This window comes from Xenorhabdus sp. IM139775 (assembly GCF_028598745.1).
Lineage (GTDB): Bacteria > Pseudomonadota > Gammaproteobacteria > Enterobacterales > Enterobacteriaceae > Xenorhabdus.
In genome coordinates this window covers 1-57,671 of the sequence record NZ_JAQRFK010000002.1, presented here as the reverse complement: position 1 = coordinate 57,671, position 57,671 = coordinate 1, and the positions used below count along the sequence as shown (strand labels likewise).

At 47.0% G+C, this 57,671-nt stretch carries 50 protein-coding genes, 1 pseudogene and 2 riboswitches (1 of these 53 running past the window's edge); of the genes and pseudogenes, 31 read left to right on the top strand and 20 right to left on the bottom strand.

All coding sequences use genetic code 11. From position 1 onward, the window contains the following. The 4 genes in view from PSI17_RS00805 to PSI17_RS00790 are tightly spaced (each overlapping or abutting the next) and all read left to right on the top strand, a layout consistent with a single transcriptional unit that may run on beyond the window. Positions 1-262 carry the final stretch of a 3-oxoacyl-[acyl-carrier-protein] synthase III C-terminal domain-containing protein gene (locus tag PSI17_RS00805; protein ID WP_273550121.1) on the top strand. 737 nt of this gene lie to the left of the window's left edge, so the window shows 262 of its 999 coding nt (coding positions 738-999); the start codon falls outside the window, past its left edge; it ends in the stop codon at positions 260-262. Continuing rightward, entirely contained in the window at positions 259-1,278 is a 1,020-nt protein-coding gene (locus PSI17_RS00800; RefSeq protein ID WP_273550120.1) for an NAD-dependent epimerase/dehydratase family protein, read from the top strand. The genes PSI17_RS00805 and PSI17_RS00800 overlap by 4 nt, the downstream gene beginning before the upstream one ends. Then, positions 1,271-2,077 carry an MBL fold metallo-hydrolase gene (locus PSI17_RS00795; RefSeq protein WP_273550119.1) on the top strand — a complete coding sequence of 269 codons (807 nt, stop codon included), beginning with the start codon at positions 1,271-1,273 and terminating at the stop codon, positions 2,075-2,077. Before PSI17_RS00800 ends, PSI17_RS00795 begins: the two co-directional genes overlap by 8 nt. Beyond that, positions 2,074-3,357, top strand: a complete 1,284-nt coding sequence (locus PSI17_RS00790; RefSeq protein WP_273550118.1) for a F390 synthetase-related protein — start codon at positions 2,074-2,076, stop codon at positions 3,355-3,357. Before PSI17_RS00795 ends, PSI17_RS00790 begins: the two co-directional genes overlap by 4 nt. A gap of 108 nt (positions 3,358-3,465) precedes the next feature. On the opposite strand, the gene plsY is transcribed toward PSI17_RS00790, so the two are convergent. Then, positions 3,466-4,125, bottom strand: a complete 660-nt coding sequence (gene plsY, locus PSI17_RS00785; RefSeq protein WP_273550117.1) for a glycerol-3-phosphate 1-O-acyltransferase PlsY — start codon at positions 4,123-4,125, stop codon at positions 3,466-3,468. Positions 4,126-4,234: 109 nt separating this feature from the next. On the opposite strand from plsY, the gene folB reads away from it, so the two are divergent. Further along, a complete protein-coding gene (folB, locus tag PSI17_RS00780) occupies positions 4,235-4,588 on the top strand; it encodes a bifunctional dihydroneopterin aldolase/7,8-dihydroneopterin epimerase (RefSeq protein ID WP_273550155.1) in 354 nt (117 codons plus the stop codon). 81 nt (positions 4,589-4,669) lie between these two features. Here folB and PSI17_RS00775 read toward each other — a convergent pair whose 3' ends face one another. Next, positions 4,670-5,812 (bottom strand): multifunctional CCA addition/repair protein, encoded by a 1,143-nt coding sequence (locus tag PSI17_RS00775; protein WP_273550116.1) that lies wholly within the window; start codon positions 5,810-5,812, stop codon positions 4,670-4,672. A 27-nt stretch (positions 5,813-5,839) separates the two neighbouring features. Further along, positions 5,840-6,460, bottom strand: coding sequence for a TIGR04211 family SH3 domain-containing protein (locus tag PSI17_RS00770; protein WP_273550115.1), 621 nt, complete (start codon positions 6,458-6,460; stop codon positions 5,840-5,842). A 249-nt stretch (positions 6,461-6,709) separates the two neighbouring features. Between PSI17_RS00770 and PSI17_RS00765 the strand changes: the two genes are divergently transcribed. From PSI17_RS00765 to hldE, 3 genes are all read left to right on the top strand, one after another. After that, positions 6,710-7,732 (top strand): CYTH domain-containing protein, encoded by a 1,023-nt coding sequence (locus PSI17_RS00765; protein ID WP_273550114.1) that lies wholly within the window; start codon positions 6,710-6,712, stop codon positions 7,730-7,732. 62 nt (positions 7,733-7,794) lie between these two features. Continuing rightward, positions 7,795-10,647, top strand: a complete 2,853-nt coding sequence (gene glnE, locus PSI17_RS00760; protein ID WP_273550113.1) for a bifunctional [glutamate--ammonia ligase]-adenylyl-L-tyrosine phosphorylase/[glutamate--ammonia-ligase] adenylyltransferase — start codon at positions 7,795-7,797, stop codon at positions 10,645-10,647. Positions 10,648-10,731: 84 nt separating this feature from the next. After that, positions 10,732-12,156: a bifunctional D-glycero-beta-D-manno-heptose-7-phosphate kinase/D-glycero-beta-D-manno-heptose 1-phosphate adenylyltransferase HldE gene (gene hldE, locus PSI17_RS00755; RefSeq protein WP_273550112.1), complete on the top strand. Its 1,425-nt coding sequence runs from the start codon at positions 10,732-10,734 to the stop codon at positions 12,154-12,156. Positions 12,157-12,221: 65 nt separating this feature from the next. Here hldE and ubiK read toward each other — a convergent pair whose 3' ends face one another. Further along, positions 12,222-12,497, bottom strand: a complete 276-nt coding sequence (gene ubiK, locus PSI17_RS00750) for a ubiquinone biosynthesis accessory factor UbiK (protein WP_273550111.1) — start codon at positions 12,495-12,497, stop codon at positions 12,222-12,224. 167 nt (positions 12,498-12,664) lie between these two features. After that, positions 12,665-12,855: riboswitch (FMN riboswitch) on the top strand. 118 nt (positions 12,856-12,973) lie between these two features. On the opposite strand from ubiK, the gene ribB reads away from it, so the two are divergent. Together ribB and ygiD are read left to right on the top strand one after the other, a co-directional pair. Continuing rightward, positions 12,974-13,627, top strand: coding sequence for a 3,4-dihydroxy-2-butanone-4-phosphate synthase (ribB, locus tag PSI17_RS00745; protein WP_273550110.1), 654 nt, complete (start codon positions 12,974-12,976; stop codon positions 13,625-13,627). A 238-nt stretch (positions 13,628-13,865) separates the two neighbouring features. Continuing rightward, positions 13,866-14,642, top strand: a complete 777-nt coding sequence (ygiD, locus tag PSI17_RS00740; protein ID WP_273550109.1) for a 4,5-DOPA dioxygenase extradiol — start codon at positions 13,866-13,868, stop codon at positions 14,640-14,642. Between the two features lie 5 nt (positions 14,643-14,647). On the opposite strand, the gene PSI17_RS00735 is transcribed toward ygiD, so the two are convergent. From PSI17_RS00735 to tolC, 3 genes are all read right to left on the bottom strand, one after another. Next, the gene (locus PSI17_RS00735) at positions 14,648-15,808 is read right to left on the bottom strand and encodes a glutathionylspermidine synthase family protein (protein ID WP_273550108.1); all 1,161 of its coding nucleotides are present in this window, start codon (positions 15,806-15,808) and stop codon (positions 14,648-14,650) included. Between the two features lie 6 nt (positions 15,809-15,814). After that, a complete protein-coding gene (locus PSI17_RS00730) occupies positions 15,815-16,486 on the bottom strand; it encodes a DUF1190 family protein (protein WP_273550154.1) in 672 nt (223 codons plus the stop codon). A gap of 188 nt (positions 16,487-16,674) precedes the next feature. Further along, the gene (tolC, locus tag PSI17_RS00725; RefSeq protein WP_273550153.1) at positions 16,675-18,039 is read right to left on the bottom strand and encodes an outer membrane channel protein TolC; all 1,365 of its coding nucleotides are present in this window, start codon (positions 18,037-18,039) and stop codon (positions 16,675-16,677) included. A gap of 219 nt (positions 18,040-18,258) precedes the next feature. Between tolC and nudF the strand changes: the two genes are divergently transcribed. The 8 genes from nudF to folA all read left to right on the top strand — a co-directional run bounded on the left by nudF (position 18,259) and on the right by folA (position 27,954). Then, positions 18,259-18,900 (top strand): ADP-ribose diphosphatase, encoded by a 642-nt coding sequence (nudF, locus tag PSI17_RS00720; protein WP_273550107.1) that lies wholly within the window; start codon positions 18,259-18,261, stop codon positions 18,898-18,900. A gap of 97 nt (positions 18,901-18,997) precedes the next feature. After that, positions 18,998-19,840 carry a 3',5'-cyclic-AMP phosphodiesterase gene (gene cpdA / locus PSI17_RS00715; RefSeq protein ID WP_273550106.1) on the top strand — a complete coding sequence of 281 codons (843 nt, stop codon included), beginning with the start codon at positions 18,998-19,000 and terminating at the stop codon, positions 19,838-19,840. Then, complete coding sequence (gene yqiA / locus PSI17_RS00710; protein WP_273550105.1) at positions 19,840-20,448, top strand: esterase YqiA; 609 nt, start codon at positions 19,840-19,842, stop codon at positions 20,446-20,448. The genes cpdA and yqiA overlap by 1 nt, the downstream gene beginning before the upstream one ends. 73 nt (positions 20,449-20,521) lie before the next feature. After that, entirely contained in the window at positions 20,522-22,417 is a 1,896-nt protein-coding gene (parE, locus tag PSI17_RS00705; RefSeq protein WP_273550104.1) for a DNA topoisomerase IV subunit B, read from the top strand. An 86-nt stretch (positions 22,418-22,503) separates the two neighbouring features. Continuing rightward, positions 22,504-24,771, top strand: coding sequence for a DNA topoisomerase IV subunit A (gene parC, locus PSI17_RS00700; RefSeq protein ID WP_273550103.1), 2,268 nt, complete (start codon positions 22,504-22,506; stop codon positions 24,769-24,771). A gap of 65 nt (positions 24,772-24,836) precedes the next feature. Next, positions 24,837-25,571 (top strand): 1-acylglycerol-3-phosphate O-acyltransferase, encoded by a 735-nt coding sequence (locus PSI17_RS00695; RefSeq protein ID WP_273550102.1) that lies wholly within the window; start codon positions 24,837-24,839, stop codon positions 25,569-25,571. Positions 25,572-25,767: 196 nt separating this feature from the next. Next, on the top strand, positions 25,768-27,201 hold the full coding sequence (gene ftsP / locus PSI17_RS00690) for a cell division protein FtsP (RefSeq protein ID WP_273550101.1): 1,434 nt from the start codon (positions 25,768-25,770) through the stop codon (positions 27,199-27,201). 267 nt (positions 27,202-27,468) lie between these two features. Then, positions 27,469-27,954 carry a type 3 dihydrofolate reductase gene (gene folA, locus PSI17_RS00685; protein WP_273550100.1) on the top strand — a complete coding sequence of 162 codons (486 nt, stop codon included), beginning with the start codon at positions 27,469-27,471 and terminating at the stop codon, positions 27,952-27,954. A gap of 87 nt (positions 27,955-28,041) precedes the next feature. Here folA and apaH read toward each other — a convergent pair whose 3' ends face one another. The 6 genes from apaH to lptD form a co-directional block, all read right to left on the bottom strand. Next, positions 28,042-28,860 carry a bis(5'-nucleosyl)-tetraphosphatase (symmetrical) ApaH gene (gene apaH, locus PSI17_RS00680; RefSeq protein ID WP_273550152.1) on the bottom strand — a complete coding sequence of 273 codons (819 nt, stop codon included), beginning with the start codon at positions 28,858-28,860 and terminating at the stop codon, positions 28,042-28,044. A gap of 5 nt (positions 28,861-28,865) precedes the next feature. Continuing rightward, positions 28,866-29,243: a Co2+/Mg2+ efflux protein ApaG gene (gene apaG, locus PSI17_RS00675; protein WP_045972618.1), complete on the bottom strand. Its 378-nt coding sequence runs from the start codon at positions 29,241-29,243 to the stop codon at positions 28,866-28,868. A 36-nt stretch (positions 29,244-29,279) separates the two neighbouring features. After that, positions 29,280-30,095 carry a 16S rRNA (adenine(1518)-N(6)/adenine(1519)-N(6))-dimethyltransferase RsmA gene (gene rsmA / locus PSI17_RS00670; protein WP_273550099.1) on the bottom strand — a complete coding sequence of 272 codons (816 nt, stop codon included), beginning with the start codon at positions 30,093-30,095 and terminating at the stop codon, positions 29,280-29,282. Next, positions 30,088-31,080, bottom strand: a complete 993-nt coding sequence (gene pdxA / locus PSI17_RS00665; protein ID WP_273550098.1) for a 4-hydroxythreonine-4-phosphate dehydrogenase PdxA — start codon at positions 31,078-31,080, stop codon at positions 30,088-30,090. The genes rsmA and pdxA overlap by 8 nt, the downstream gene beginning before the upstream one ends. Positions 31,081-31,093: 13 nt before the next feature. After that, a complete protein-coding gene (gene surA, locus PSI17_RS00660; protein ID WP_273550097.1) occupies positions 31,094-32,395 on the bottom strand; it encodes a peptidylprolyl isomerase SurA in 1,302 nt (433 codons plus the stop codon). A 64-nt stretch (positions 32,396-32,459) separates the two neighbouring features. Next, on the bottom strand, positions 32,460-34,817 hold the full coding sequence (lptD, locus tag PSI17_RS00655; protein WP_273550096.1) for an LPS assembly protein LptD: 2,358 nt from the start codon (positions 34,815-34,817) through the stop codon (positions 32,460-32,462). A gap of 182 nt (positions 34,818-34,999) precedes the next feature. Here lptD and djlA point away from each other — a divergent pair, with 182 nt between their 5' ends. Further along, positions 35,000-35,824, top strand: coding sequence for a co-chaperone DjlA (djlA, locus tag PSI17_RS00650; RefSeq protein ID WP_273550095.1), 825 nt, complete (start codon positions 35,000-35,002; stop codon positions 35,822-35,824). Between the two features lie 57 nt (positions 35,825-35,881). Here the strand turns inward: djlA and rluA are convergent, their stop codons facing one another. The 7 genes and pseudogenes from rluA to thiB form a co-directional block, all read right to left on the bottom strand. Next, on the bottom strand, positions 35,882-36,535 hold the full coding sequence (gene rluA / locus PSI17_RS00645; protein WP_273550094.1) for a bifunctional tRNA pseudouridine(32) synthase/23S rRNA pseudouridine(746) synthase RluA: 654 nt from the start codon (positions 36,533-36,535) through the stop codon (positions 35,882-35,884). 193 nt (positions 36,536-36,728) lie between these two features. Then, entirely contained in the window at positions 36,729-39,638 is a 2,910-nt protein-coding gene (rapA, locus tag PSI17_RS00640) for an RNA polymerase-associated protein RapA (RefSeq protein ID WP_273550093.1), read from the bottom strand. A gap of 188 nt (positions 39,639-39,826) precedes the next feature. Next, a complete protein-coding gene (locus PSI17_RS00635; protein WP_443255984.1) occupies positions 39,827-42,169 on the bottom strand; it encodes a DNA polymerase II in 2,343 nt (780 codons plus the stop codon). A gap of 202 nt (positions 42,170-42,371) precedes the next feature. After that, on the bottom strand, positions 42,372-42,629 hold the full coding sequence (locus PSI17_RS00630; RefSeq protein ID WP_273550091.1) for a Txe/YoeB family addiction module toxin: 258 nt from the start codon (positions 42,627-42,629) through the stop codon (positions 42,372-42,374). 110 nt (positions 42,630-42,739) lie between these two features. Beyond that, positions 42,740-43,444: pseudogene (thiQ, locus tag PSI17_RS00625) on the bottom strand (thiamine ABC transporter ATP-binding protein ThiQ); the annotation flags it as partial. Next, positions 43,437-45,041 carry a thiamine/thiamine pyrophosphate ABC transporter permease ThiP gene (thiP, locus tag PSI17_RS00620; protein ID WP_273550090.1) on the bottom strand — a complete coding sequence of 535 codons (1,605 nt, stop codon included), beginning with the start codon at positions 45,039-45,041 and terminating at the stop codon, positions 43,437-43,439. The gene thiP and the pseudogene thiQ, both read right to left, overlap by 8 nt. Then, positions 45,017-45,991 carry a thiamine ABC transporter substrate binding subunit gene (gene thiB, locus PSI17_RS00615; protein WP_273550151.1) on the bottom strand — a complete coding sequence of 325 codons (975 nt, stop codon included), beginning with the start codon at positions 45,989-45,991 and terminating at the stop codon, positions 45,017-45,019. The genes thiP and thiB overlap by 25 nt, the downstream gene beginning before the upstream one ends. Positions 45,992-46,218: 227 nt before the next feature. Continuing rightward, positions 46,219-46,323: riboswitch (TPP riboswitch) on the bottom strand. A 116-nt stretch (positions 46,324-46,439) separates the two neighbouring features. On the opposite strand from thiB, the gene rppH reads away from it, so the two are divergent. The 12 genes from rppH to PSI17_RS00555 all read left to right on the top strand — a co-directional run. Then, a complete protein-coding gene (gene rppH, locus PSI17_RS00610; protein ID WP_273550089.1) occupies positions 46,440-46,970 on the top strand; it encodes an RNA pyrophosphohydrolase in 531 nt (176 codons plus the stop codon). Between the two features lie 9 nt (positions 46,971-46,979). Continuing rightward, on the top strand, positions 46,980-49,226 hold the full coding sequence (gene ptsP / locus PSI17_RS00605; protein ID WP_273550088.1) for a phosphoenolpyruvate--protein phosphotransferase: 2,247 nt from the start codon (positions 46,980-46,982) through the stop codon (positions 49,224-49,226). 187 nt (positions 49,227-49,413) lie between these two features. Further along, the gene (lgt, locus tag PSI17_RS00600) at positions 49,414-50,304 is read left to right on the top strand and encodes a prolipoprotein diacylglyceryl transferase (protein ID WP_273550087.1); all 891 of its coding nucleotides are present in this window, start codon (positions 49,414-49,416) and stop codon (positions 50,302-50,304) included. Then, entirely contained in the window at positions 50,301-51,095 is a 795-nt protein-coding gene (thyA, locus tag PSI17_RS00595; protein WP_273550086.1) for a thymidylate synthase, read from the top strand. The genes lgt and thyA overlap by 4 nt, the downstream gene beginning before the upstream one ends. 168 nt (positions 51,096-51,263) lie before the next feature. Next, on the top strand, positions 51,264-52,136 hold the full coding sequence (locus tag PSI17_RS00590; protein WP_273550085.1) for a hypothetical protein: 873 nt from the start codon (positions 51,264-51,266) through the stop codon (positions 52,134-52,136). 6 nt (positions 52,137-52,142) lie between these two features. Then, entirely contained in the window at positions 52,143-52,784 is a 642-nt protein-coding gene (locus PSI17_RS00585) for a LysE family translocator (RefSeq protein WP_273550084.1), read from the top strand. 112 nt (positions 52,785-52,896) lie between these two features. Then, on the top strand, positions 52,897-54,576 hold the full coding sequence (locus PSI17_RS00580) for a TauD/TfdA family dioxygenase (protein WP_273550083.1): 1,680 nt from the start codon (positions 52,897-52,899) through the stop codon (positions 54,574-54,576). A gap of 374 nt (positions 54,577-54,950) precedes the next feature. Beyond that, complete coding sequence (locus tag PSI17_RS00575) at positions 54,951-55,460, top strand: prepilin peptidase-dependent protein (protein WP_273550082.1); 510 nt, start codon at positions 54,951-54,953, stop codon at positions 55,458-55,460. Next, positions 55,457-56,098, top strand: a complete 642-nt coding sequence (locus tag PSI17_RS00570; protein ID WP_273550081.1) for a prepilin peptidase-dependent protein — start codon at positions 55,457-55,459, stop codon at positions 56,096-56,098. The genes PSI17_RS00575 and PSI17_RS00570 overlap by 4 nt, the downstream gene beginning before the upstream one ends. Beyond that, positions 56,088-56,543 (top strand): YgdB family protein, encoded by a 456-nt coding sequence (locus tag PSI17_RS00565; protein ID WP_273550080.1) that lies wholly within the window; start codon positions 56,088-56,090, stop codon positions 56,541-56,543. Before PSI17_RS00570 ends, PSI17_RS00565 begins: the two co-directional genes overlap by 11 nt. Then, on the top strand, positions 56,543-56,965 hold the full coding sequence (locus tag PSI17_RS00560; RefSeq protein ID WP_273550079.1) for a prepilin-type N-terminal cleavage/methylation domain-containing protein: 423 nt from the start codon (positions 56,543-56,545) through the stop codon (positions 56,963-56,965). Before PSI17_RS00565 ends, PSI17_RS00560 begins: the two co-directional genes overlap by 1 nt. A 136-nt stretch (positions 56,966-57,101) precedes the next feature. Further along, positions 57,102-57,671: tyrosine-type recombinase/integrase (locus PSI17_RS00555; RefSeq protein WP_273550078.1), on the top strand; the 570-nt coding region annotated here is incomplete at its 3' end.

Here is a 57,671-nt window from a genome sequence, read left to right as displayed (position 1 = left end):
CAATCTCAACATGTCTGATATTGATACTGTCGTACCGCATCAGGCGAGCCATTTGGGGCTGAAACATATTATCAAGCGATTGAATATCAGGGATGAAAACTTTGTGAATATCTATCGTTACCGCGGTAATCAGGTTTCGGCATCCATTCCAAGTGCGCTGCATGAAGCCATGATGACCGATCGCTATTACGGTCGTGATTATGTGATGTTACTTGGCACGGCGGCGGGTCTTTCATTAAGTGAGATGATTTTAAGGCCATGAAAATTCTTGTAACCGGCGCAACTAGTGGCTTAGGTCGTAATGCCGTTGATTACCTGTTATCGCAGGGTGAGGAAGTGGTGGCAACCGGGCGTGACCCTCAGGCGGGCGCGTTACTGGCTCAGATGGGCGCGGAGTTTCGCCGCGCGGAACTGGCGACGCTAACCGTGGAGGAAGCCGTCGAACTGATGTCAGATTGTGATGCCGTCTGGCATTGTGCCGCCAAATCTTCCCCTTGGGGTGATCCTGATGAGTTTGAGCGCATCAATCTGACGGCGACCTCGAGGTTGGCACAGGCGGCAGGCATCGGGAGTATCCGGCGATTTGTCCATATTTCTACCCCAGCGGTCTATTTTAATTTTTCACATCAACAACAGATTACCGAAGATCAGCGCAGCCAGCATTTTGCCAATGATTACGCCCGAACTAAGTTCTTGGCCGAAGCGTGCATAAGCCAACTGATTCACCGCTATCCTGACACCACTTACATTATCCTGCGTCCCCGTGGGTTATTTGGCCCGCATGACAGAGTGCTGTTGCCGCGCCTGCTGTCTCAGGTTAAAGCCAGCAAGGGCGTGATGGCCTTGCCGGCGGGGGGAAGAAATGTCTTGGATATCACTTACGTCATGAATGTCGTCCACGCGATGTCATTGGCGACTCAGTGCGAGGGATTGCAAAGCGGCGCGATATATAACATCACTAATCAACAGCCACAGCCATTGGCGAAAATCTTGGGGCAGTTATTTGACGAAATGCAGTTTGATTACCGGATCAAATCATTGCCTTATCCACTGCTGTATGGCGTTGCGGCAATACTGGAAGGCATTGCCCGGTTCACCCGAAAAGAGCCGTTGCTGACGCGTTACACTATCGGGGCGTCTTATTACTCCATGACGCTGGATAACTCAAAGGCGCGGGAAGAACTGGGATATTCGCCGATTTATAGCATGGAAGAAGGCATTCATTTGACGGCCAGTTGGCTGAAACAGACAGATCAACAGACGGGTTCACATGGTTAAGATGCGTGTTTTTGAGGCGGGATACTGCACTCATCCCGGTTGTATGGCACTGAAAGGTGCCAGCTTTCGCGTGTGTAAATTTCCCGCCCGTGCGTGGTTGCTGGAGTGTAATGATAAGCGCTGGCTACTGGATACCGGATATGCCAGCCATTTTTACGATCATACCCGCAGTGGGATCATCCGGTTATATCGCAAGGTCACGCCGGTCTACTTTGACACGAAAGATTCATTGGTGATGCAGCTAAAAGCGGAAGGCATTCAGGCGCGTGATATTGAGGGCATCATCATTTCTCACTTTCATGGCGATCATATTGCTGGATTGCGGGATTTTCCGCAGGCCAAATTTATCTGTTCGGGGGAAGGTTGGCAGCAAACCCGACACTTGCGTGGTATCGCTGCGTTGAAAAAAGCCTTTGTGCGGGGGCTGATCCCGGAAGATTTCGAATCCCGGGTTCATTTTTATGAAGGGTTTGAAACCAGCCCATTACCAGAGGAATTAGCCGTCTTGGGGGAAGGTTATGCTGTGCCCGGCAGCCGGAAACAGCTATTGATCGTTCCGCTGCCGGGTCATGCGGCAGGGCACCTTGGCCTGTGTGTATTGACGCAGCAGGGATGGGTATTGTTGGCGGGAGATGCCGCTTGGTCACCAACAAACTACCGTGAACTGCGTGGGCCTGCAATGTTGGCGAATATCATTATGGATGACAGCCGTGCCTATTACGACACCTTGCATAAGCTGCACCAAATTGACCAAAAGCAGATCCCTATCCAGTTATGCCATGAGGGAGATTTGCAATGATATTCAAAATATTTTGGTACTACTGGAAAGCCAAAAAACAGTGGCGATTTTCCAACCGTCGGCAGCTTGAACAACACCAATTAAGGGAATTAACCCAATTTAAGCATCAGGTTCTGGCGAAAAGCCCTTACTTTTCCGCATATCGTGATTTACCGTTGGCGGAATATCCGTTGATGAATAAAGCCATCATGATGGAAAATTTCGACCAGATGAACACCGCAGGTCTTAAGCGTGATGATCTTTTGGCTTGTGCACGGTTGAGCGAACAGTCACGGGATTTCAAGCCCACGGTCGGCAAATTCAGCGTTGGTATGTCATCGGGTACATCAGGGCAGCGCGGCATCTTCGTTATCAGCCCGAAAGAGCGGAGCATTTGGGCAGGGATCATGCTCGCCAAAATGCTGCCAAAGGGCTTATTGCACGGTGAGCGGGTTGCGCTGTTTTTGCGGGCGGGCAATAACCTCTACGATAGCGTGCAGAACCGTTGGATCGCTTTCCGTTTTTTTGATCTGTTCGCTGACTTTAATCAGCAAGTGCAGGCGTTGGCAGAATATCAACCCACGATTATTGTGGCACCGGCTCAAGTATTGCGGGCGCTGGCCTTGAAGATCAAACAAGGTGAAGCCGCCGTGTCACCGGTGAAAGTGATCTCGGTGGCAGAAGTGCTGGAGCCGCAAGATCGCCAACTGTTGCAGAGCGTATTTCGGCAAGTGGGCGAAATTTATCAGGCAACGGAGGGTTTTCTGGCGTGTACCTGTCCGCATGGGACGCTGCATCTGAATGAAGAGTTTCTGCATATTGAGCCAAACTGGATTGATGAATCGCGCTTTAACCCGATTATTACCGATTTTACGCGGGAAACTCAGCCGATTGTGCGTTATCAGCTTGATGATATTTTGGTGGTGAAGAAAAAGCCGTGCGCTTGCGGCAACCCGGCACTGGCGATAGAGCGCATTGAAGGGCGCAGTGATGATCAGTTGATTTTGCCGGCGCATGACGGGGGCAATGTGGGTATTTTTGCTGATCCCTGTTCGCGGATTATTGCCAATACCTTGCCGCTCACGAGTGATTATCGGCTGACACAAACGGATTTATTACTGCATCTGGAAGGCGATTGCGATATAGCGATCCTCAAGCAGTGCCAGTCAGCGCTGACCGACTATTTCGCCAAACAAGGCGTTGATGTTGATAAAATTGAGTGGCAGTGCGTAGCGCAGATGATATCGCCGGATCTGTTTAATAAACGGCGCCGGATTATCCGGAAATCTGCAAACAGGTAATCTCCCGGCGGCTTAACAGCGGAGCAATATGGCTGAGTAAGCCCCGGAGATAGGCCAGACAATGTTGTTTCTACATAAAGCTGACCTTTTTATTGGCGGCTATCCGCTTCAGTCGTCTTGTTGCCCTTGCTCTTTAGTTTCTTGAATTTTCTCTTTATCTGTCATTTCCTGTTTCTTTTTCAGTTTCTGCCAGATGCGGCTTTCCTGCCCTCGCCACAGGCGTTGAATATTATCGTGATGACGTACAAGCACCAAGCATGACAGCATTGCGACGGGAAACGTGAATTCAGGTTTGAACCACCAGACATAGAAAGGAGCGATTAATGCACTGATGATGGCACCCAATGAAGAGTAGCCGCTTAACAGTACCGTGAGCAACCATGTACCGGCGATTAACCCCATCAGATCCCAACCGATGGCGGCAATGGCACCGAAAGCAGTTGCAACGCCCTTTCCTCCCTTGAAATGGAAGAAGATGGGGTAAATATGCCCCAGACAGGCAGTGATGGCGATAATGCCTAAATAAAATGGGGAGATGTTGAGTTTGTATGCCAGCCAAACCGGTATCATCCCTTTTAAAACATCACAAACCAGTACGGCCAATGCAGCCCACTTACCGCCGATGCGCAGTACATTCGTTGCCCCTGGGTTGCCGGAACCATGCTGGCGGGGATCGGGAAGTCCTGCCAAACGGCAGATCAATATCGCGCTGGATAGAGAGCCACATAAATACGCGAAGATGATCATGCCAAGCGCGATTGCACTCATAAGATATCTCCAATGAATAAGGGTCGTTTTCTTAAGTCTAACAATGGATAATACGCACATTTCGTCGGAAGTGGTATCTGGCGAACGGAAAAACGGGGAAAAGGTCGTGATGGATATCGTATTTATTGAAGAATTAACGGTGATTACCACTATTGGTGTTTATGACTGGGAACAGACAATTAAGCAAAAATTAGTGCTCGATATCGAAATGGGATGGGACAACAAACTGGCTTCCTCCAGCGATAATGTTGAGCACTGTCTGGATTATGCCAAGGTGAGTGACGCGATCATTCATCATCTGTCGAGCCAATGTTTTGCTCTGGTCGAACGGGTGGCAGAAGAAGTGGCCGGTATCTTGCTGAACCAATTTCATTCACCTTGGGTCAGGGTGAAAGTCAGGAAACCCGGTGCGGTCGCACAGGCAAAAAGCGTCGGCGTAGTGATTGAGCGGAGTGCAGGCTAATTGACTGCATCATCGGCTGGCGGCGTGAAAAAAGCGTCCCGATTTGATTAATCATTTGGGACGCTAAATCGATTGATAAAGTTAATCAATCGATTGTTGTTGCCAGCCTGCGATGGCAATGTGCCGTTGGCGTTCCAATTCTGTACGAATTTCCGCGCCCTGAAATCCACGGGCAATCACTGCTTGCACGCTGACTTGGCGGGCAACCACAAACACTTCACGTAAATAATCCGCTTGTGGGTAGGATGACGTTTCCTCTCCGGCGTATCCACGGTGGTCTGCTTCACTACAGATAATCAATTGTTCGATGCGTTGTGGCCTGCGCCAGACATCTACGGCATTAAACAAGGCCAACAGGGCTTCTGGCGACAATTGTTCGGCGGTATGTACCCAGTTGTGGTATTGCGTCACCATCGCGGCTAAGTCGCGTGCCGAATTGGGAATGCGCAGCCGTTCACACATCTGTTTCAGCGCGATCATTTCGACATGGCAACATAGTGAGGCGAAACGAATGTCGGTTTCTTCACTCAATTGGGTCGATATTTGCAAAACGTGCAGTGCATGAAGCCCGGCGTCATGTTCAAACAGATTATCAATTTCAGGAAAGAGTACCGCCAATGCCCCGCAGTCACGCAGAACCTGAAAGTAGACTTGGGGTGATGGTGAGGCGAGTGCCTTTTCAGTTTCCCGCCAAACGCGCTCAGGGGTCAATGAGGACAACTCACCACTTGCGACCATTTCTGCGATGAGTGTTTGTGTCTCTGGTGCAATGAAAAAGCCTAAATGGGCAAAGCGAGCAGCAAAACGCGCCAAGCGCAGCACTCGCAAGGGATCTTCGGCAAATGCAGGGGAGACATGGCGCAACAGGCGATTGTTGAGATCATTGGCACCCTGATAAGGGTCGATGAATTCACCGTCAGGCGTTTGTGCAATAGCGTTAATCGTTAAATCACGGCGCAGCAGATCGTCTTCCAGCGTCACATCAGGCGCGGCATAGCAGGTAAAACCGGTATATCCCTGACCGGATTTTCTTTCGGTGCGGGCCAGCGCATACTCTTCATGGGTCTTGGGATGCAGGAAAACAGGGAAATCCTTGCCAACCTGTTGATATCCCTGAGACAGTAACTCCGCTGGGGTGCTGCCAACGATAACCCAATCCCGTTCGGTGACGGGCAGACCCAATAATTGATCACGAACTGCGCCGCCAACTAAATAGACTTTCACGCTTATGTCCTTCCCTTCTTCCTGAAATCAGCTCATCCAACGATCTTTATTTTTACGGCGAGGAATAATGTGTGGCAAGATGAGCCCTAAAATCAGGCCAATCCCCGCAACCCCACCGCCATAAGTAAACCACTGCAAGATAATCTCTCTTTGTTTATCATCCAACTGCAAATTGGCCACTTCGACCTTTTTCTCAGCCACGGTTAATTTACTCTGGAGCTGGGCATTCTCTTTTTTCAGATCGTTAATGCTCTTATCGCTGGTTGCCACTCTTTTTTGTAACTCAGCGGTACGTTTATTCCATTGGGCGTCAATCGTGTCCAGTTGCTCAGTCAGCGTTTTTATTTTTTGTTCCATTGTGGGAAGGCGTTCACGCAGGCTGGGAATGGCGCTGAGTTCACTGGCGAGTATCCAGCTTGTGCGTCCTTTTTGGTCTTGAATTTGCAAGAAACCATTATCTGCTTTAGGGCTGATTAACGTGACCTCTTCACCGGCACTCAGTGAGCCAATGATCCGGTTTTTAATGTTCGGGCCGCTCCGGATGTAAGCAGATAGCTCATCGGAAACATAGTGTTTTTCTTCAGCGTGTGCAGATAATGGAAGTGTGAAACTCAATAACAAGATAAATAATCGATGTAGTTTTTGCATTCTGTGTTCAACTGTTCTTTAGTGTATGGATCAATCGAGTGTGGACTAATCGTAATTTAAACTACCTAAGGGATAGTAAAGAGTTAAGTTTATGGGTGCAATCAGTAAACCAGAATGAATGTGATATCAACAGATCGAATATAGGCCTTGTTGTGGTTTTTTTTATGAAGTGAATATGATGTTTGTTGAGATAACCCCCTATTGTGGTTTATTTTTCTCTCTTGTGCGATCCATTGAGGAATAAAGAATATGAGTTCTGTAGAAATCGAATTGAAACTGTCCGTGCAGCCGGATGCGATACCGACCGTTCGCCAGCAGTTATTTCAGCTTCCTCATGATTACACTTCACCACAGCACCTGACGAATATCTATTTTGAGACGCCAGATAACCAATTGCGGCGTTGGGATATGGGGCTGCGTATCCGTGGTTGCAACGGGCACTATGAGATGACCATCAAAACCGCAGGTAAGGTGGTGGGAGGATTACATCAACGCCCTGAATTCAACGTTCCTTTGCCGCAGCCTGAATTAGATTTAGTCCGGTTTCCCAATGCTATCTGGCCTGAAAATACCGACCTCGTACAGCTACAGACACAATTGGCCGGATTATTCAGCACCGATTTTAACCGTGAAAAATGGCTGATAACCTATGGAGAAAGCGAAATTGAAGTCGCGCTGGATCAGGGCACGATTTTTCCCGGCAATTTTTCCGGTAATTTTTCCGGGAATAAAGATTCAGGGCGTCAGACTTCGCCGATTTGTGAGTTTGAGCTGGAGCTAAAAAAAGGTAATGTGACCGATATCCTGTTGTTGGCGAACAGGCTGGCATCACAGAATGGCCTGCGTTTAGCCAATAAAAGCAAGGCGGCACGGGGATATGCGCTGGTTTATGGTTTATCACACCCTTCATTACCCAAAGTAGCTTTACCCAAAGTAGCTTTACCCAAAGTCCCGGATGAGTTGGATTGGCAACAACCATTGTCTGTGCTTCTGCCTGAAATCTTAGCGCAATGGCAGGAGCAGGAGGAAGGGTGGCTGGCAGGTTTACCAGAAGGTAAAACCGGATTGGCGCAGGTTTTTCAGTGGATAACCAGCCTGATTGAAAAACAGGCTGAACCTTTGCCGGTATTGGATTTACTGGCTGATTTATTGCCGGAATTAAAGGCCGCCTTATCCGTGAGTGGTTCAGGGGCTGAAAACTTGTCTTATAGCGCTTCTTGGTTGCAATGTAAGCTGGCGTTAATGCAGTGGCTGCTGGTTCAGTCCCGATAACCCTTTAGCTATCGAACATCTGTTAAAAAATCACTAAAAACGGTCATTAAGGAATCCCTGTCATGCTGCCACTTTCACCGCCCTTAACCCGACAATTACAGCATATCCTTGCCAATCTTCTGCCATTAGAGGAAACAATAACGCCTTTTTCACCTGATGAGCAGGCTGTACTGTCATTGAGTGAGTTTGTGGCAGAAAACGTGTTATCGCATCCTGCATGGTTAGAGGAGATTCGCCAGCATCCCCCTCAGGCACAGGAGTGGCAACATTATTCCGATTGGTTAAAACAAACGCTGCTGGCGGTGAACGATGAAGAGGATTTGATGCGGAGCTTACGCTTTTTCCGTCATCGGATGCTGGTCAGGATTGCATGGTCACAGGCATTGCAAGGCAGTACGACAGAACAGACATTGCAGCAATTAAGTGTGTTGGCGGGAACTCTGATTATCGCCGCCCGTGATTGGCTTTATCTGCGGTGTTGTCAGGATTGGGGGACACCGACAAACAGTGAAGGGGTGGCGCAACCGCTGTTGATTTTGGGCATGGGAAAATTGGGCGGTGGAGAGCTTAATTTTTCCTCTGATATTGACCTTATTTTTGCTTATCCGGAAAACGGTGTCACACAAGGCGGGCGCCGGGAAATGGATAATTCGCGGTTCTTTACGCGATTAGGGCAGAAGTTAATTAAGACACTGGATCAACAAACCGTAGACGGATTTGTTTATCGTGTTGATATGAGATTACGTCCATTTGGTGACAGTGGGCCTTTGGTGTTTAGTTTTCCGGCATTGGAAGATTATTATCAGGAACAAGGGCGTGACTGGGAACGTTATGCTTTGGTGAAAGCGCGCATTTTGGGCAATGATGAGCAGGCTTATTGTCAGGAATTGCGCCAGATGTTGCGGCCGTTTATTTTCCGTCGTTATATCGATTTCAGCGCCATTCAATCCTTGCGCAATATGAAGGGCATGATTGAGCGGGAAGTCCGTCGCCGGGGATTAAAAGAGAATATTAAGTTGGGGGCAGGCGGTATTCGGGAAATTGAGTTTATTACTCAGGTCTTCCAGCTTATCCGTGGGGGAAGGGAGCCAAGCCTGCAATCCCGTTCATTGTTGCCGACCTTGAAGGCCATCGGCGATTTGGCTTTATTGCCAACGGAACCCTTGCAGCAGTTGGAAGAAAGTTACCTGTTTTTACGTCGGCTGGAAAACCTGCTGCAATCTATTCGTGACCAACAAACGCAAACCTTACCGGATAACGAGCTGGATCGTGCCCGCCTCGCTTGGGGCATGAATTTTGCCGGTTGGGATGAGTTGATGGCCGCAACCGAACGCAGCATGAGTGCGGTACGAAGTATTTTCCGGCAGTTGATAGGCGATGAAACCGAGGAGAATAGCGAGGAGGCCAGCCATGTTCCGTTTAAGAGCTTGTGGCAGGAGGCTTTAAACACAGATGAACTCATCGTATTGATTCCTCATCTTGATGATGAAAAAGCCCGGAAAATATTGGATATCATGGCGCTTTTCCGCCGGGACGTCAGTAAGCGCACCATTGGCCCACGGGGCAGGGATGTGCTTGACCAGTTAATGCCGCGTTTGTTGGCAAAAATTAGCGTGCGGAAAGAGGCGGATATTGTTCTGGAACGGATTATTCCCCTGTTGCTCAGTATCGTCAGCCGCACGACGTATCTGGAACTGATGCTGGAATCAGAACAGGTCATGATTCATGTAATCCGGCTCTGTGCCGCCTCTCCGATGATCGCCAGCCAGCTTGCCGGCCACCCTTTGTTGCTGGATGAGCTGCTTGATCCCAAATCGTTGTATCAACCGTTGCCGATAGACGCTTATCGCGATGAGCTTTATCAATATCTGCTGCGTATTCCTGAGGATGATGAAGAACAACTGCTGGAGGCGTTGCGCCAATTTAAGCAGGCACAACTGTTGCGGATTGCCGCAGAAGACATCGCCGGCGTTTTGCCGGTGATGAAAGTGAGTGATCACCTGACTTATCTGGCGGAGGCCATTATCGAAGCGGTTGTGCGGCTGGCGTGGAACCAGATGACAAAACGCTACGGTGCACCGGCTCACTTATCCCAACGGCAGGGATTGGGGTTTGCCATTATTGGTTATGGCAAATTAGGGGGCTGGGAACTCGGTTATGGCTCTGATTTGGATCTGGTGTTCCTGCTGGATTGTCCCATGGGGGTGATGACAGACGGTGCGCGTTCCATTGAGGCTCGCCAGTTTTATTTGCGCCTTGCCCAGCGCATCATTCATCTGTTAAGTACCCGAACAGCGTCGGGTGTCTTGTATGAGGTTGATGCGCGTTTGCGGCCATCCGGTGAAGCGGGCATGTTGGTCAGTACGCTTGAAGCCTTTGATGATTATCAAAAAAATGAAGCGTGGACTTGGGAACATCAGGCATTGATCCGGGCGCGCATGGTGTTTGGTGATCAGGAAATGCGCCATGATTTTGAACGCATCCGCCGTGAAACATTATGTCTTCCCCGCGATCCCAAGCTTTTGCGTCAACAGGTACGTGAGATGCGCCAGAAAATGTATCAGCACTTGGGGAGTCATCAACAAGATCAATTTGATATCAAAGCTGATCCGGGCGGGATCACGGATATTGAATTTATTGCCCAGTATCAGGTGCTGCGTTATGCACCAGAAAATGCCGGGCTGACCCGCTGGTCTGATAACGTGCGAATTTTCGAACTCATGGCGCAGCATAATATTATGGATGAGCAGGACGCGATGGCATTGACGCAGGCTTATATTACCCTGCGTGATGAATTGCACCGTTTAGCGTTGCAAACGTTATCCAGCCGGGTTGCGGCCGGGCATTTCCGCCAGCAACAAACATTGGTGCGTGATAGCTGGCAAAAGTGGTTAGAAAGCGACTTTAACGCATAAGTGATCTTAGTGTATCAATGATCGGGTACTGAGTTTGGTTATGGTAATATCCGCAACAATTTATTCTGATATTTGGAGCATGGGATGAAAGTAACCCTCCCTGATTTTCACCGCGCAGGTGTTTTAGTGGTTGGCGATGTTATGTTAGATCGCTATTGGTACGGCCCAACTAGCCGCATTTCGCCGGAAGCCCCGGTGCCTGTGGTTAAGGTAGAAACGATCGAAGAGCGTCCCGGCGGAGCCGCTAACGTCGCCATGAATATTGCTTCATTGGGCGCGAATTCCGGTTTGATCGGTTTGACCGGCATTGATGATGCTGCGCGGGCATTGAGTGACAAACTGAATAGTGTGAAAGTCCGCTGTGATTTTGTTTCTGTTCCAACCCATCCGACTATCACGAAACTGCGTGTCTTATCGCGCAATCAGCAATTGCTACGTTTGGACTTTGAAGAAGGCTTCCAGAATGTGGATGCCCAGCCGATGCTGGAAAAAATTCAGCAATCCCTGCCTCATATTGGCGCATTGGTGCTGTCGGATTACGCGAAGGGTGCACTGAGTCAGGTTCAGGCCATGATTCAGCTTGCCAATGAAGCCAATGTGCCGGTGCTTATCGATCCAAAAGGCAGTGATTTTAACCGTTATCGCGGTGCAACGTTGCTGACGCCAAATATGTCAGAGTTCGAAGCCGTTGTCGGGCACTGCAAGGATGATGATGATTTAGTGCACAAAGGCACAAAGCTGGTGCAGGATTTGCAACTGAAAGCGCTGTTGATCACCCGTTCTGAACGAGGCATGAGCTTATTGCGGGTTGACCAGCCGCCTCTGCATTTACCGACTCAGGCTCAGGAAGTTTTTGATGTCACGGGTGCAGGGGATACCGTGATAGGCGTATTGGCAGCAGCATTGGCTGCCGGCAAGCCGCTGAATGAAGCCTGTTACCTTGCCAATGCGGCCGCCGGTGTGGTGGTTGGCAAGCTGGGAACGTCCACGGTTTCGCCGGTTGAACTGGAAAATGCCGTGCGTGGGCGTGCAGAAACCGGATTTGGCGTAATGAGTGAAGCCAAACTGAAAGACGTCGTCGCACAGGCACGCCAGCGTGGTGAGCGTATTGTCATGACTAATGGCTGTTTTGACATCCTCCATGCGGGGCATGTTTCTTACCTGTCCAACGCACGTAAATTGGGTGATCGTTTGATCGTTGCCGTCAATAGTGATGCTTCCACCAAGCGCCTGAAAGGGGAAACCCGCCCGGTGAATCCGCTGGAACAGCGCATGATCGTATTATCGGCGCTGGAATCTGTGGATTGGGTGGTGGCATTTGAAGAAGATACACCACAGCGTTTAATCGCGGGTATCCTGCCGGATATTTTGGTCAAAGGTGGTGATTATAAGCCAGAAGCGATCGCCGGTAGCGAAGAAGTCTGGGCTGCGGGGGGAGAAGTTAAGGTTCTGAACTTCGAAGAGGGTATTTCAACCACGAATATCATCAAAACCATTCAGCACCAGTAACTTTGGCAGCATGTGCCGTTATGCTCTTTTTGGCAGCATAGCGGCATTTCCCTCACATCATGATTCTATTCAGCCTGCTGGGCTTTTTTGTCGGCTTCTGCGAGGCGGGCTTCCAACTCATTCAGCCGTTGTTCCATTGCCGCCAATTTTTCACGGGTGCGCAGCAGAACTTGGGTCTGAACATCAAATTCTTCGCGGTTAACCAGATCTAATTTGTTTAACTGGGATTGCAGGACGGTACGCAATTTCTTTTCCACATCATCACCAAATTCTTTGACCCCTTTCGGCATGGCGTTGTGGAGTTGGCGGGCAATTTGTTCAATTTTTTTTGGATCGAGCATGATGATCATCCTTTATATAACGTAATTGTTTGATAGCGCATGTTTGATAGCGTAATGACATGGACGCTATTTTAGTATCTCATGGCGAAAACATAAATGATCGCGCGCCAGCTTTCATATTTGATTTTGTTGATTGCTCCCGCTGTTTATTAACGCTATAGTGAAACCGTTTATCTCAGGGCAGGGTGAAAGTCCCTACCGGCGGTAACATAAAATATCGCATGATCATTTTATGCAGCCCGCGAGCGCTCTGTTTGTCATTATCCTTGAAGAGAAATCAGCAGGGATAAAACAGGGGTCAGCAGATCCAGTGTGATTCTGGAGCCGACGGTGATAGTCCGGATGGGAGAGAATAACAGCATCAATCGAGTGCCTGCACTCGTCTGTTGTTTTTGCTGCTGTATTTTTGCGCAGTACGAACTCCTCAAAATTGCCCTGATTCTGGTAACCCATACATTTAAAGAGGTTTATTTACCATGAATCAGACGCTACTTTCCTCATATGGAACGCCATTTGAACGTGTTGAACGCGCGCTTGCTGCTTTGCGTGCGGGTCAGGGCGTGATGGTATTGGATGACGAAAATCGTGAAAATGAAGGTGATATGATTTTCGCCGCCGAAACGATGACGGTGGAGCAAATGGCACTGACTATCCGTCATGGCAGCGGCATTGTTTGTCTTTGCCTGACCGAAGAGCGCCGTCAGCAGTTAACACTGCCGATGATGGTGGAAAACAATTCAAGCCAGTATCAAACTGCTTTCACTATCTCAATCGAAGCTGCGCAAGGCGTGACAACCGGGGTGTCTGCGGCAGATCGCATTACCACCATCCGGGCTGCCATTGCCGATGATGCTCAACCCAGCGATCTCAATCGGCCCGGACACGTTTTTCCGCTGCGTGCGCAATCAGGAGGGGTTTTGACTCGCCGTGGCCATACTGAGGCAACCATTGATTTGGTCAAAATGGCCGGTTTCAAGCCAGCCGGCGTGCTGTGTGAATTGACCAATGACGATGGTTCAATGGCTCGCGCCCCACAAGTGATTGAATTCGCGCAACAGCACGATATGCCGGTCGTCACGATTGAAGATTTGGTGGAATACCGCTTAAAAATGGCAAAAGCAGCTAGCTGATAGGCTTGCCCATTCGCTTTTACCGATTGAAATAGTTCACAACAATACCGTGAGACTTACGCATGTACTTTGAGAGGCTACAGCCCACACCCTGTGGCCTTTCAGTATTTATGAACCCCTCCATCATTTTTTGATTGACGATATTCAAGGAAGGAAGGTCTGGATCTTGTCATAATTCTTTTATCATAATCCACACTCCATTACTTGAAATGTTCAACTTGCTGTATAAGGGGCGAAAATGAGTCTCCTGAGAATGCCTGCTCTGTTCATTGGCCATGGCAGCCCAATGAATGCCATTGAAGATAACGGTTACTCACGTGCTTGGTTTGAACTGGGAGAGAAACTCCCCAGACCAAAGGCGATCCTTGTGATTTCTGCGCACTGGTACACAAATGGTACAGCCGTGACGACGATGGCCCAGCCCAGAACTATCCACGATTTTGGTCGTTTTCCCCAAGCGCTGCATGAAAAACAGTATCCAGCGAAAGGTTTTCCTGGGCTGGCGGTATTGGTACAGGATATTCTTGAACCGATAGCCGTCGAGACTGATTTTGACAAATGGGGATTGGATCATGGATCTTGGGGAATATTGGCAAAAATGTATCCTGATGCAGATATTCCCGTTGTCCAATTGAGCATGGATCGCAATCAATCTGCCGCTTTTCATTATGAAATAGGCAAAAAACTAGCTTTGCTGCGGGATGAGGGGGTTTTAATCATAGGCAGTGGCAATGTTGTCCATAATCTGCCGGCTGAAAAATTGGGGGCAGAACCGTTTCCTTGGGCACTCTCGTTTGAGCAGTTTGTGCGTGAAAGTTTAACCAGCCGGGAAAATCCTCATCCCCTGTTTAAGGCTTTGGACAGGGAAGATGGTCAATTGTCTAACCCAACGCCAGAACATTTTCTGCCATTACTGTATGTGATGGGAACCTGGAATAAAGAAGAGCCGATTTCAACACCGGTTGAGGGCATTGAGGACGGCTCCTTAAGTATGTTATCGATTCAGATTGGCTAACTGCATCAATCCAAAATAATATGCGGGTAGAAGCGTGACAAATCTTGAGTAATCAACTCACGGTCTTCACGAATACAGATACCCGCAGCTTGATCATCCACCAACCAACTACCGACCAGCGCATAGTTATTATCAAATTTCGGCAAGGCATGGTACTGCTGAACGATCATGCCTTCTTCCCCATAAGGGCCATCAGCACTGGCGACTTCGCGGCCGTTTTCAATAATGCGAATATTGGCACCTTCACGGGAGAACAGCGGCTTAAGGACATAGCTATTCATGTCTGAAGGCCGTTCATCCGCAAAATAGGCGGGCAGCAGGTTAGGATGATCCGGGAACATTTTCCACAGCATTGGCAGTAGCGCCTTGTTGGAGATAATGCTTTTCCAGGCGGGTTCCAGCCAACGGACACCGGCATCAGCCAGTTTGGTGGAGAACATCTCACGCAGCATAAACTCCCACGGATACAGTTTAAACAGATTGCTGATCACCTGATCCTGCAAATCAGTAAACTGCCCTTTCTCACCCAACCCGATATCCTCAATCAACATGAATTCTGTTGGAATACCGGCTTCCGCAGCACAATCCTGCAAATATTGGATTGTGCCACGATCTTCTTCACTATCCTGACAGCAGGCCATGTGCAGCAGGCCAAACCCATGACTTTCACGTAACTGAGCAAAACGCTCAATCAGCTTTTCTTGCAGGCTGTTGAACTGATCCGCATTGGCGGGCAGATGGCCTGCGTTGATCTGGTCTTCCAGCCAAATCCACTGAAAGAAAGCGGATTCATACAGTGACGTTGGCGTATCGGCGTTGTTTTCCAGCAACTTGGGAGGATTTTTGCCATCATAGGCTAAATCCAGACGGGAATAGAGTGAAGGTTGGCTGGTGACCCATGAAGAGCGGATAAACTCCCAACAGTGTTTGGGGATCTGGAATTTAGTCAGCAGTTCTTCACTATCGACCACTTTTTCCACGACCTGCAAACACATTTGGTGCAGTTCTGCCGTTGCCTCTTCAATTTCTTCAATCTGGTTCAGCGTGAACTGGTAATACGCCTCTTCACTCCAGTATGGCTGGTCGTACATGGTGTGAAAATTGAAACCAAACTCTGTTGCTTTTTCGCGCCAATCCGGGCGCTCGGTAATGCCAATGCGTTTCATCTTTAATTAACCACCCATTGAGCGGGAAGAACGGGAACTTGAGCTGGCAGATGAACGCTGCATGGCAGATTGTTTCGCCACGGATTCACCAAACCCACCCCGGGTAATTGTGCTTGTGGTGGCGGGTTTTGGCGCCATCGCCGTTTTGGGGACGGTCATGCTGCGACCCCCCGCAGTGGCGGGACCATAGCTTTTACCTGTTGCATCAACAAACTTGCCGTTAGCCGGGCTGGCGGCCGATTTTGATGTGAACAGCGGTTGTGAGGGGGCTGAGCTGCCGCCCATTAAGCGTCCCATCATATAACCTGCCATCAAAGGCATCCAGAAACTGCCGCTGCTGTTTTGGGCCTGAGCCTGACCGACGCCTGCCTGAGCTGGGGGTTGGGTACATTGTTGTTCACCGAATTCCGCCACACACTCTTCGCGAGTCGCATATTTCGGCGCGGTTTTTTCCGCTTCTTTCAGGGCGTTGTTGTAGGCGGTCTTGCATTGTTCGCTTTGAGAAGGATTCGCCTGAGAACACTCATCGGCATTGGTATAGAGTGATACCGTTTCATCGTTCTGTTCACAGGCCGAAAGCATGAAAACCGCACTGACAGCAACCGCTACAGGTGTCAGGCGATAGCTTCGCCACGTTTTACGGAAGGAGTCGCGGTTTATCTCTTTTGTCCGTTTCATTGTCATAGGGGGCATCCATCTTGAAGGTATCTGATTAAGATTAAGAGCATCTTCCCATTTATCATGCCCAATGGGAATGACACTCAGGATAGGCTAAAAAACAGCCCACACAATCGGCGGGCTGCTTTCTTTATTAGTATAGCGTTTTTAATATAACGTTTTTCGAACGAGAACGATAGGGCATTAAATCAGCGAATTGATGGCGTTTTCATCTCTTTAATAATGCTGCTGGCCGAGGTTGAGATCTGTGTGCCCAACATTTTGTTCAATGCGATCAAATCGTTTTCATTCAGTGTGCCACGGGCCTGCTGGATATTTAACTGGGACAGCAGGTAAGTATACCGTGCTTGAGATAAGTTTTGCTTGGCTTGATACAGCTTGGTTGTGGCTTCCAGCACATCAACGATAGTACGGGTTCCGACCTGATAACCGGCTTCCATTGAATCCAGTGAACTTTGCGCAGAGAGTACGGCCTGTTTGTTGGCATCAACACTACTGATAGCGGCAGAGATATCATTGGAATTGGAATGGACGTCTTGTATCACCTTACGATAGGTACTTTCCAGATCCTGACTGGCGCTGACGAAATTATATTTTGCCTGCTCGACCTGAGAGTAGGTGGCGCCACCATTAAACAGGGGCAAATCCAAGGATAATTTAACTGAATTATCTCCGGTGTATCCATCCTTTCGTTCAATGCCGCGTTGATGGCTGTTGATGATCCCCGTGCTTGCGGTTAAGCCAATCGTTGGCATATAGCCGGTCTGGGACTCTTTGATCTGCTCGCGCCTTAAATCCTGTGTTAAACGTGCTGACAGCAGGCTCAGGTTACGGGCTTCGGCCTCTTTCAGTGCGGTATCAGCCGATTCAGGTTGTTTGGTGCTGAACTGGCCAATATTCAAGGCTGCCAGTTGTGGATAGTAAACCCCTGTAATCTGACGCAGTTTTTCCAATGCGTTATCCAGTTTATTACGATCGGAAACTTCAGTGGCCAGAATGGAATCATATTGAGCACGGGCATTTTGGACGTCAGTAATGGCAACCAGACCCACATTAAAGCGTTGGGTGGTTTGATCCAATTGGCGGTACAGTGAGGTCTTTTGCGCTTCTGTATAGGTCAGGGTATCAATTTTACTCAGGACGTCAAAATAGGCTTGGGCGGCATCCAGTATTAATTTCTGTTGGGCGGTTTGGTAATTGATGTCTGCAATCCCTGCACTTTTCTCAGATTGGTTCAGTCGGTTCCATTTCGCCATATCAAAGATGGTTTGGGTCAACTGTAAGCCTGCATTTGTGCCATGAGATTCGCTATTTCTATTATCGCGAAAGCCTTTGCCATAACTAACGCCCGCACTCAGACCCAATTGGGGCAATAAAGTACTGCGCGCTTCATTAATCTTTTCAACCACGGAATTGCGATCAGCTTGTGCCTTAAGTAATTCGGGATTGGTTTCTTTCGCCTGCTGATAAATCTGGAGTAGGTCGGCTGCATGACTTGAAGTACTAAAACCTACCAGATTGATAGCGATAAAAAGAGAGAGCAATTTTTTCATTTGCGTTCCTTGTTGTGCAGCTATTTTGCTTACGGTTGCCTCTGCATAAAAACGAATACCACAGATTCTAGCAGAGAATGCCAGCAGGGTAGGGTGGCTGTTTGTGCCATATTGCCTCATTTTTCATCCTGTTTGTATCATCAAAAGGAATTTATTTAGATCAATGCGGAAAAATGCCTTTTAATAATAGGAAATTTTTAAAAATAATCTGGAGATTTTATGCCTAAGGATCTTGCTGTTCCATGTACTTTTACTCAACAAGATGTGGAAATTCTGTCCCGAAAAACACTTTATCGCGGTTTTTTCAAAATGACGGAATATCAATTCAGGCACCGTTTATTTCGGGGGGGCTGGAGCGAGGCCATTAAACGTGAAGTATTTGAACGGGGTCATGCCGGTGTCTTATTACCTTATGATCCGGTGCGTGATGAAGTTGTTTTGATTGAACAAATCCGTATTCCGGCCATTGAAACCAGCCAGACACCGTGGTTGCTGGAAGTGGTTGCCGGCATGATCGAAGAGGGTGAAAACGCTGAGCAGGTCGTCCGGCGCGAAGCCGTGGAAGAAGCTGGCATTGAAGTTAAGCGCTGTCAGCCGGCACTGAGTTACCTTTCCAGCCCCGGCGGGACAACTGAACGCATGCATGTTTTTGTCGGTGAAGTTGATGCGACGACGGCGTCAGGGGTACATGGGCTGGCAGGCGAACACGAAGATATTCGCGTTTTGGTTGTGAGCCGCGAACAGGCTTATCAATGGGTAGAAGCGGGAGTGATTGATAATGCAGCTTCCGTTATTGCAATACAGTGGCTGGCATTGCACCATGAAAAACTTAAGAAAGTGTGGTTAGGTCATCATGCCTAATTTACGCCGGAAAACGGGAAGTGTGCCCCAGCCAGCAGATCTTCTGCATCAAGACACGTTAAAATAATCCTTATGATCGACAGGAAAAGGAAACCTTTTGGAAAGCCTGCTTGAAGTCCCTGTGGCAGAGGGTGCCACAGCCAGAATACTGCAAATCACCGATACGCACCTTTTTGCCAATAAAGGCGATTCGTTACTGGGCGTCAATACTTATCGCAGTTATCATGCTGTATTGGACGTGATCTTAGAGCAAAACCTCGCGATTGATTTGATTGTGGCGACAGGTGACTTGGTACAAGATCAAACCATCAATGCCTACCAACATTTTGCTGAGGGCATTGCCCGTTTGGCTGCGCCTTGTGTCTGGCTGCCCGGCAATCATGATTATCAACCCGCAATGGTTGACACGTTGGCAGCAGCAGGCATTTCACCTTCCAAGCAGATATTCATCGGGCAGCACTGGCAGTTAATTATGCTGGACAGTCAGGTACAGGGCGTTCCCCATGGCGAATTGACGGATTATCAGTTGGAGTGGATGGAAAAATGCCTGGATGAGCATCGTGATCGCCATACGATCATCATGCTTCATCATCATCCACTGCCGTCCGGGTGCACATGGCTGGATCAGCACAGTTTGCGTAATGCCCCCGAATTATCAGAATGCTTGAAAGGCAAAACTCAGGTGAAATCCATACTGTGCGGGCACATCCATCAAGAAGTTGATGAAATGTGGAACGGCATTCGCGTGATGGCAACCCCATCAACCTGTGTGCAATTTAAGCCGCATTGTACTAATTTTATGCTTGATACAGTGGCTCCGGGGTGGCGTTATCTCGAACTGGCTGTGACTGGCAATCATCAAGACGCGAAATTGCAGACACAGGTTCACAGGCTAAAGAGTAACGAGTTTTGCCCGGATTTAGATTCGGACGGGTATTAATGTCAACGTTACTTTATTTACATGGTTTCAATAGCTCACCGCAATCAGCGAAAGCGAAAATGCTGAAAACGTGGCTGCACCAGCAGTATCCTGAAATTAACATGTTGGTGCCGCAATTACCCCCTTATCCTGAAGAGGCGGCCATCTTACTGGAAGAACAGGTGATGGGACATGCCGGTGAAAATATCGGGTTGGTGGGTTCTTCCCTCGGCGGTTATCTGGCTATCTGGCTTTCCCAATGCTTTAGTTTACCCGCAGTGGTTGTCAATCCAGCGGTGCGTCCTTTCGACTTGCTTCAGAATTATCTTGGGGAAAACGTGAATCCCTACACCAAAGAGCGCTATACTCTTGAACCAAGTCACATGCACGATCTCAAAGTAATGCACATTGACCCGCTGGAATCACCTGATCTTATCTGGTTATTGCAGCAAACCGGGGATGAAGTGCTCGATTACCGTCAAGCTATTGCTTACCTGATGCCGTGCCGGCAGACGGTTGAATCTGGTGGGAATCATGCTTTTGTTGGCTTCGAATATTATTTCCCTCAAATCATCGACTTCTTGGGGCTAACCAGTGGCAATAGTAAAAAAATTGCCAAAAATAGGTAAGCGACTGGTATTATCTACAGTATATCAATACTGATTGGCCCTCTAATAACGAAGCAACCGACAGAATTACAACATGACTCAATCTAGTTACAACGCAGAGGCCATTGAAGTCCTCAGTGGCCTGGAGCCAGTTCGTCGTCGTCCTGGGATGTACACGGATACAACCCGCCCGAACCATCTGGCACAGGAAGTGATCGATAACAGTGTGGACGAAGCCCTGGCTGGTCACGCGAAGCATATTGAAGTAATCCTCCACAGCGATCAGTCTCTGGAAGTGATAGATGATGGCCGTGGTATGCCGGTTGATATCCATCCTGAAGAAAAAGTTTCTGCTGTTGAATTGATTTTGACCCGCCTGCATGCGGGCGGAAAATTTTCCAATAAAAATTACCAATTTTCTGGTGGCCTGCATGGGGTGGGGATCTCCGTGGTCAACGCCCTGTCCAAGCGCGTGGAAGTGACCGTTCGTCGTCACAGTCAGGTACACCAGATCGCCTTTGAACATGGCGAAAAAGTGCAAGAACTGGAAGTCATCGGCAGTTGTGGAAAACGCAATACCGGAACGAGTGTCCATTTCTGGCCGGATGAAAGCTATTTCGATATTCCCCGTTTTTCGGTCACTCGCTTGGCGCATTTGCTGAAAGCCAAGGCAGTATTGTGTCCGGGCGTTGAAATTGTCTTTAAGGACAAACTGAATGCTACCGAGCAGAAATGGTGTTATGCCGACGGGCTGACAGATTATCTGCTGGAAGCCGTCAACGGGCTGGTCACACTGCCACAAGCCCCTTTTGTCGGTGCATTTAGCGGGGATACCGAAGCGGTCGATTGGGCACTGTTCTGGCTGCCGGAAGGCGGAGAATTATTGGCGGAAAGTTACGTTAACCTGATCCCAACGGTACAAGGCGGAACTCATGTTAACGGCTTGCGCCAAGGTTTGCTGGATGCCATGCGTGAATTCTGCGAATTCCGCAATATATTGCCGCGTGGGGTGAAACTCTCCGCCGATGATATCTGGGATCGCTGTGCGTATGTGTTATCCCTCAAAATGCAAGATCCGCAATTTGCCGGCCAAACCAAAGAACGGCTCTCATCTCGCCAGTCGGCAGCTTTCGTTTCCGGCGTGGTGAAAGATGCTTTCAGCTTATGGCTGAACCAGCACATTCAGGATGCGGAGCAACTCGCTGAAATGGCGATCGCCAGTGCGCAGCGCAGAATGCGGGCGGCGAAGAAAGTGGTACGTAAAAAACTGACCAATGGCCCCGCCCTGCCGGGTAAATTGGCCGACTGTACTGTGCAGGATCTCAATGTGACCGAACTGTTTTTGGTGGAAGGGGATTCCGCCGGCGGTTCTGCGAAGCAAGCCCGTGATCGTGAATTTCAGGCGATCATGCCACTGCGTGGAAAAATCCTGAATACTTGGGAAGTCTCTTCGGATGAGGTGCTGGCTTCACAGGAAGTGCATGATATCTCCGTTGCGATTGGCATCGATCCGGATAGCGACGATTTAAGCCAGCTGCGCTACGGTAAAATCTGCATACTGGCGGACGCAGACTCCGATGGATTGCACATCGCAACCCTGCTGTGCGCCTTATTTGTCCGTCACTTCCCGACATTGGTGAAACGCGGCCACGTCTATATGGCCATGCCGCCACTGTATCGTATCGACCTCGGCAAAGAAGTGTATTATGCGCTGGATGAAGGCGAAAAAAGTGCCATACTGGATCGCTTGAGCCGTAAGCGGGGCAAGCCGAACGTTCAACGCTTTAAGGGATTGGGGGAAATGAACCCAATACAGTTGCGCGAAACCACGTTAGATCCCAACACTCGCCGTCTGGTGCAATTGACTATCGACGATGAAAATTATCAAGAAACCCTCGCAGTCATGGATATGCTTCTGGCGAAGAAACGTTCAGAAGATCGCCGTAATTGGCTGCAAGAGAAAGGTGATTCCATCGATATCGAAGTTTAATGCATGCATTTAGTGCATAAAATTGTGCGCATAAACAGAAATATAGCGCACAAAATAGTCAATGCAGATTCTGAGGAAATGAATACATGAGTGAGATAACTCACGACGGGGTGGAGCGCCAACCGCTTCACACGTTCACTGAAAACGCCTATTTGAATTACTCCATGTACGTCATCATGGACAGGGCGTTGCCGTTTATCGGTGATGGCTTAAAGCCCGTTCAGCGTCGTATTGTCTATGCGATGTCAGAACTTGGCCTGAGCAGCAGCGCCAAATTTAAAAAATCTGCCCGTACTGTGGGTGATGTGCTCGGTAAATACCATCCGCATGGCGATGGGGCCTGTTATGAAGCCATGGTTTTGATGGCGCAGCCTTTCTCATACCGCTATCCGTTGGTTGACGGACAAGGCAACTGGGGGGCACCGGATGATCCAAAATCTTTTGCGGCGATGCGTTACACCGAATCCCGTTTATCCAAGTATGCAGAATTATTGCTGAGTGAATTGGGGCAAGGCACCGTCGATTGGGTGCCAAACTTTGATGGTACATTGGAAGAGCCTAAGTGCTTGCCTGCACGCCTTCCTAATATCCTGCTGAATGGCACGACCGGCATTGCCGTTGGTATGGCGACCGACATCCCGCCACACAATGCCCGTGAGATAGTGAATGCACTGATTGCCATGCTGGATAAGCCGGATCTCTCGCTTGATGAGGCAATGGAATACGTCAAAGGGCCGGACTATCCGACGGAAGCTGAGATCATCACGCCAAAAGAAGATATCCGCAAGATCTACAAAAATGGCCGTGGCTCCGTGCGAATGCGGGCAGTTTGGTCGAAAGAAGAAAATAACGTCGTGATCACGGCCTTGCCTCACCAAGTTTCCGGCGCGAAGGTACTGGAGCAAATCGCCAGCCAAATGCGGGCGAAGAAATTGCCGATGGTGGAGGATCTGCGTGACGAATCTGATCACGAAAACCCAACCCGTTTGGTGATTGTGCCAAAGACTAACCGCGTGGATGTCGAACAAGTGATGAATCACCTGTTTGTCACCACTGATCTGGAAAAAAGCTATCGCGTTAATCTCAACATGATCGGCTTGGATAACCGCCCTGCGGTTAAAGGCTTGGTTGAGATCCTCAGTGAATGGCTGGTTTTCCGTCGCGAAACGGTACGTAACCGCCTGAACCATCGTCTGGAAAAAGTGCTTAAGCGCCTGCATATTCTGGAAGGTCTGCTGGCGGCCTATCTGAATATTGATGAAGTCATCCAGATTATCCGCCATGAAGATGAACCGAAAGCCGCATTGGTGCAGCGTTTTGGCTTAACCGAAACGCAGGCTGAAGCCATTCTTGAGCTGAAATTGCGTCAATTGGCGAAACTGGAAGAAGTTAAAATTCGTGGCGAGCAGGACGAACTGGCGAAAGAGCGTGACAAACTTCAGGCGATCTTGGGTTCTGAGCGTAAGTTAAACACGTTACTGAAAAAAGAGATTATTGCCGATGCAGAAAGCTACGGTGATGAGCGTCGCTCGCCATTGAAAGAGCGCACGGAAGCGAAGGCCATGAGCGATCATGACATTCTGCCGTCTGAACCGATCACCGTCATCATGTCAGAAATGGGCTGGGTACGTGGTGCGAAAGGGCACGAGATTGATCCGGCTGGCCTGAATTACAAATCCGGTGACAGCTTCCGCAGCGCGGCGCGCGGCAAAAGTAACCAGCCCGTGGTCTTTATTGATACCACAGGGCGCAGTTACTCTGTTGATCCGTTGGACTTGCCATCGGCCAGGGGGCAGGGCGAACCTCTGACGGGCAAACTGGCGTTGCCGGCCGGGGCATCGGTTGAACATCTTCTGATGGCGAAAGAAGAACAGAAATTCTTGATGGCGTCGGATGCCGGATATGGTTTTATCTGTACTTTCAGTGACTTGATTGCCAAAAACCGGGCTGGCAAGGCGATGATTACCTTGCCGGAAAATGCCAAGGTGATGCCGCCATTGGAGATTAACAGCGAACAGGATGACATGCTGCTTGCGATGACCAAAGCGGGTCGTATGTTGATGTTTCCGGTTGCTGATCTGCCGCAGCTTTCCAAGGGCAAGGGCAATAAGATTGTATCCATCCCGGCTGCACAAGCTGCATCGGGCGAAGATATGCTGAGTTGGTTACTGGTATTGCCGCCGCAATCTTCCATCACACTTTACTTTGGCAAGCGCAAGTTACTGCTTCGTCCTGAGGATTTACAGAAATTCAGGGCGGAAAGAGGGCGTAAGGGAACATCCCTGCCCCGTGGCTTGCAGCGTGTCGAGCGCGTTGAAGTGGAAATGCCCAAACCATTCAGTGAATCGTTGTAGGATAAAAGGTATTAATTATCATTTTAGGCCAGTGTCATACACTGGCCTTTCAGAAAGAGGCCACTATGCTAGCAATTATTCGGGGAATTATTGTTATTCTGTTTACGATACTGCTCTTTATTTTTGGATGTATTTACTGTTTATTCCGACCACGCCATCCAAGTCATGTGATGACCTTTGGTCGCGCATTTGGCAAATTGCATAAAGTGTTTGGTATTAATTTGCTGAAACGTATTCCGGCGGACGCCCAGGAATATGGGCCTAGCATTTATATCGGCAATCACCAAAACAATTTCGACATGATTACCATGTCGAATGCAGTACAACCCCGAACTGTTACGGTGGGCAAAAAAAGTCTGGTTTTGATCCCCTTTTTTGGCCAGCTTTATTGGCTGACAGGGAATATTTTGATCGACAGGGACAATCGGACAAAAGCCCATGGCACGATTTCACAGGTGGTCAATCAGATCAAAAAAAATCGGGTTTCGGTTTGGATGTTCCCGGAAGGAACGCGCAGTCGTGGCCGTGGACTGATGCCTTTCAAAACAGGGGCGTTTCATGCCGCCATTGCCGCAGGTGTGTCTGTCGTGCCCGTCTGTGTCTCTTCAACACATGATAAAATAAAACTGAATCGCTGGAATAATGGCACCGTTATTGTTGAAATGTTGCCGCCAATTGACACCACGAAATATACCAAAGATCAGGTGCGTGAATTGGCTGAACACTGCCGGCAAATGATGCAAACGAAAATCGAAGAGTTGGATAAAGAAGTTGAGAAACTTAATCAGCGTGGAAACTGAATAAGGATCGCGATATGATTGCGTTTAATAAATTAACGTTTTTATTAAACGCAATCGATAGAATAATAAATCCTGATAGCCACAATATCGGGGTATTCATCCCAGTCATTATTTGAATTGCATACCTGAGATTGTATATCTGAGAGTTTCAAACTTATTTCTGTCGTAGAGAGACTATTCCTTCTGTGGAGAAAATATGTCACTGAGTCGGCGCCAGTTTATTCAGGCTTCTGGTTTGGCAATGTGTTTAGGGGCGCTTCCTTTTGTGGTTCGTGCCAATAAAGATCAACAAACAGCATTGCCGATTCCTCCCTTACTGGAACCCCGAAGAGGGAAACCCCTGTTTCTGTCCATACAAGAAGCCACTTGGTCGTTTAATGGTATTAATAAGACTCATAATAAGACCCAAGTCTGGGGTATCAACGGACGTTATTTAGGGCCAACGATCCGGGTTCGTCGAGGGGATGATGTCAAACTGATATATAGCAATCGGTTGTCAAAATCGGTTTCCATGACAGTCGGGGGATTACTGGTGCCGGGCACCCTGATGGGCGGTTCGTCCCGTTTGATATTGCCGGGCGAAAGTTGGTCGCCGGTTATCCCGATAGATCAGCCTGCAACGACCTGTTGGTATCATGCCAACACCCCAAACCGCATGGCACAGCATGTTTATGCTGGTCTTGCCGGTATGTGGCTGGTGGAAGATGAAAGCAGCCAGCGTCTGCCTTTACCCAAACATTATGGTGTCGATGATTTTCCGATTATTTTGCAAGATAAGCGGTTAGATAATTTTGGTGTGCCACAATACAACCCGCCAGCGAATCAAGGTTTTCTTGGCGACACGTTGGTTGTGAATGGCGTCAGAAATCCTTTCGTGGAAGTGCCCAGGGGTTGGGTCAGATTACGCTTATTGAATGCGTCCAATGCCCGACGATATCAATTACAGCTCAGTGATGGGCGTCCTTTCTACATGATCGCGACTGATCAAAGTTTGCTGCCTGCCCCTGTGACGGTACAGTTATTGTCACTTGCACCGGGAGAGCGCCGTGAGGTCTTGATTGATATGTCGAAAGTGGAGAGTGTGACCATGACCGCAGGGGAATCTGCGGGGGTCATCGATCGTTTGAAAGGCTTGTTTGAGCCTTCAACCAAACTACTGTCAACCACGGTATTAACCCTGAAAGCCAGCGGGCTGCTGCCTTTGGTGACCGATCAATTACCGACTCAGCTCGTCGTCGATAATCCACAGATCAACGCCGCCATTCGCAGTCGTCAGATTGACTTAGGGACTTATTCACAAGGGATTAATGGTTCACTGCTGAATGAGAACCGAATCGATATCACCAGTCAGCAAGGCGCATGGGAACGTTGGATAGTCACAGCGTCAATGCCCCAGCCTTTCCATATTGAAGGGGCAAGGTTTAAAGTCATCAGCCTGAATGGTCATCGTCCAGAGCCACAGGATTATGGCTGGAAAGATACCATTTGGATTGAGGGGCGGGCTGAATTGCTGGTGAATATGATGCAGCCGTCTTATGCGCATTTTCCTTTCATGTACTACAGCCAGATATTGGAGATGGCAGACAGTGGCGTGGCCGGGCAGTTGCTGGTTAATCCTGCTGGCGTCTAAATGAAAATCCGTCACGGGTTGAATCCGATTCCACCACGGTTTCCGGTGGGTTTTAGGTAAATATTAGACAGATATTCTGTAAAATTGAGTAAGGTTGTTATTTTGGTGCTTATTTATGAAGTAATAGGTTGTTAAACAATGGATTGTTTAACAATTTATGTGCGAACTAACTATTTGTGGGAATAAGTGACTAATCTTATCGACTGAGAGTAACCCTTTCCGTATAGTGTCCCAAACTTTCATACTACTTGGCTGTAAGGTGATTTAATGATTATCAGCTTGATTGCTGCGATGGCTATGGATCGGGTTATTGGGATGGAGAACGCCATGCCATGGGCTTTGCAGGGTGATTTAGCCTGGTTTAAACGTAATACGCTCGGAAAGCCGGTTGTCATGGGGCGAGTGACTTATGAGTCGATTGGTCGTCCTTTACTGGGGCGTCTGAATATCGTGATCAGCAGTCAACCTGCCAGTGATGATCGGGTTACTTGGGTAAGCTCTATTGACGCTGCTTTGGCCGCCGCTGGTGATGTTGAAGAAGTCATGGTGATGGGAGGGGGAAAAATATATGAGCAGTTTATTCCTCTGGCTCACCGTATGTATTTGACGCATATTGATGCGGAAGTGATTGGTGACACGCATTTCCCTGATTATGAGCCTGATGAGTGGAATTCAACCTTTACCGAATACCACGACGCAGATGAACACAATTCACATAGCTATTGTTTTGAAGTTCTGGAACGCCGAGAGTGAGCCAACCTTGCGCACGGAGTGCTTTGAGGCACTCCGGCGTCACCGTTCAGATACCGTTTCAGGCTTACCATTTCTTATCATTTCTTATCATTTAGTGAATAATGACTTCTGACGGAAATACTGTTTATCCTCCCAACGGAGCAAGGTCAATTTCCCGCCCCAACAACACCCCGTATCCAGCGCGTAAATGCCGGCAGGTGTGCCCTGACCTTCCAGTGCAGCCCAGTGCCCAAAGGCAATGGAGTAATCTTCAGGAATGCGGCGCGGTAATTTGAACCAAGGTTTCAGTGGCGCAGGGGCATTTTCTGGTTTGGATTTACAGCTCATGTCCAGTTGACCGTTGGGAAAACAATAACGCATTCGGGTCAAGGCATTGGTACTGTAACGCAATCGGGCAAGACCACTTAACGCTGGCGTCCAGTTATTCGGCATATCCCCATACATTTCGTTGAGAAACAAGGGGTAACTGTCACTGCGAAGAATGGCTTCCACTTCACGGGCGCATATTTTGGCGGTTGCCAAATCCCATTGCGGGGTCAGCCCTGCATGTGCCATAACGAGTTTCAGTTCGTCATCGATTTGCAACACGGGCTGTTTTCTCAACCAATTGATCAACTCATCAATATCCGGTGCGGCGAGTAATTCAGCCAGCAAATCTTTCGGTTTATTGCGGCTGATTTTAGCGTAAACCGCCAACAGGTGAAGGTCATGATTGCCCAGCACGAGCTTCACTGCGGAACCGAGCTGCTTGATATAACGAAGTACGGCCAATGAATCCGGGCCACGGGCGACGAGATCGCCTGTCAGCCATAGAGTATCTTCACTGGGATTAAAATCGACTTGCTCTAACAAAGCGCGAAATTCACGATAACAACCGTGAATATCGCCAATAAGGTATGTCGCCATAATCATTAATTTATCAGTGTTGGAATAGCCAGCCGGAACACGGGAATGGCGACACGGAACGAACGACCATCGTGATCAACCATTTCATAGTGGCCTTCCATTGTTCCCAAAGGGGTTTCCAAAATAGCGCCACTACTGTAGCGATATTCTGTTCCCGGCGGGATCAAAGGTTGTTTTCCCACAACCCCTTCCCCTTGAATTTCGGTTTGGTGGCCATCACTGTTGGTAATACGCCAGTAACGGCTAAGCAGTTGCACAGGGGAATGCCCAAGATTGCGAATTGATATTGTATAAGCAAACACAAAACGTTGTTGTTCCGGCTGTGATTGGCTTTCTACATAAGTACTTTGTACTTGAATATAAACCCTTGGTTCATTGAGCATAGGTGCCTCCTGTTGCTGCAACGCTTGCTGATTGGTTTAGGCCACTTTAGGTTGAGATGATAACCAGTTTGCCATCTTACAATATTGCTCGACAGAGATGTTTTCGGCCCGCGTACCGGGATCAACGCCCAGTTCAGCTAACTGTTCAGCAGAAAAAAGATATCCAAGGCTATTGCGGAGCGTTTTTCTCCGTTGGTTAAATGCCTGAGTGGTGATCTGGGTTAACATGCGAATGTCCTGAACAGGATAAGGACTGTTTTTGTGTGGGATCAAACGCACAATAGCAGAATCCACTTTCGGCGCGGGTGTAAATGCCGTGGGCGGTACTTCAAGAATCGGTATTACCTGACAGTAGTATTGTGCCATTACACTCAAACGCCCGTAGGCTTTACTGCCGGGACCTGCAACAAGACGATTCACGACTTCTTTCTGCAACATAAAGTTCATATCAGCGATAGCATCAGTATAGCTGAAAAGATGGAACATCAACGGGGTAGAAATGTTATAAGGCAGGTTGCCAAATACGCGCAGGGGCTGCCCGTGCTCTTTGGCAATCTGATCAAAATCAACCGTCATTGCATCTTGTTGAATGATTGTCAGCTTATCTTTCAGTTTGGGATGAACATGCAGGCGAGCCGCCAAATCACGGTCAAGTTCGACGACAGTCATTTTATCCATGCGTTCACCCACTGGTTCAGTCAGTGCACCCAGACCTGGGCCGATTTCCACGATGGCTTGGCCGACCTGTGGGTGCATGGCATTGACAATACTCTCAATGATAAATTGATCGGTTAAAAAGTTTTGCCCGAAACGTTTACGGGCGTAGTGCCCTTGATGGACTTTGTTATTCATTACTGTTTTGTATCATTTTAATTGCTAGATTCAATGCGGTGATAAAACTACCCACATCAGCTTGACCTGTCCCCGCCAGCTCCAGTGCTGTGCCATGATCGACAGAAGTTCGGATAAATGGCAGGCCCAGAGTAATATTCACTGCCCTGCCAAAACCTTGGTATTTTAACACGGGCAGTCCTTGATCGTGATACATCGAAAGCACGGCATCGGCATGATCTAAATATTTGGGCTGGAACAGCGTATCCGCAGGCAACGGACCTTCCAGCCATATACCTTCCGCCCTCAGGCTGTCTAAGGCGGGAATGATGACATCGATTTCTTCATGTCCCATATGTCCTCCTTCACCTGCATGGGGATTCAGGCCGCAAACATAGATATGGGGACGAGGGATACCGAATTTCGTTTTTAGATCGTGATTGAGGATCGTGATGACTTCCCGCAGGGAATCAAAGGTAATCGCGTCCGGGACATCCAGAAGGGGCAGGTGCGTTGTTGCCAGTGCTACCCGCAGCTCTTCTGTTGCCAACATCATGACCACCCTTGGGCATTGGCTGTGGTCAGCAAAAAACTCAGTATGTCCGGTAAAAGGAACGCCTGCATCATTAATGACACCCTTATGCACAGGCCCGGTCACTAACGCTGAAAACTCTCCACTCAGGCAACCATCGCAGGCTTTTGCTAACGTTTCCGTGACATAAGTACCGTTTTTTCGGTTTAGTTCCCCGGCAACCGTCGGGGATTGAAGATCAACAGGCAGGATCGTCAGGGTGCCGGCAGCTTGTGATAAAGACGTCTGTTCAGGGGAATAAGGGTGTAGTTGCAGGGGTAAATTCAGTTGCCTGGCCCGTGAAAGCATCAGCTCCGGGTCGGCACAAACAACCAGTGGTATCGGCCACGCGTTTTGAGCAAGGGCAATAACTAAGTCAGGGCCAACCCCGGCTGGCTCGCCGGGGGTAATGATGATGGGTTTATTGTTGTGCATCGCTACTGTTTATTTATTGTGCATCACTACTATCAGAAATTTTCACATAAGCGGAGGCGCGTAATTCCTGCATCCAGCTTTGTGCCTCTTCATTGAATTTACGGTTGAACAGCAGGCGATAAGCACGATCTTTCTGTGCCGCATCGGTTCTGTCAACTTTGCGGCTATCGAGCAGTTGAATTAAGTGCCAACCGAAAGAGGAGTGAACAGGCTGGCTGATCTCACCTTTTTGCAGTTTCATCAGTGCATCACGGAAAGCCGGATCGTAAGCACTCGGCAAATTCCAACCCAATTCCCCACCGCGCAAGGCTGAACCGGGATCTTCAGAGTGCTCTTTTGCGGCTTCTTCGAAGGAAATTTTACCACTTGAGATCGCTTCCCTGAGCTGCATCAACTCGTTGCGTGCCTGATCGTCATTCAAGATTGGAGATGTTTTCAACAGAATATGGCGAGCATTGACTTCGGTGACGGCAATTGACGTCTGACCGCCACGGATGTCATTCACTTTCAAAATGTGGAAGCCAACACCGGAGCGGATTGGACCAACAACCTGACCTTTCTGTGCAGATTGGAGCTGTGCAGCAAACAGGGATGGCAATTCTTGCAATTTGCTCCAGCCCATATTACCCCCTTTCAGGGCTTGGCTATCACCGGAATAGGTGAGCGCCAATTTGCCGAAATCCACGCCATTCTTGAGTTCAGACAAGATTTTTTGGATCGTGGTTTCTGCTTTTTCGACTTGCTCCTGACTTGGATTTTCCGGCAGGGGGATCAGGATCTGGCTGATATTTAACTCACTGTCCTGACTATTTTGGCTGCTGATTTGGTTAGCCAGCGAATCCACTTCCTGTGGCAGGATAGTGACGCGGCGGCGTACTTCGTTATTACGGACTTCCGCAATCAGCATTTCCTTGCGGATCTGATTACGGTAGGTATCAAAGTTAATCCCTTCTGCGGTCAGATTTTGTTTCAACTGGGCAAGGCTCAAATGGTTTTGGGCCGCAATATTTGTGATCGCAGAATCTAAGGCTTGATCAGGAATTGTTATCTGCATCCGGTCGGCCATTTGCAGAATAATATCATCCGTAATCAGGCGCTCAAGGATCTGATGACGCAATGCTTTCTCATCCGGTATTTGCTGGCCTGCATGTTTTGCATTCAGTTTAACGGATTGTAAAAGGCTGTTGACATCACTTTCCAGTACGACATCATTGTTAACAACGGCAGCGACCTTATTAAGCTCTTGCGGAGCGGCCATTGCGACAGAGTTTACTGAAAACATCAATCCGAAAATGAGCGATCTCCAGTTCTTCATACATTTCCCATCATATCAATCCCGCCTTGGCGGGGTTATTTTGTTTACATTGCGTTTATCGGTATCAGAATGCGCGTTGGTATGGAAGAATACCTTGCTGCAACATTTTCTGACTACCTAAACTATGATTGTTACTTAAGCCACGAAGTTCAACATTGAATGACCATTTATTGTCATATTGGCTGCTGTCGAAGCGCCAGTCGGTGATCTTGCGTTCATAACCCACATTAACCGCCCAGCAGCATGTGTTGTATTGCAGGCCGACCATCTGGCTGGCTGGCTGTTTTTCTTTCGTATCGTAGTAATAAGCCCCGACAAACGCCCAACGATCTGATAATGGCCAGCTTGCCACCATGCCAACCTGAGAAATCCCTTGCTGATAAGCCGGTAATTGTCCGAGAGTCGCTTGAATATAGTCCCGATCGACAAAACGATAGTTTAATTGCAATATGCGGTCAGCATCATGGCTGTATTCCATGACGGCATTACCCATCGTCAGGCTGCCCAGGCGATTATCGTATTGCAGCCCGCCTTTGAAGCCCCAGGAATCATTGATTTTCCAGTGTACATCTCCAGCCCATGTTGTGGCTCCCGTTCCCTTTTTATTTCCTATGATATCCTTACCACCTGAAATAGCGTCGGTATCTTCGGTACGTGGGCGTTCAAAGTAGTAGATTTGACCTACGGACAGGCTAAAACGTTCAACTAAATCTTCATCATAAATGCGGGTTGTCACACCCGTGGTAAATTGATTGGCTGATGAAATGCGGTCCAAGCCACTGTAAAAACGGTCGCGGAACAATCCGTTATAGTCCGATTGCAGCAGGGAAGAATCAAAGTTGTTGATATTTTTTTGATTTTTATAAGGGACATAGAGATATTGAACGCGCGGCTCCAGCGTCTGGGTATAGTTCTGGTTAAAATACATGGCGCGTTCAAACACCATTTTCGCATCTGATTTAAACACAGGCAGAACCCGGTTTACCGATCTCTCCAACCCAGCCGTTTGCGGATTATTTTGGATGGTATCAGTAAGATCCTGCTCGTAATGCGTTGCCATCAACTTAAATTCATTATTGATACTCGCCCAGCCATTAGAGAGGGGCAAGTTAATGGCAGGTTCAAAATGCCAGCGTGTTGCATCTGGCCACAGATTGCCAACACTGGTAAATTTCGCTATCTGGCCGTAGGCATGAAAATCAAATGGCCCCAGCGCATTCTTATAATAATTGAGATCCAGTTGGGGTTCAGCCCGATAGGCTTTTTTGCTTTCACTCGGCGTAAAGATCTGGAACTGTTTGGTGGTCAGTGTGGTGTTCCAGTTTTTCTGGGCATAGCCAATACTGAACTTCTGGGCGGCATAACCATCGGTACTGGAACCGTATTGTGACGTGAAGTCATTAAAGTAGTTTGGATCACTGACTTTGGTATAGTCAGCGCTGAAACGCCAAACCTGATCCATGACACCACTGTGGTTCCAGTAGAATAACCAACGGCTGTTACTCTCCCGCTCCGGCCTGGCATTGAGTTCTTTATCCTCTTTATACAGACGGTCACGCCCAATCCAATCCAGGGCAACAGTACCTGAACCCGCCTTGGTTAAGTAACGGAACTCATTATCCAGCTTTAAACCGCGCATCGTAATGAGATGCGGGGTGATCGTGGCGTCATAGTTGGGGGCAATGTTCCAGTAATAGGGCAGCAGGAATTGGAAACCATCTTTATTGGAAAAACTGGCGTTGGGGATCAAGAAACCAGAACGGCGTTTATCCCCAATGGGCAATTGCAAATAAGGGCTGTAAAACACCGGCACATTGGCAATGCGAAAACGGGCATTCCAGATTTCAGCGACTTCCTCTTCACGGTCAAGGATCACCTCAGAACCCACGACGCTCCAGCTATCATTACCGGGCAAACAGGACGTGAATATCCCATTATTCAAGATGGTATAGCGGTTCTCATCACGCAGCATCATCTTATCTGCGCTACCCCGTCCTTGGCGGCCAACCATCTGGTACTTGCCTTGTTCCACGTCGGTATCTTTATTGTTCAGATTGGCCCAAGCGCGTGGCCCCTTCAGGATAATCTGAGGGTCATCATAGCTGACATTACCGACGGCGGTCACCGTGCGGACAGGTTCTTGATCCTGAGTCTGTTCGAGCCGGACTTTATCGGCTATCAGCGTTTTATTGCCCTGTTGGATATCAACATTGCCAATAAACTCAACCGCATTGGGATATTCACCGTGAGTATCGTCGGACTTAATGTAAATTGGCAGTTTATTAGGATCACCTGTGATAATCGGCTTATCGTAAGCAGGGACACCCAACATACATTGCGCTGCAAGGTCAGCATGAGCTTGCTGACTGTAAAGTGCTGCCCATACCATTGTGGCCAGCAGGGTAGGATAACATTTATTCATAGATGTTTATGCGGTTCCGTCATCAGAGGCATCGTGCCGGCAAACGCTCAGAGACTAACGTAGTTGAGAGAGATGCGCCAGAATAAAGTTTAACTTTGCTAATCTTGTTGTTAGGCACAAAGCCTAATGGATAGTATGATAATGCAAAATAGCGCTCAGGGCATTGGGGAATTGAAGACGATATGCAGTATTGGGGAAAATTATTCGGATTGATATTCGGGATCGCGTCTGGTGCTGGTTTTTGGGGAATTGTGATTGGCTTGCTGTTGGGTCACCTGCTTGACAAAATCAGGCTGCAAAAACTGGGCAGAACCCCTAAAGGCCCAACCCGGCAGGCGCTGTTTTTCCGCAGCACTTTTCAGGTACTGGGGCACCTGACCAAAGCAAAAGGGCGGGTAACCGAAACGGATATCCAACTTGCCAGCCAACTGATGAACAGGATGCAACTGCATGGTGAAGCTCGTCTTTCCGCACAGCAGGCATTCCGTGAAGGCAAGCAGCCTCAATTTCCTTTGCGTGAAACCTTGCGACAATTACGCCGTGCTTGCTTTGGCCGTTTTGACCTGATCCGCATGTTTCTGGAAATTCAGCTACAAGCCGCATTTGCGGATGGCGAACTGCATCCCAATGAAAGAAAGGTGCTGTTTGTGATCGCTGAAGAGTTAGGGATTTCCCGCATTCAGTTTGAGCAATTTCTTGCCATGATGGAGGGGGGACGCCATTTCGATGGGCACCAGCAGGGTGGGCAATACCAGCAGCATGGGCATTATCACGCCCCCGGGCAGCCCCGTGCGACACTGGAAGATGCCTGTAAGGTGCTGGCTGTCAAGGAACAGGATGATGCCACAACCATTAAACGCGCTTATCGAAAACTGATGAGTGAGCATCATCCCGATAAGCTGGTGGCAAAAGGTTTACCACCAGAAATGATGGAACTGGCGAAACAAAAAGCGCAGTCTATCCAAGCCGCCTATGATTTGATCAAAAAAGAGAAAGGCTTTAAATAACGTTTATAGCGATCATATTCATCAAAACAATCATATCTGTTAAAACAAGCGTTTTCGTTAAAAATCCGCTTCACACTCAAAATGCATTGGCGTGCCATAAGCGGGGTGGGTGATAAATAGCGCTTGGGCATGTAATTGCAGGCGCGGGGCCAGTTCTCTTGCCTGCGCGTGAGCATAGAACGTATCACCCAGAATAGGGTTGCCAAGTGCCAGCATATGTACGCGAAGCTGATGAGAACGGCCTGTGATCGGTGCCAGCCTGACACGGGTTGCCTGAGCTTCATACGCCAGAACCTGATACTCAGTTTGAGCTGACTTGCCCGTTTCAAAACAGACTTTTTGTTTCGGGCGATTCGGCCAGTCGCAGATTAAGGGCAGATCCACCAATCCTTTTTCTTGCGCCATCTTTCCCCAGACCCGCGCGATATAGACTTTTTTCGGCTCACGCTCACGGAACTGACGTTTTAACTCACGCTCGGCGGCTTTCGTCAGCGCGACGACCATGATCCCGCTGGTCGCCATATCCAATCGATGAACGGATTCGGCTGCGGGAAATTCAGCTTGTACCCGCGTCATGATACTGTCCTTGTGCTCTTCTGCTTTACCCGGCACAGAAAGTAATCCACTGGGTTTATTGACAACCATAATGTGCTCATCCTGATACAGCACATGTAGCCAAGGATCAGTCGGGGGATGATAAGACTCCAGCATAGTGGCTCCAGTGAGTTGGAAAAATCGAGTTGGAAAAAATCGAGTCGGAAAAATGACGGGGCGCATTCTATCAGCATCTGGCTTAGTATGTGAGATAAAATGTATGTGAGATAAAACGTATGTGAGATAAAACTCAGGGGAATATCGTGGAGAATACCCCTGAGTTTACCGTTAGCCAATCGCTTTTACTTTCTTATTGATGAGAAACCACCACCAAACGAATGGCATCCAGACGCCAGTTTGCTTGATCAAGATTAAGCAGCGCATGTTTATGCTCAGATTTAATCGCGTCCAGCTCATCATCACGGATATTCGGGTTAACCGCTTTCAGGGCTTCCATGCGTGACAATTCGGTCAACAGCGCTTCATCGGCTTCTTTCTTCGCCGTCTTAATCAACCCACGCGCTTGCTTTTCAACCAGCGGTTCAGATTGTTGCAAAATCGCGTGAACCTCCTTCTGTACCGCATTCACCAGCTTGCTGGCGTTATGGCGGTTGATGGCATTTAACTGGCGGTTGAAACTTTCAAATTCTACCTGAGGCGCCAGATTGGTGCCTTTCAGATCCAGCAGGAGGCGCACAGGCGTTGGTGGCAAGAAACGGGTCAATTGCAGGTGCTTCGGCGCTTGGGCTTCAACAACGTAAATCAACTCAACCAACAACGTTCCGACCGGCAGTGCCTTGTTTTTCAGGATGGAAACGGCACAACTGCCCGTATCGCCTGACAGGATTAAATCCAGGCCATTGCGAATGATGGGGTGTTCCCAGCTAAGGAACTGAGTATCTTCGCGGGACAGGGCTTTTTCACGGTCAAACGTAATGGAGCAGCCATCTTGGGGTAAGCCGGGGAAATCCGGCACCAGCATATGATCGGAGGGATGCAGGGCAATAATATTGTCGCAGCGATCTTCCTGATTGATACCAATGATATCAAACAGATTCAGGGCAAAATTCACCAGATCTGTGTCTTTATCCTGTGAAGCAATCTTCTCCGCCAGTTTCTGGCCTTGTTCGCCGCCGTTAGAGTTCATCTCCAGCAGACGGTCACGCCCTTGTTCCAGTTGCTGTTTCAGCTTCTCATGATGCTCGCGACATTCCGCAATAAACTCATTGAAGCCCGTTTGCTCATTTGGCTTGGCGAGGAAATTCACCAGAGTTTCATAATATTTGTCATAGATGGGGCGGCCGGTTGGACACGTGTGCTCAAAGGCATCCAGACCTTCGTGATACCAGCGCAGGAGAATGGATTGCGCCGTATTTTCCAGATAAGGCACACTGATCTTGATGTCACGGCATTGGCCGATACGATCCAGACGACCGATACGCTGTTCCAGCAAATCAGGGTTGAAGGGCAAATCAAACATGACAAGCTGATTGGCAAACTGGAAGTTACGGCCTTCTGAGCCAATTTCAGAACAGAGCAGCACTTGTGCGCCCTCTTCTTGAGAAGCAAAGTAAGCGGCAGCCCGGTCGCGCTCCAGCAGGGACAGGCCTTCGTGGAACACAGCACTGCGGATGCCTTCGCGTTCACGCAAAACTTGCTCCAGTTGCAGCGCCGTTTCTGCTTTGGCACAGATCACCAGCACTTTTTCATCGCGATTTGCCAGCAAGAAACCCATCAGCCACTCTACGCGGGGATCGAAATTCCACCATGTGGCGTTTTCCCCTTCGAATTCCTGATAGATCCGCTCAGGATAGAGCATATCTTTGGCGCGGGCTTCCACCGTCTTTTTGGCGCCCATGATTTCAGACACCTTGATTGCCGTCTGATATTGGGCTGGCAAGGGTAGCTTGATCTCGTGCAATTCACGATGCGGGAAGCCTTTCACACCACCACGGGTATTACGGAAAAGCAGTCGGCTGGTGCCGTGGCGATCCATCAACATGGTGATCAGTTCGCGGCGGGCATTGTCGCTCTCTTCATCCTGATGGCTGTTTGCGGCTTTCAGCAGCGGTTCAATATCCTGCTCGCTGATCAGTTCGACAATGGTATTTTGCTGGTCATTCTTCAGGGTTTCACCGGACAACAGTAACGTGACGGCATCCGCGACAGGGCGGTATTTCTGTTGTTCATCAATAAAAGCCTGATAATCGTGGAAACGATTAGGGTCCAGCAGGCGCAGGCGGGCAAAGTGACTCTCTTGCCCCAATTGCTCCGGGGTTGCCGTTAACAGTAAAACTGACGGGATTTGCTCTGCCAATTGTTCGATAACTTGATATTCGCGGCTGGGGGATTTTTCGCTCCATGTCAGATGGTGAGCTTCATCCACCACCATTAAATCCCAGCTTGCTTCCAGCAGCAGTTCAAAACGCTGCTTATTGCGGCGAACAAAATCCAGGGAACAGATAATCAACTGTTCAGTTTCAAACGGATTATCGCTGTCATGCAGCGCTTCGCTGTATCGGCTATCATCAAACAGGGAAAAGCGCAGATTGAAACGGCGCAGCATTTCGACCAGCCACTGGTGTTGCAGGCTGTCTGGCACAATGACTAACACACGGTCAGCACGTCCGGCCATCAATTGCTGATGGATAATCATACCGGCTTCAATGGTCTTGCCCAGACCGACTTCATCCGCCAACAAGACACGCGGCGCGTGACGCTTGCCCACTTCATTGGCAATGTGTAATTGATGAGGGATCAAACTGGCACGAATACCACGCAGTCCACTTTCTGCCAGCCGGAACTGCTCGCTTTGGTGTTTACGGGCGCGAAAACGCAAAGCAAAGCGATCCATGCGGTCAATCTGACCGGCAAACAGGCGATCCTGTGGTTTGTTAAACGTCAGCTTGCTATCCAGGAAAACTTCCCGCAAGCAGATATTTTCTTCTTCCGTATCCAGACGAGTACCAACATAGATCAGCAGGCCATTATCTTGTTGGACGTCACTGATCTTGAGTTTCCAGCCTTCGTGACTGGTCACGGTATCATCCACATTAAACATAACGCGGGTGATGGGGGAGTCATTGCGTGCGTAAAGGCGGTTTTCTCCGCTGGCAGGGAAAAGTAACGTCACCATGCGCGTATCAAGCGCCACGACGGTTCCTAATCCAAGTTCGCTTTCTGTATCGCTTATCCAGCGTTGACCAAGAGTAAATGGCATAAATTTTGGCTCAGTTTTCTGTTGACAATGTTATTTATGGTTGCAGGATGGCTGCTTTTGTTGGATATCGATTGTTTTGGATATCGATTGCATAGGTTTTGAAAACGGGCTCACAAAAGTGCAGTAGCCCATTAGAGGGGCGCTATGTTAATTGAAGCAGGGCAAGCCGTCACCTGCAAAAATATCCATTACTCGAAAGAGATGCTCATTTGCCCTGTTAGCAGGGGCATAAAGTCATCTTGAATAAAGGGCAGGATGGCATCGGCAATCGGTTTCAACTGTTTATTGATATAGTGTGCATAATCGGGTGCCGAGGTTGGGTTTTCCAAGGGTTCAGGACCTGCCTGAGTGATGATGTAGTTGATCCAACCGCCGTTTTGGTACTGTAGCGGACGGTGATGCTGTTGATTATACGCATCCGCCAGACGAGCCGCCCGCACATGGGGAGGAACATTACGCTGGTAATCAGACAACTGACGGCGTAGCCGCTTACGGTAAACCAGACGATCATCAAACTCACCGGCCAGTGTCTTGGCGATATATTCCCGAATATAATGTCGATGCGGTTGTTGATGAAAAATCAGGGTGTATAACTCCTTCTGGAATATTTGTGCCAGTGGCGTCCAGTCAGTCCTTACCGTTTCCAGCCCTTTGAAAATCACCTTATCCCCGCTTAATCCGGCATAACGTTTTTTACTGCCTTGCTCTGCGCCCCGTACCGTTGGCATCAGGAAACGCCGATAATGCGTTTCAAACTCCAATTCCAGCACACTTTCAAGATTGAATTCAGTTTTGAGGTGATCCTGCCACCATTGGTTGACAAATTGTGCCAGGGAATGCCCGATTTGACAGGCGTCTTCTTCTGAATGAGGGTGTTTTAGCCAGACAAAGGTTGAATCTGTATCGCCGTAAATCACCTGATAGCCTTGTGATTCGATTAACTCACGGGTTTGGTGCATGATTTTGTGACCACGCAGAGTAATGGATGACGTCAGGCGAGGATCAAAAAAATGGCAGCCGGAAGCGCCAAGCACACCATAAAACGCATTCATAATAATTTTCAGGGCTTGGGAAAGCGGCGCATTCTGCTGCTTTTTGGCTTTTTCACGCTCATGCCAGATTTGGGTGACAATCTCCGGCAGGCAATGTTGTGTTCGGGAGAAAAGCGCCTGACGAAAACCGGGCACGGACTGTTTGCTGTCAGGATTGGCAAGACCTTCAACCAGCCCGACCGGATCAATTAAAAACGTGCGGATAATCGAAGGATAGAGACTTTTGTAATCCAGCACCAACACCGAATCGTATAACCCGGGGAACGAATCCATCACGAAACCACCAGGGCTGTTGTCATCGGAATAAGTTGGCAGAACGGGAGCAACATAGCCAATACGGTGCATTCTTGGCAGATAAAGATGAGTGAATGCCGCGACAGATCCTCCGCTGCGATCGACCGCCAATCCTGTCACTGTGGCGCGTTCCAAGAGGAAAGCCATCAAATCCGTCTTTTCAAAAATACGATTGACCAGAATGCAGTCTTGCAAATTATAGCGGGCGAGGGCGGGCTTATCTTCCTGAAAGCGACGATTGATCTCATCCATGCGGTCATAAGGATTATCGACGGCTTTCCCTTCCCCTAACAGTTCGCGCGCGACGTATTCAAGGCTGAAAGAGGGAAAATTCCAGGTGGCGGTTTTCAGGGCATCAATGCCATCAATAATCAGGCGACCTTCTGCCGAGGCGAAAAAGTGCCCTGGTTTAAAACCGTGTTCTCGCCATTCGAGCAACGCCTGATGGCGCCCGAATCTTAACGGCACGTTATAGCGTTCAGCATGTTGTTGTAACACCCGTAAATCAAACTGAACCAGATTCCAGCCAATAATGGCATCAGGATCATAATCAGCCAGCCATTCATTGAGTTTTTCCAGCATCATCGGACGACTGGCAACATACTCCAGTTTGAAATCGAGATCTTGGGGCGTCCCGTTTTCCGGCCCTAACATCAATACGGTTTTCTCACCGCATCCGGCCAAGCCAATGGAATACAACTCTCCGTGTTGGCTGGTTTCGATATCCAGTGACACCCATTTCAAATCAGGCCGATAAGTGGGATTGGGCTTCATTTGATAACTGCCGTCGGGTTTCTGGCTGAACCAAACGGGAGCAGTAATAAAGCGCTCCATCATAAACCTATCGGGAGGACGAATATCGGTTTCGTAGAGCGGGACATCTTGCTGTTTAAGGACTTTTTCCAGTTGTTGCAATTGACGATATTGCCGGCAATACAAGGCAGAAACCGGTTGGCGCTGGAAATCTTTCAATGGCAGGGCTTTCAGTTCGCAGTGCCGTTCTTGTGCCAGCAACGGTGTTACTTTAGGCAGATCGTGTTGAGGAACAAAGGCAACCGCTTTTTGGCGCGGGATCGTGATACGGCGTGCACCCGCCTCCGTCGCCAGCCAATACACCAATTCGATACCCGAGGGTGTCTCTTTCCAATGACGGCTTAGGATAAAACCTTGTTCAGCGTGATTTATCTGCATAATATTTTATCTTGTGATAAATAAACCCTATTTCATTTTGCGAAAACCACTTCAATCATAGCATTAAATCTGGTTATTTATACAGTATTTTTTGGATAAAAATTTGAGATGGACAGAGCCTTTTATCATTTCCCTGTAGCACGAGGCGCAAAGAATTGATTTACAATTTTGCAATGTGATTTATAACGAATTTATTTTAATCATAGTGATAACGGCAGGACGCTATTTCCAAATTACTTTCGGTTACACGATAAATTAATCGATGTTCTTCTGTGATTCTACGTGACCAAAAACCGGCTAAGTTATGTTTCAATGGTTCAGGTTTCCCTATTCCGGTAAATGGAGTTCTCTTAATATCTTTAATTAGATCATTAATACGCTTAACCATTTTTTTATCTATCTGCTGCCAATAAAGGTAATCACTCCATGATTCATCTGTGGAAATTAAATTCATTCCTGAATTTCCCTTTTAATACCTTTACCTTTACCTTTACCTTTACCTTTACCTTTATTAAGAGAGTCTATTGAATCCATCAAATGACGAGCGTTAGCAGGAGAACGCAAAAGGTAAGCTGTTTCTATCCCCAAAACCCCCGCCTCATCCACCTCGCCATTCACCAGCTTCTCCGTTTCCCCATCATAGTGAATCTTTCCATCCACAATCAGCAGGGAACGCGGGGCGATTTTTGCTGCATCGTGCAGATTATGAGACACCATCAGTAAAGTCATTTGTCGCTCCTTGCATATTTGATCCAGCAATTCCAGCATTTCATTACGCAAAGCGGGATCAAGTGCCGAAAAGGGTTCGTCCAGCAATAAAATCGGTTGATGGCGGACTAAGCAACGAGCCAGTGCCGCCCGCTGGCGCTGCCCGCCAGAAAGTTGCGCGGGCAGGCGAGGTAAACACGCCTCCAGTGACACTTGAGCGGCAATCTGTTGCAACGTTTTCTTTTGTTCAGTGCTTAACCGCAATCCGGGGTGCAATCCCAAACCAATATTTTGCGCAATGGTCAGGTGGGAAAACAGGTTATTTTCCTGAAACAGCATCGATACAGGGCGCTGGGAAGGCGGGGTATCCGTATGATTTTCGCCATCCAGCCAGATATTACCCTGTTCTGGAAGCTGGAAACCGGCCATTAAACTCAATAATGTGCTTTTACCCGCCCCGCTTGGGCCGAGGATCGCAACGCGCTCTCCGGCCTTTACGCTGACATTAAAATGCATGGCAAGGTGTTCATAAGTATAAATGACATTTTCAAGGTTAATCATGGCGTTGGCCCGGTAAGCGTTCAATCACAGTGAATAAAATAAAACACAGCAGGAGCAGCAGGAGTGCGGTCACGGCACCATCCTGACTGCGATATGCCCCAATTTGTTGATAAAGGTAATAAGGCAAGGTGCGGAAATCCTCATTGCCAAATAACGCGACCACACCAAAATCGCCAATTGATAAGACACAGGCGAAGGCCAGCGCTTGTGCCAATGGCATTTTTAATGCCTTAAGCTCGATCCAGCGTAAACGGTGAATTCCCTGAATATTAAGGGAGTGGCATAAAGGATTGTAACGTTCTGCCAAATCGCGCATGGGATTTTCCAATACTTTTAGCGCATAGGGGATCGCCATCAAGGCGTTGGTCAGAATAATCAGCCCGTAAGGTGATTGGGGTATGCCAATAGTGGTGTTCAACAGGAGAAAAAAGCCTGTCGCAAGGACAATGCCCGGCATGGCAAGGATCAATAATCCGCTGGTTTCCATCGCCTGTCCCCATCGGGAAGCATGACGTAAACGTAATTCGCGGCTGCTCCAGAGCAGCATCATGGTCAGGATGACACACAGCAATCCGGCACCCAGTGCAATAATAATGGAGGTTGTCAGGGCTTGCCATAAAGCCGGTTGGCTTAAGACAGTAAAAATATCACGGTTCAGGCCATCAATGATGACCGCCAATAAAGGGGGAAGCAGCAGCAGTAATGCCATGCCAATCAGTAAACCATCGGATAATTTTCTCAGCCATGAATCCTGTGGATTACGCCACTGTTGTTGATGTCCGTAACCCACGGAAAGTGCACCCTTGAGTTTTTGGCTGAGGAGCACCAAACCGAGGCAGCAAAAAAGCTGTATCAAGGCAAGCAGGGCGGCGTGACCCAGATCGTAGTCGTAACTGAGCGCCTGATAAATCGCCAGTTCGATGGTGGTTGCGGCAGGGCCACCACCCAGTGCAAGTACGGTAGCAAAACTGGCAAAGCACAGCATGAAAATCAGGGCACCGGTCGGTAAAATCTGGCGGCGCAGATAAGGCCATTCGATAAAACGAAAATGCTGCCATTCGTTCATACCAAGCTGGGCGGCAAGTTGCCGTTGCTCAATGGCAATATTGTCCAGGGATTGCAGCAATAACCGTGTTGCCATCGGCATATTAAAGAAAATATGGGCCAGCAGAATGCCCCGCAGCCCGTAAGGTGTAAAACGATATTCCATGCCCAGCGATTGGCAAAGATTGGCCAGCCAGCCGGTTTGACCATAAACAGTCAGCAGCCCGAACAGCGCCACCAAAACAGGCAGGATCAAGGTCATGGCGCATAAGCGCAGAAATAGCCTTTTTCCCGGAAAGTGGCGTCGGTAAAGTGCCCGTGCCAGAAAAATAGCTGGCGTGACCGAAAAGACGGCAGAGAGAAAGGCCTGCCAGAACGTGAATCGAATGACATGCCAGAGATAGCTGTCACTCAAGAACGCTTGCCAATGGCTTTCGGGCGCATTGAACCACAGCGTTGTGAATGCTGACAGGGCAACAATCACCAGCAGGCCGGAGGCAATGACCCCCGGCAATAACCAACCCGCGATTAACGGCTGACAGCGCTTTGCCATGTACGGATCCATTTTGTACGGTGTTTTGCCACATCATCTGCGTTGAATTGCAGCGATTTCTCAGGAACAGGAAGTTGCCTGAAAACATCAGGCAAAGGAATATCAATCACGGGATACATCCATTGCGTAGTTGGAAGAACTTGCTGAAATGCCGGTGAGATCATGAAATTCATGAACTCCTGTGCCAGTTCAGGCTGTTGGCTGGTGGCCACCTGAGCCGCCACTTCAACCTGCAAGTAGTGTCCTTCCTTGAAAAGGGCGGCGGCATAGTTATCTTTTTTCTCCGCCATAATGTGATAGCCGGGTGACGTGGTATAGCTCAAAACCATGTCCCCTTCGCCCTTCAGAAACAGGCCATAGGCTTCACTCCAGCCCTTAGTGACAGTGAGTGTCTTTTTGGCAACTTTCTGCCACGCCTGTGCGGCCTTGTCGCCATAAAGCTCCTGCATCCAGAGCAGTAACCCCAGTCCCGGCGTACTGGTGCGCGGATCTTGATAAATAATTTTCCAATTCTGGTGGCTATTGATTAATTCATCCATACTTTTTGGTGGATGAGGCAGGGTATTTTTGTTGTAGATAAAGGCAAAATAACCGTAATCATAAGGAATAAATGTCGTATTGTTCCATGTGACGGGTAATTTCAGTGTTGAGGTATCAACGTGACTCGGTGTAAATAACCCGGTTTGTTGAGCGGCCTGAATCAGATTGTTATCTAACCCCAGGATAATATCCGCCGGTGTTTTTTTGCCCTCCATCCGCAAACGGTTCAGCAAAGATACCCCATCTTCCAGCGCAACCAGTTTTAGTTCACAACCACATTCTGCTTCGAAGGCTTGTTTGATGGCAGGCCCGGGTCCCCATTCAGAAGCAAATGAATCATAAGTATAAACGGTCAGTGTTGGTTTCGCCTGAGCTGCCTGAACAAAGAGGCAGCCAGAAATAGATAGCATACCGATAGCGATAGGCATAAAACGGGAAAATAATTTCTTGAACACTTTGCTCTCCTGTCGTTGCAACTGATTAACGGTTGCAACTGATTAACGGCTGCAAATATTAATAGCTGCAACATCAATAGTTAATAATATTGATGGTTATAAACATTAATAATTAATGCTTGTCAGTAGCAGATAGCAAAGGATCTGAGAAGGTGCTAAATGAAAATTACAACTGTTATATCAATGATTAGCGTCTCAAATCCCTACGACGGTACTAACCGGTTCAGGTTCGACGGGTTTGTTCTCAGCAGTACTGTTTTGTGACAGCCGCACCCCGTTGAGATAGCAGTATTGTAGAGACTTCGGTTGCTTCTGCAAAGTCTAATCATAGAGGTTTACCGCTTGGGATGAGTGTGAAACAATTAGCTATCTTTTTAAATTTGTTATACCGAGAGGTAGTCTGGTGATCGATGATGATGGCTACCGCCCGAATGTAGGAATTGTAATTTGTAATCGCCAAGGGCAGGTTTTATGGGCCCGCCGTTATGGGCAGCATTCCTGGCAGTTTCCTCAAGGGGGCATCAATCCAGGGGAATCACCAGAGCAAGCGATGTATCGCGAGTTGTTCGAAGAAGTCGGCTTAAATCGCAAAGATGTACGGGTTCTCGCCTCGACCCGGAGCTGGCTGCGTTACAAATTACCCAAGCGTTTGGTGCGTTGGGATACAAAGCCTGTTTGTATTGGGCAAAAGCAACGTTGGTTTTTATTGCAGTTGTTATGTAATGAAGAAGAGATTAATGTGCAGCGCAGTAAAACGCCGGAGTTTGATGGTTGGCGTTGGGTTAGTTATTGGTATCCTGTCCGACAAGTCGTTTCTTTTAAACGGGATGTTTATCGCCGCGTGATGAAAGAATTCTCTTCTATTGTGATGTCAACGCAGGAGCCGGTTTCATTATTACATTCACCTTATTTACATCGTCGTAGAAGAAGCTAGGTCATTGCTATGCTCATGCGCTTACGGGAAATTGTCGAAAAGGTTGCGATGGCAACCCATTTATCTGAAGCGCTTGAGCTATTGGTCAATGAAACCTGTCTGGCAATGAACACGGATGTCTGTTCTCTCTATTTGGCTGATCATCAACGGCAATGTTACTACCTGATGGCCACTAAAGGGTTAAGCAAACCCAAAGGGAAAGCAATCAGTCTGGCCTTTGATGAAGGCGTTGTGGGGCAAGTTGGGCGTTTGTCTGAATTAATTAATCTTGCTGACGTTCGTGACCATCCCAGTTTTAAATATATTCCCCAAGTGAAAGAAGAAAGTCTGCGGGCTTTTTTAGGTGTACCGATTATTTATCGTCGCCAGTTGCAGGGAATATTAGTTGTCCAGCAGCATGAGCGACGGCTATTTAATGAAAGCGAAGAATCTTTCATGGTGACATTGGCGATGCAGCTTGCTGCTGTTCTCGCCCAAGCGCAAGCAAAAGGATTATTCGGCCGATATCGCCAGATCCGTATCAAGGCGCTCGCCATTTCTAACGGCATTGTGATGGCGCAGGGATGGCAAGATTGCTCCCAACCTTTGTTAGAACAAGTCACTGAAGCATTAACGCTGAATTATCAGGCTGAGCGCTCAAGGCTGACGTTTGCCCTTGAAGAAGCCACCGCGGAATGCCGCCGTATCAGTAAGCGTTTTACGGCCAGTTCACAAAAAGAAAGCGCCGCTATTTTTGATCTCTATTCCCATCTATTAAATGATCCCCAACTCAAACAAGATCTGTTTTATTCTGTCGATAACGGTTTTGTGGCGGAGTGGGCGGTCAAGACGGTGATTGAGAAATATGCCGAACAGTTTGCCAGCTTGCAAGATCCTTACATGCGAGAAAGGGCATCCGATCTGCGGGCGCTGGGGCAACGGGTGTTGTTCCATCTGAATGATTCCTTCACGGGAACAAGGCAATGGCCGGAGCGTTTTATTCTGGTTGCTGATGAACTCAATGCCAACCTGTTGGCTGAATTGCCAGAGGATCAATTGGTTGGTGTGATTGTGCGGGATGGCGCGACTCACTCCCATTCTGCAATACTGGTTCGTGCGATGGGGATCCCCGCTATCATGGGGGCGGACATCCAGCCTGAGCTATTACACAACCGGACACTCATCCTTGATGGTTATCGCGGAGAGATTCTGATTGAGCCAGCGCCTCTGGTTGCTCAGGAATATCAACAAATCATCGAGGAAGAACGAGTTCTCAGCAAGCTGGCGGAGTGTGAACAGCAGAAGCGAGCGCGGCTAAAAAGCGGAGAACGAATTCTGGTGCAGCTCAACGCTGGCCTGAGTTTGAAACATGAACAGCAGATAGAAGACAACATTGATGGTATTGGGCTATACCGCACAGAAATTCCTTTTATGTTGCACAGCGGGTTTCCCTCCGAAGATGAGCAGAAAAACCGCTACCAAGAGATACTGGAACTTTTTCCTGATAAGCCCGTCGTGTTGAGAACACTGGATATTGGTGCTGACAAACAACTTCCCTATATGCCGATCAATGAAGAAAATCCTTGTCTGGGGTGGCGGGGGATCCGCATTACACTCGATCAACCGGAAATATTCCTGATCCAGCTTCGGGCGATGCTCAAGGCCAACGCCCAGACGGGCAATTTAAAAATACTCTTGCCGATGGTGACAAGCATTGAAGAAATTGAGGAAGTCGGCAAGCTGATTGAGAGAGCGAAAGTTGAAGTAGAACAAACGCTGGCTGATACCATTACCATGCCCCAGATTGGTATTATGCTCGAAGTCCCTTCTACCCTTTTTTTGCTGCCCCAATTAAAAAAACGGATTGATTTTGTTTCTGTGGGTACGAATGACCTGACCCAATATTTGCTTGCAGTGGATCGCAATAATACACACGTCGCTTCGCTGTATGATAATTTACATCCTGCGGTGATCCGCGCCCTGAAACTGGCCTTGGATGAATGCCAACGCCTTGATCTCCCTATCAGCGTATGCGGAGAAATGGCCGGCCTGCCAATGGGAACATTGATATTACTTGGCTTGGGCTATCGCAGCCTGAGCATGAGTGGCCACAGCGTTCCGCGTACCAAGTATTTGCTGCGGCATTTGGATGCCAATGAGCTTGGGCATCTTATTGAATTGATACTGAAAGCCGAAACCAGCCATGAGGTAAAAGCGCTGTCAGCCGAATTTATGGAATCACATGGCTTGGGTGGTTTGATTCGGGGTGGTAAGTAGCCTCTTTCAACTTTCAGCATCTTCATGCTTGCAACCACTTGCCGTTTAGTGGTGGGAGCAAATCCCCTGCCTGTGTTATTATCCGCGATTATTTGTCTTAACTTATTCAAGTCATATAATTTATTCGCACAAGATCATTTATTCACAATATCATTCATTCACACAACATGATTTTTAGTGGGGAACGATGAGCACTATTTATCTGGCATTTCCTAATATTGACCCAGTCATCTTTTCAATCGGGCCTGTATCCCTCCATTGGTATGGTTTTATGTATCTGGTTGGTTTTGTTTTTGCCATGTGGATGGCAAATCGCCGTGCAGCAAAACCAAACAGTGGTTGGGACAAAACCGAAGTTGAGAACTTGCTGTACGCAGGGTTTGTCGGGGTTTTCGTCGGTGGACGCCTCGGTTATGTACTGTTTTATAATCTCCCGATGTTCCTGGATAACCCTCTCTATCTGTTTAAAGTTTGGGATGGGGGAATGTCTTTCCACGGCGGGTTGGTCGGCGTTGTTTGCGCCATGTGGTGGTTTTCCCGCCGCACCAAGCGCCATTTCTTACAGGTCGCGGATTTTGTCGCGCCATTAGTGCCTTTTGGTTTGGGCATGGGGCGTATCGGTAACTTTATCAATGGCGAATTATGGGGGCGGGTTACGCTGGATACACCGTGGGCAATGTTATTTCCCGGTTCCCGCAGTGAAGATATTGCCATCGCCAGCGCCAATCCTTCGCTGTGGCCCATTCTGGAAAAATACGGTGTCCTGCCCCGCCATCCCTCACAGTTATATGAAATGGTGCTTGAAGGCATTGTATTATTTATCATCCTCAATTTATTTATCCGTAAACCGCGTCCGATGGGGAGCGTTTCAGGCTTATTCCTGATTGGTTACGGTGCATTTCGCATCATCGTCGAATTTTTCCGCCAACCTGACGCACAACTTGGGCTGTTTGAAGGAATCAGTATGGGGCAAATACTGTCTATCCCGATGATTCTGGCGGGGATACTGATGATGATATGGGCATATAAATGCCCCGGCAACAAAACTCGTAATAACAAGGTACAAGAGGCAAAATGAAACAGTATCTGGATTTAATGGAAAAAGTGCTGAAAGAGGGCACAGCAAAAGATGACCGTACAGGAACGGGAACACTCTCTATCTTTGGTCATCAGATGCGTTTCAATTTGCAAGAAGGCTTCCCACTGGTCACCACCAAGCGTTGTCATATTCGCTCGATTATCCATGAATTGCTTTGGTTCTTACATGGCGATACCAATACCCAATACCTGCATGATAATGGCGTGTCCATTTGGGATGAATGGGCTGACGAAAATGGCGACTTGGGGCCGGTTTATGGTAAGCAATGGCGTGCGTGGGGCGCTGCGGATGGTCGTCAAATCGATCAATTGACGCAGGTTATTGAGCAGTTGAAAAGTGATCCTGATTCACGTCGGATCATCGTTTCCGCATGGAACGTTGGGGAGTTGGATAAAATGGCATTGGCGCCATGCCATGCTTTTTTCCAGTTCTACGTCGCCGGCGGTAAACTTTCCTGCCAGCTTTACCAGCGCTCTTGTGACGTGTTTTTAGGCTTGCCATTCAACATCGCCAGCTATGCGTTATTGGTGCATATGATGGCCCAGCAGTGTGATCTTGAAGTGGGTGATTTTGTCTGGACGGGTGGTGATACTCATCTTTACAACAATCATTTGGAACAGACCAAACTTCAATTAAGCCGTGAACCGCGCGCATTACCTCAGTTAGTGATTAAGCGGAAACCAGACTCACTGTTTGATTATCGCTTCGAAGACTTTGAGATTGTGGATTATGATCCGCATCCCGGTATTAAAGCCCCGGTTGCGATTTAATCCTCTTTTTCCATCCCCAAATTTGGGGATGGAAAATATATTTAGCCGCATCAATTATTCATTCCATTAATCATATTTCGAACTGAAAATTCATCCCGCGAGAACTTGACATTTTTTAATCAACAAGTAGATTGACTGTTTATAACATCAACAGTAGGTGAGGTGGATATGTTAAATAATTCAGTCATTGAATCATCTTTTATAACTGGGCAATTAAGTCTTGATGCAGTGGTCATTGATCTATTCAGATATAGTAATGGGTATATTGTTATTACAGACAATAGCCCTTTTTATCCCAAAAATTATAAATGGAGAGATCAAAAAAGTGATAGGGGTGTTATCACCTTTAATCACCATGAATTAAATATTATTAAGACTTATACGGCGGCTATCATTGACGGACAGATTTATATTGACCAGAATATACCTAATAAATTAAAGGCAGAAGATAAACTTATTCCAGCACACTATTTAGCATCATTAAACGGTGTGGAAGATCAATCTATCATAGGTGAAAAAGTTAAATTATCTGTTGATGCTGAAACCAGACATAAAATCAGTGCCGCGCATAGCATGGCACACTTTATGTCTTTAGCCTTAAACAAGTCGGCTAATAAATATTGGAATAAAGATTATGAAACGGATAGCCTAGGGCATTTTAACTTGGATAAGGCAGCAATATTTAAATCATCAATTTCTGAGTTAAAATCAATAGATATATATAGGTTTGGTAAATCGATCAAGAAAAAAGGGTTTGATAAATCTTCATTTATGGAAAACCTTGACAAAGCCAGTGAAGAAATAAATCTCACGCTGAAAAATTGGCTTGCAACAGGGAGTGAAATACAGGTTGAATATACATCAAAAAATATTCAAGATTTACGATTATGGAAAAGTATAGTAGAAAATCACCCTGTTGTTATTCCGTGTGGTGGAACCCATATAAGAAGTACAGCAGAAATCAAGGATGTCAAGGTGGAAATAAACCCTGGGGAAAGTGATGAATATATTGTAATCATAACACATTGTGATTTGAGATAATAAAATATGATCAGTTTTGAATTGATGTCTGTATTTATTCTATTGGCGTTGCTCTCTTACCTGACTCCTGGCCCTGATTGGGCTGTTATCAGTAAAGGCGTATTTAAGAGTAAAAGAGAAGGGATTGTCACTGCATTTGGCGTGCAATCAGGGTTGTTTTTTCATCTTGTTTTAGGATCATTAGGTGCTACAGTTATTCTGGCAACATCGAAAACAGCGTTCAATATATTGCAAATTATCGGCGCCTTTTATCTTGTTTATCTGGGAAGTTCGGGGTTAAGAGAGATTTATCTCAATAAAAATCAACAACTGTCAGTTACTGTTTCACCAGATATAATTAAGAAAAAAAGAAATCCTTTTTTAATTGGGCTATTGGCTAATGTATTTAACCCTAAAGTAGCCATATTTTTTATCAGTATTTTGCCTCAATTTATTAACCCATCACTACCTCCTCTTAGACAAGTTATCATACTTGGTATGATTGACATTATCATTGGGATCTTTTGGTGGATTATATTTGTTTATGCTCTGTCTTATATTCAGCGTGTATTTTTGAAAGGTAAATCCCAAATTATTATTGAATCTATAACTAATGTTTTTTTGCTTTTATTTGGATTTATTATGTTAATAGGTGCTGTTTTTATGTGAGGTTTTTTCACCAAGGCATATTATTTCTGTCCAAATTTATCTATAGCGTCATGTGGCATCAATATAAAATCAATTGATGCTGTTATTATATTTTAATATATGAGGTTAGGTAATGAAAGGTAGAGATTTAATTATTGTATATGATGACTCTTTTTATAAAGAATTAGGAGAAAATAATATTGCAAAGAATTCATTTAATAATATAATTAATTTTTTTAAGTATTATTATTTTAATTTGTGTAATATATATGATTATATATCAAAAGGAAATGAACTGAGTAATATTGACATATTGCTTACAACTAATGATATATCACAAAATAATCTGGAGGAACAACCAAAGTTATCTATTATATTTTCTTTGTCGGAAATTTACGCCCATGAAGAAATTCACACTGTAAGCAAAGACATTACTGCTAAGTATATAGAGTTTAAACATAAAGAATTTAATTATTTAAATCAGCTTAATGGAGAAATGAAAATAGTTTACGCAGGAGATGAATTCTATTTGCATGGTAATTATGTTAGGCACTTTGTTGATTATAAAGGATGGCAGGAATTTATAAAATACGACAATTTTGTTATTGGATTGAAAAAAGAGGAGAGCAATAGGAGATTCTACTATCTTGGTTTATTGAATACCTATTCTTCTTTCTATTTTGCAAAATATGATAATGAGATTTTTTTGAAGAAAATCATTGGGGATATTATTGGCGGAGATTACAAAGAACGCCATTTAGATCCAAGAATAAAATTTTCTAATAGTGTAATGGAGTATAAAGAATCAGAGACTACCTCTGATTTATCTAAAATAAAAGGAAATCATATTACTTATGTGAATAACGATGAGTTAATTAAAAAAGGATTCTATGATGATGTGCAATACAGCCCTTATAATCATCTGGATAAATTCCTTTCTGAAAGTTTTAAACGTATAATTTACCTTAACCAAGAAATCATAGAGAATTTATATCATTTTAAAAACTATGGTAATGATTATGGTGTATTTTTATTAAAGGGCTTGAGTTTTGAGAATGCTTTACCGCCAACTCCATCACATGCGTTGAATTATCCCGATCGAGGGAACTTTTATGGTGAATTGTGGTTAGCCATGATTTCGGAATTTCTCGGTTATGCTGTTGGGTATTCACAGGAAAAAAATGGCAATATATTCCAAAACTTGGTTCCAAATATCAAAAAAGAGTTCCTATTGTCATCGGAAAGTTCGAAGAAAGAGCTTGATTTTCATACTGAAATTGCTTTTCATCCATTAATATGTGATTACGTTTTATTATATTGTTTGCGTCAAGATCATGAAAAAATGGCGAAAACGTTTACATCAAGCGCTAAGATGATGCTGCTCGATTTATCTCTTAGGGAAATTCAAATATTGTTTGAACCACTTTTTGTAACAGGAATTGACTATTCCTATGGTAGTCCCAATGGGGTAAAAGGTAATGGCCCGTTGACTTCAATTTTTTATGGCAATCCTAATGATCCTTATATGATCTATGACTTAGATTTAATGAAAGGGCTTAATGCTGAGGCAGAACTTGTCCTTGATAAACTCAAAAAGATTGCTAACAAACATAAATATTGGGTTGCCCTCGAAGCAGGAGACTTGCTTATCATTGATAATAATCGATGCGTGCATGGTCGTACCGAGTTTATACCGCGTTATGATGGCTATGATAGATGGTTATTGCGAACTTGTGTGTTAACGAATATTAAGCAGGCAATTCCTGATATCCTTGAGGAACCTCGGGTTATTAATACACGATTTATAATTTAGATTTTTCCTTAATCAAATTCCTCTGATTATGTAATGATTTTTTAATGTTTATTTAAGATTTTTCTTTCTTAATATGTCAATAAAGATAATGTGCATTTAATTTATGATGGGAAAGTTTAATTTAAATAAATAAAGCTATGTGCTGATTTAGATGAAGAAATTAAAGGGCGGACTATTGTTCTGCTCTTTTTTATTTTCACTATTAAAACCTTGATTTTATTTTGTGAGCTATCACGCAATTAAAATGTAAAAAAACAAAATCCCTGTCTTTTCTTCAAACCTCTTCGCATAATTAAACTATGGCCCTGTTTATTTGGTTTCTAATCGTAGATATTTCTCTTGAACAACATCGGACAGGATAGAGAAGTCAGGGAATGATGGAATATAAATGTATTCACCAGCAAAATGGATTTACATTATTGGAGTTACTGGTAGCGATGCTCATTATTTCGATTAGCTTGTCTTGGGGATTGTACCATTGGGGGAAATACCAAAGCCGTCTGCATTTGCAATCAGCGGTGCATAATGTGCTGTCTTTTATGGAAAGGCAGCAGGCTTTGGCAAACTATTTAAATCAGGATCGTACCTTGTGGCTAGTGATAGGGCAGTCTTGGTGTTTGGTATCGTCGATAACTAAAATAGCGGCTTGCGATGAAGGGGATGGGGAACGGGTGACTTCTCCTCATGAAGAGGTGTTTTTATCCTTTTCCACGACTGATCGCATTGATTTTTATGGTATCAGAAATACCGCAATGCCTGCCAGTTTCACCTTGGCAAATCCGGCGGGTGAAATTAGTGTCGTCATTTCAGGGCGTGGGAGGATCAGGACATGCAGCAATACCATTAACCCGCTTCCTCATTGTGAGGGAATAAAAAACCCGTGACGCCGACTCGTTTTTATTTCAAACCAAAACAGGAAGGATTTTCCTTGTTGGAAATCATGGTGGCTCTGTTAATCAGTAGCGTGATTTTTGTTGCCATGACGAAAACCTATCCGGTTCTGTCAGGGCAAGTTCTCGATCTCTACCGAAAATATAGACTGCATTATTTGGTGGATAGAACCGCCCATTTGATGGAGAAAGATATCCGGCGGGCAGGTTATTGCCGGGACAGGGAACAGTGCAAAGGTGAGCCATTGATCATTCAAAATAAAAATACGGAAGCTGTTAATTCCTGTTTTATTGTCGCTTTTGATCTCAATTTAAATCATCGATGGGAAAAACCTGATCATATTGACGCTGAATTTTTTGGTTATCGCTTAAATAACCGTCTCCTTGAGTGGAAAAGAGGGACGGGAGATTGTCAGGAAAATGGTTGGGAAAGGTTATTTGATCCCAAAGAGATTGTGATTGATCGCTTTCATCTTGAGAAGTCACGGGCAAAAAGCGGGATAATTTTTATCACATTGTCTCTTGATGCCCATTGGTTGAAATCCCCATCGATTGTATATCGCTATCAAGCGACAATCCGGCTGCGCAATATCAGGGAAAAAGCGATATCAGGAAAAACCTATGGCGGATAAGCAACAGGGAAATATTCTGCTGGTATCGATAATGATGCTATTGGCACTGAGTTTGATGATGTTGAAAGCGCTCCATTATCAACAGGAAAGCGCGATGCTTATGATGATGGATGAACAAAATTATTTGCAGGCTTTTGGGAGGGCTGAATCATCACTGGTATGGGGAAAGGCGCAATCATGGCCGGTCCGTCAGCAGGAAGCTGGGGCTTGGTCTTGTCTGCAACAAACGGAATTTCACCTGACCAGTTGCCTCAAGCACTATTCAGGCAATCTTTTCTTATTAAAAGGGATTGCTCAATTCACATCAGGCGAAAAACTTGAACTTTATCAATGGATGAAACAGATGAAACCCTTAAATCAAGATACACTTATTTCTGGTGAACTGATCCCTATTGACAGTGGTTGGCTGGATTTTTGTCCTGTCTCTCAGGCTGAATTTTGTTGATGAAAATATTTAGCTTATTTGGGCGGCAAGGACGCCAGAAGGGCATGAGTTTGCCCGAAGTCATGGTTGCGTCTGCGGTATTTGCGATCTCTTTATTGGGTTTAATGCGTTACCATCAGGCATTGTCAGCCAATTTCCAACACTATTGGGGGCAGCTTAAGGCGGTGCGATATGCCCATGACCAGTTAGAACAATACGAACGTCTGGCAGGCCAGATTGATTTGCAGAAAAAGGAAGGAGAAGCGATACCGCAGGGCGGGAAAATGGAATTTCAGCGAAAATTTCACGCTTGGGGATGCTATCAAGTAACGATTAAGCTGACAGTACATTACAATAAACCCAGTAAATTAGAACGTTGGTTTTGTGCCAGTGGGAAGAATATAACCAATATCCATTATAGTCCATTCCTATCAATTAATTAAAATAAAATCAAATAATTGCTTTTATTTTATTCTTTTGAAGTCCATTACCATCTTCCTAAATATCTACAATTTATTGTATAGTGTTTTGTATAGAGTTTCCCTGTGTGATTTTTCTATACAACATTATTGGTGATTTATGAAGCTGACAGATTTGGCAATAAAGCGAGCCAAACCAAAGGAAAAAGCCTATACATTGGCGGATGGCAACGGGCTATCTTTATTGATTGATACCAATGGTTCCAAAGGCTGGCGCTATCGTTATCAATTTGCGGGTAAAACTAAAATGATCTCATTAGGTACTTACCCGGTAATCACACTCACTGAAGCCAGAACCAAACGTAACGAAGCCAGAAAATTAGTTGCTAATGGAATCAATCCCAGTGAAGTTAGAAAAGCTGAAAAGATATCTGCCGCAAACCTGATAGAAAATACCTTCAAAAATATAGCATGGGAGTGGTACGAAAAACGAAAAGACAGATGGGCAGCTTCCTACGCAATAGAAATGATGGAAACATTTGAAAAAGATGTTTTTCCCTACATAGGCAACAGACCGATTGTTGAGATTAAGCCAATGGAATTGATGGCTGTTTTATCAAAGTTGCATGATCGAGGAGCGGCAGTAAAACTCCAAAAAGTTCGCCAACGCTGTGGAGAAGTGTGGCGATATGCAATAGCTACAGGGAGAGCTGAATATAACCCCGCGCCT

Bases quoted from the DNA above. Each gene is read 5' to 3' on its own strand.
- apaG (WP_045972618.1), bottom strand. From the start codon at position 29,243: ATGCTCAATGAACCAAGGGTTTATATTCAAGTACAAAGTACTTATGTA.
- nudF (WP_273550107.1), top strand. From the start codon at position 18,259: ATGCCTAAGGATCTTGCTGTTCCATGTACTTTTACTCAACAAGATGTG.
- PSI17_RS00560 (WP_273550079.1), top strand. From the start codon at position 56,543: ATGAAAATATTTAGCTTATTTGGGCGGCAAGGACGCCAGAAGGGCATG.
- rluA (WP_273550094.1), bottom strand. From the start codon at position 36,535: ATGCTGGAGTCTTATCATCCCCCGACTGATCCTTGGCTACATGTGCTG.
- PSI17_RS00770 (WP_273550115.1), bottom strand. From the start codon at position 6,460: ATGCAAAAACTACATCGATTATTTATCTTGTTATTGAGTTTCACACTT.
- tolC (WP_273550153.1), bottom strand. From the start codon at position 18,039: ATGAAAAAATTGCTCTCTCTTTTTATCGCTATCAATCTGGTAGGTTTT.
- PSI17_RS00800 (WP_273550120.1), top strand. From the start codon at position 259: ATGAAAATTCTTGTAACCGGCGCAACTAGTGGCTTAGGTCGTAATGCC.
- PSI17_RS00565 (WP_273550080.1), top strand. From the start codon at position 56,088: ATGGCGGATAAGCAACAGGGAAATATTCTGCTGGTATCGATAATGATG.
- thiB (WP_273550151.1), bottom strand. From the start codon at position 45,991: ATGCTATCTATTTCTGGCTGCCTCTTTGTTCAGGCAGCTCAGGCGAAA.
- ribB (WP_273550110.1), top strand. From the start codon at position 12,974: ATGAATCAGACGCTACTTTCCTCATATGGAACGCCATTTGAACGTGTT.
- PSI17_RS00730 (WP_273550154.1), bottom strand. From the start codon at position 16,486: ATGAAACGGACAAAAGAGATAAACCGCGACTCCTTCCGTAAAACGTGG.
- PSI17_RS00580 (WP_273550083.1), top strand. From the start codon at position 52,897: ATGAAAGGTAGAGATTTAATTATTGTATATGATGACTCTTTTTATAAA.
- PSI17_RS00790 (WP_273550118.1), top strand. From the start codon at position 2,074: ATGATATTCAAAATATTTTGGTACTACTGGAAAGCCAAAAAACAGTGG.
- PSI17_RS00795 (WP_273550119.1), top strand. From the start codon at position 1,271: ATGGTTAAGATGCGTGTTTTTGAGGCGGGATACTGCACTCATCCCGGT.
- plsY (WP_273550117.1), bottom strand. From the start codon at position 4,125: ATGAGTGCAATCGCGCTTGGCATGATCATCTTCGCGTATTTATGTGGC.
- PSI17_RS00585 (WP_273550084.1), top strand. From the start codon at position 52,143: ATGATCAGTTTTGAATTGATGTCTGTATTTATTCTATTGGCGTTGCTC.
- hldE (WP_273550112.1), top strand. From the start codon at position 10,732: ATGAAAGTAACCCTCCCTGATTTTCACCGCGCAGGTGTTTTAGTGGTT.
- lptD (WP_273550096.1), bottom strand. From the start codon at position 34,817: ATGAATAAATGTTATCCTACCCTGCTGGCCACAATGGTATGGGCAGCA.
- ygiD (WP_273550109.1), top strand. From the start codon at position 13,866: ATGAGTCTCCTGAGAATGCCTGCTCTGTTCATTGGCCATGGCAGCCCA.
- pdxA (WP_273550098.1), bottom strand. From the start codon at position 31,080: ATGCACAACAATAAACCCATCATCATTACCCCCGGCGAGCCAGCCGGG.
- folB (WP_273550155.1), top strand. From the start codon at position 4,235: ATGGATATCGTATTTATTGAAGAATTAACGGTGATTACCACTATTGGT.
- rapA (WP_273550093.1), bottom strand. From the start codon at position 39,638: ATGCCATTTACTCTTGGTCAACGCTGGATAAGCGATACAGAAAGCGAA.
- lgt (WP_273550087.1), top strand. From the start codon at position 49,414: ATGAGCACTATTTATCTGGCATTTCCTAATATTGACCCAGTCATCTTT.
- ftsP (WP_273550101.1), top strand. From the start codon at position 25,768: ATGTCACTGAGTCGGCGCCAGTTTATTCAGGCTTCTGGTTTGGCAATG.
- surA (WP_273550097.1), bottom strand. From the start codon at position 32,395: ATGAAGAACTGGAGATCGCTCATTTTCGGATTGATGTTTTCAGTAAAC.
- PSI17_RS00590 (WP_273550085.1), top strand. From the start codon at position 51,264: ATGTTAAATAATTCAGTCATTGAATCATCTTTTATAACTGGGCAATTA.
- thiP (WP_273550090.1), bottom strand. From the start codon at position 45,041: ATGGCAAAGCGCTGTCAGCCGTTAATCGCGGGTTGGTTATTGCCGGGG.
- PSI17_RS00765 (WP_273550114.1), top strand. From the start codon at position 6,710: ATGAGTTCTGTAGAAATCGAATTGAAACTGTCCGTGCAGCCGGATGCG.
- folA (WP_273550100.1), top strand. From the start codon at position 27,469: ATGATTATCAGCTTGATTGCTGCGATGGCTATGGATCGGGTTATTGGG.
- PSI17_RS00630 (WP_273550091.1), bottom strand. From the start codon at position 42,629: ATGAATTTAATTTCCACAGATGAATCATGGAGTGATTACCTTTATTGG.
- glnE (WP_273550113.1), top strand. From the start codon at position 7,795: ATGCTGCCACTTTCACCGCCCTTAACCCGACAATTACAGCATATCCTT.
- ubiK (WP_273550111.1), bottom strand. From the start codon at position 12,497: ATGCTCGATCCAAAAAAAATTGAACAAATTGCCCGCCAACTCCACAAC.
- parC (WP_273550103.1), top strand. From the start codon at position 22,504: ATGAGTGAGATAACTCACGACGGGGTGGAGCGCCAACCGCTTCACACG.
- PSI17_RS00695 (WP_273550102.1), top strand. From the start codon at position 24,837: ATGCTAGCAATTATTCGGGGAATTATTGTTATTCTGTTTACGATACTG.
- ptsP (WP_273550088.1), top strand. From the start codon at position 46,980: ATGCTCATGCGCTTACGGGAAATTGTCGAAAAGGTTGCGATGGCAACC.
- rsmA (WP_273550099.1), bottom strand. From the start codon at position 30,095: ATGAATAACAAAGTCCATCAAGGGCACTACGCCCGTAAACGTTTCGGG.
- apaH (WP_273550152.1), bottom strand. From the start codon at position 28,860: ATGGCGACATACCTTATTGGCGATATTCACGGTTGTTATCGTGAATTT.
- djlA (WP_273550095.1), top strand. From the start codon at position 35,000: ATGCAGTATTGGGGAAAATTATTCGGATTGATATTCGGGATCGCGTCT.
- PSI17_RS00575 (WP_273550082.1), top strand. From the start codon at position 54,951: ATGATGGAATATAAATGTATTCACCAGCAAAATGGATTTACATTATTG.
- thyA (WP_273550086.1), top strand. From the start codon at position 50,301: ATGAAACAGTATCTGGATTTAATGGAAAAAGTGCTGAAAGAGGGCACA.
- yqiA (WP_273550105.1), top strand. From the start codon at position 19,840: ATGTCAACGTTACTTTATTTACATGGTTTCAATAGCTCACCGCAATCA.
- PSI17_RS00735 (WP_273550108.1), bottom strand. From the start codon at position 15,808: ATGAAACGCATTGGCATTACCGAGCGCCCGGATTGGCGCGAAAAAGCA.
- parE (WP_273550104.1), top strand. From the start codon at position 20,522: ATGACTCAATCTAGTTACAACGCAGAGGCCATTGAAGTCCTCAGTGGC.